Annotated in this window: 39 protein-coding genes; 25 read left to right on the forward strand and 14 right to left on the reverse strand. The window is 72.8% G+C overall.

Annotated elements, in window-relative coordinates:
- Positions 1-89: 89 nt before the first annotated feature.
- Complete coding sequence (locus Plo01_RS19130; protein WP_203892000.1) at positions 90-740, forward strand: ferritin-like fold-containing protein; 651 nt, start codon at positions 90-92, stop codon at positions 738-740.
- A gap of 332 nt (positions 741-1,072) precedes the next feature.
- Here Plo01_RS19130 and Plo01_RS19135 read toward each other — a convergent pair whose 3' ends face one another.
- The 3 genes from Plo01_RS19135 to Plo01_RS19145 form a co-directional block, all read right to left on the reverse strand.
- Positions 1,073-1,303, reverse strand: coding sequence for a DUF3107 domain-containing protein (locus Plo01_RS19135; RefSeq protein ID WP_203892001.1), 231 nt, complete (start codon positions 1,301-1,303; stop codon positions 1,073-1,075).
- 121 nt (positions 1,304-1,424) lie between these two features.
- Positions 1,425-2,045 carry a TetR/AcrR family transcriptional regulator gene (locus Plo01_RS19140; protein ID WP_084780696.1) on the reverse strand — a complete coding sequence of 207 codons (621 nt, stop codon included), beginning with the start codon at positions 2,043-2,045 and terminating at the stop codon, positions 1,425-1,427.
- Positions 2,046-2,123: 78 nt separating this feature from the next.
- Positions 2,124-2,357, reverse strand: a complete 234-nt coding sequence (locus Plo01_RS19145; RefSeq protein WP_239316642.1) for a hypothetical protein — start codon at positions 2,355-2,357, stop codon at positions 2,124-2,126.
- 212 nt (positions 2,358-2,569) lie between these two features.
- On the opposite strand from Plo01_RS19145, the gene ku reads away from it, so the two are divergent.
- The gene (gene ku / locus Plo01_RS19150) at positions 2,570-3,391 is read left to right on the forward strand and encodes a non-homologous end joining protein Ku (RefSeq protein WP_203892002.1); all 822 of its coding nucleotides are present in this window, start codon (positions 2,570-2,572) and stop codon (positions 3,389-3,391) included.
- Between the two features lie 179 nt (positions 3,392-3,570).
- On the opposite strand, the gene Plo01_RS19155 is transcribed toward ku, so the two are convergent.
- The 3 genes from Plo01_RS19155 to Plo01_RS19165 all read right to left on the reverse strand — a co-directional run bounded on the left by Plo01_RS19155 (position 3,571) and on the right by Plo01_RS19165 (position 4,998).
- Positions 3,571-3,924: an SH3 domain-containing protein gene (locus Plo01_RS19155; protein WP_203892003.1), complete on the reverse strand. Its 354-nt coding sequence runs from the start codon at positions 3,922-3,924 to the stop codon at positions 3,571-3,573.
- 204 nt (positions 3,925-4,128) lie between these two features.
- The gene (locus tag Plo01_RS19160) at positions 4,129-4,452 is read right to left on the reverse strand and encodes a hypothetical protein (protein WP_203892004.1); all 324 of its coding nucleotides are present in this window, start codon (positions 4,450-4,452) and stop codon (positions 4,129-4,131) included.
- 201 nt (positions 4,453-4,653) lie between these two features.
- A complete protein-coding gene (locus Plo01_RS19165) occupies positions 4,654-4,998 on the reverse strand; it encodes a hypothetical protein (RefSeq protein ID WP_203892005.1) in 345 nt (114 codons plus the stop codon).
- A 158-nt stretch (positions 4,999-5,156) separates the two neighbouring features.
- Here Plo01_RS19165 and Plo01_RS19170 point away from each other — a divergent pair, with 158 nt between their 5' ends.
- The 12 genes from Plo01_RS19170 to Plo01_RS19225 all read left to right on the forward strand — a co-directional run bounded on the left by Plo01_RS19170 (position 5,157) and on the right by Plo01_RS19225 (position 24,552).
- Entirely contained in the window at positions 5,157-6,068 is a 912-nt protein-coding gene (locus Plo01_RS19170; protein ID WP_203892006.1) for an alpha/beta fold hydrolase, read from the forward strand.
- A gap of 73 nt (positions 6,069-6,141) precedes the next feature.
- Entirely contained in the window at positions 6,142-7,323 is a 1,182-nt protein-coding gene (gene moeZ / locus Plo01_RS19175; RefSeq protein ID WP_203892007.1) for an adenylyltransferase/sulfurtransferase MoeZ, read from the forward strand.
- A 172-nt stretch (positions 7,324-7,495) separates the two neighbouring features.
- Positions 7,496-8,227 (forward strand): hypothetical protein, encoded by a 732-nt coding sequence (locus Plo01_RS19180; protein WP_239316644.1) that lies wholly within the window; start codon positions 7,496-7,498, stop codon positions 8,225-8,227.
- Positions 8,221-9,471, forward strand: coding sequence for a S8 family serine peptidase (locus Plo01_RS19185; RefSeq protein ID WP_203892008.1), 1,251 nt, complete (start codon positions 8,221-8,223; stop codon positions 9,469-9,471). Before Plo01_RS19180 ends, Plo01_RS19185 begins: the two co-directional genes overlap by 7 nt.
- Before the next feature lie 79 nt (positions 9,472-9,550).
- Positions 9,551-10,660: a hypothetical protein gene (locus tag Plo01_RS19190; protein ID WP_203892009.1), complete on the forward strand. Its 1,110-nt coding sequence runs from the start codon at positions 9,551-9,553 to the stop codon at positions 10,658-10,660.
- Positions 10,654-11,871, forward strand: a complete 1,218-nt coding sequence (locus tag Plo01_RS19195) for a S8 family serine peptidase (protein ID WP_203892010.1) — start codon at positions 10,654-10,656, stop codon at positions 11,869-11,871. The genes Plo01_RS19190 and Plo01_RS19195 overlap by 7 nt, the downstream gene beginning before the upstream one ends.
- Before the next feature lie 99 nt (positions 11,872-11,970).
- Positions 11,971-12,339 carry a hypothetical protein gene (locus Plo01_RS19200; protein ID WP_203892011.1) on the forward strand — a complete coding sequence of 123 codons (369 nt, stop codon included), beginning with the start codon at positions 11,971-11,973 and terminating at the stop codon, positions 12,337-12,339.
- Positions 12,340-12,355: 16 nt separating this feature from the next.
- Positions 12,356-12,673 (forward strand): MGMT family protein, encoded by a 318-nt coding sequence (locus tag Plo01_RS19205; RefSeq protein ID WP_203892012.1) that lies wholly within the window; start codon positions 12,356-12,358, stop codon positions 12,671-12,673.
- An 83-nt stretch (positions 12,674-12,756) separates the two neighbouring features.
- Entirely contained in the window at positions 12,757-15,657 is a 2,901-nt protein-coding gene (locus Plo01_RS19210; protein ID WP_239316646.1) for a CDP-glycerol glycerophosphotransferase family protein, read from the forward strand.
- Between the two features lie 107 nt (positions 15,658-15,764).
- Complete coding sequence (locus tag Plo01_RS19215; protein ID WP_203892013.1) at positions 15,765-17,405, forward strand: beta-N-acetylhexosaminidase; 1,641 nt, start codon at positions 15,765-15,767, stop codon at positions 17,403-17,405.
- 192 nt (positions 17,406-17,597) lie between these two features.
- Positions 17,598-20,978 (forward strand): ATP-dependent helicase, encoded by a 3,381-nt coding sequence (locus tag Plo01_RS19220; protein ID WP_203892014.1) that lies wholly within the window; start codon positions 17,598-17,600, stop codon positions 20,976-20,978.
- A 115-nt stretch (positions 20,979-21,093) separates the two neighbouring features.
- Positions 21,094-24,552, forward strand: coding sequence for an ATP-dependent helicase (locus Plo01_RS19225; RefSeq protein ID WP_203892015.1), 3,459 nt, complete (start codon positions 21,094-21,096; stop codon positions 24,550-24,552).
- Positions 24,553-24,665: 113 nt separating this feature from the next.
- Here Plo01_RS19225 and Plo01_RS19230 read toward each other — a convergent pair whose 3' ends face one another.
- Genes Plo01_RS19230 through Plo01_RS19245 form a run of 4 tightly spaced genes read right to left on the reverse strand, consistent with a single transcriptional unit; the run spans position 24,666 to position 30,596 of the window.
- Positions 24,666-25,853: a type III PLP-dependent enzyme domain-containing protein gene (locus Plo01_RS19230; RefSeq protein WP_203892016.1), complete on the reverse strand. Its 1,188-nt coding sequence runs from the start codon at positions 25,851-25,853 to the stop codon at positions 24,666-24,668.
- Positions 25,850-27,514, reverse strand: coding sequence for an IucA/IucC family protein (locus tag Plo01_RS19235; protein ID WP_203892017.1), 1,665 nt, complete (start codon positions 27,512-27,514; stop codon positions 25,850-25,852). Before Plo01_RS19235 ends, Plo01_RS19230 begins: the two co-directional genes overlap by 4 nt.
- Positions 27,511-29,412: an IucA/IucC family protein gene (locus Plo01_RS19240; RefSeq protein ID WP_239316650.1), complete on the reverse strand. Its 1,902-nt coding sequence runs from the start codon at positions 29,410-29,412 to the stop codon at positions 27,511-27,513. Before Plo01_RS19240 ends, Plo01_RS19235 begins: the two co-directional genes overlap by 4 nt.
- Complete coding sequence (locus Plo01_RS19245) at positions 29,409-30,596, reverse strand: ATP-grasp domain-containing protein (RefSeq protein WP_203892018.1); 1,188 nt, start codon at positions 30,594-30,596, stop codon at positions 29,409-29,411. Before Plo01_RS19245 ends, Plo01_RS19240 begins: the two co-directional genes overlap by 4 nt.
- Positions 30,597-30,844: 248 nt before the next feature.
- On the opposite strand from Plo01_RS19245, the gene nudC reads away from it, so the two are divergent.
- From nudC to Plo01_RS19260, 3 genes are all read left to right on the forward strand, one after another.
- Positions 30,845-31,825 (forward strand): NAD(+) diphosphatase, encoded by a 981-nt coding sequence (gene nudC, locus Plo01_RS19250; RefSeq protein ID WP_203892019.1) that lies wholly within the window; start codon positions 30,845-30,847, stop codon positions 31,823-31,825.
- Between the two features lie 225 nt (positions 31,826-32,050).
- Positions 32,051-32,257, forward strand: a complete 207-nt coding sequence (locus Plo01_RS19255) for a hypothetical protein (RefSeq protein WP_203892020.1) — start codon at positions 32,051-32,053, stop codon at positions 32,255-32,257.
- 101 nt (positions 32,258-32,358) lie between these two features.
- Complete coding sequence (locus Plo01_RS19260; RefSeq protein ID WP_203892021.1) at positions 32,359-32,799, forward strand: hypothetical protein; 441 nt, start codon at positions 32,359-32,361, stop codon at positions 32,797-32,799.
- 113 nt (positions 32,800-32,912) lie between these two features.
- Here Plo01_RS19260 and Plo01_RS19265 read toward each other — a convergent pair whose 3' ends face one another.
- A complete protein-coding gene (locus Plo01_RS19265; RefSeq protein ID WP_203892022.1) occupies positions 32,913-33,164 on the reverse strand; it encodes a mycoredoxin in 252 nt (83 codons plus the stop codon).
- 235 nt (positions 33,165-33,399) lie between these two features.
- The gene (locus Plo01_RS19270; protein WP_203892023.1) at positions 33,400-34,383 is read right to left on the reverse strand and encodes an alpha/beta hydrolase; all 984 of its coding nucleotides are present in this window, start codon (positions 34,381-34,383) and stop codon (positions 33,400-33,402) included.
- A 176-nt stretch (positions 34,384-34,559) separates the two neighbouring features.
- On the opposite strand from Plo01_RS19270, the gene Plo01_RS19275 reads away from it, so the two are divergent.
- The 5 genes from Plo01_RS19275 (at position 34,560) to Plo01_RS19295 (ending at position 38,584) form a co-directional block, all read left to right on the forward strand.
- A complete protein-coding gene (locus Plo01_RS19275) occupies positions 34,560-36,629 on the forward strand; it encodes an ATP-dependent DNA helicase UvrD2 (RefSeq protein ID WP_203892024.1) in 2,070 nt (689 codons plus the stop codon).
- Complete coding sequence (gene tesB / locus Plo01_RS19280) at positions 36,626-37,492, forward strand: acyl-CoA thioesterase II (RefSeq protein ID WP_203892025.1); 867 nt, start codon at positions 36,626-36,628, stop codon at positions 37,490-37,492. Before Plo01_RS19275 ends, tesB begins: the two co-directional genes overlap by 4 nt.
- A gap of 136 nt (positions 37,493-37,628) precedes the next feature.
- Entirely contained in the window at positions 37,629-37,934 is a 306-nt protein-coding gene (locus tag Plo01_RS19285) for a hypothetical protein (protein ID WP_203892026.1), read from the forward strand.
- A gap of 130 nt (positions 37,935-38,064) precedes the next feature.
- Entirely contained in the window at positions 38,065-38,334 is a 270-nt protein-coding gene (locus Plo01_RS19290; protein ID WP_203892027.1) for a WhiB family transcriptional regulator, read from the forward strand.
- 55 nt (positions 38,335-38,389) lie between these two features.
- Complete coding sequence (locus Plo01_RS19295) at positions 38,390-38,584, forward strand: hypothetical protein (RefSeq protein ID WP_203892028.1); 195 nt, start codon at positions 38,390-38,392, stop codon at positions 38,582-38,584.
- Positions 38,585-39,059: 475 nt separating this feature from the next.
- Here Plo01_RS19295 and Plo01_RS19300 read toward each other — a convergent pair whose 3' ends face one another.
- Both Plo01_RS19300 and Plo01_RS19305 read right to left on the reverse strand, forming a co-directional pair.
- Positions 39,060-40,409: an ABC1 kinase family protein gene (locus tag Plo01_RS19300; RefSeq protein WP_203892029.1), complete on the reverse strand. Its 1,350-nt coding sequence runs from the start codon at positions 40,407-40,409 to the stop codon at positions 39,060-39,062.
- A 70-nt stretch (positions 40,410-40,479) separates the two neighbouring features.
- Complete coding sequence (locus tag Plo01_RS19305; protein WP_203892030.1) at positions 40,480-41,580, reverse strand: ThiF family adenylyltransferase; 1,101 nt, start codon at positions 41,578-41,580, stop codon at positions 40,480-40,482.
- 243 nt (positions 41,581-41,823) lie between these two features.
- Here Plo01_RS19305 and Plo01_RS19310 point away from each other — a divergent pair, with 243 nt between their 5' ends.
- From Plo01_RS19310 to Plo01_RS19320, 3 genes are all read left to right on the forward strand, one after another.
- Positions 41,824-42,609 carry an enoyl-CoA hydratase/isomerase family protein gene (locus Plo01_RS19310; RefSeq protein ID WP_203892031.1) on the forward strand — a complete coding sequence of 262 codons (786 nt, stop codon included), beginning with the start codon at positions 41,824-41,826 and terminating at the stop codon, positions 42,607-42,609.
- Between the two features lie 141 nt (positions 42,610-42,750).
- On the forward strand, positions 42,751-43,266 hold the full coding sequence (locus tag Plo01_RS19315) for a M48 metallopeptidase family protein (RefSeq protein WP_203892032.1): 516 nt from the start codon (positions 42,751-42,753) through the stop codon (positions 43,264-43,266).
- Positions 43,263-43,907: a hypothetical protein gene (locus Plo01_RS19320; RefSeq protein WP_239316654.1), complete on the forward strand. Its 645-nt coding sequence runs from the start codon at positions 43,263-43,265 to the stop codon at positions 43,905-43,907. Before Plo01_RS19315 ends, Plo01_RS19320 begins: the two co-directional genes overlap by 4 nt.
- Positions 43,908-44,167 lie beyond the last annotated feature (260 nt).

Genomic DNA, 44,167 nt, shown 5'->3' on the forward strand with positions numbered 1-44,167 from the left:
CGCGGGTCCATGGCCGTGCTGCGCACGGCGGCTCGGGGGCTGGTGACCGGTGGCTCCCTGGCGGGTGTCTTGGCTCGTAAGCTGCCTACATGAGTGATTCCTCTTCCGGTGTCGTCGACCTCCTCGGTGTTCTCGCCTATGCCGAGCTGACCGCGTTCCTCAGGCTGGCGGAGGACGCCGCCCGTTACGCGCCGACGCTCAACGACCGGGCCGCCCTCGGTGACCTCGCGGCGGCGGAGTACGCGCACTTCCGCCTTCTCCGCGACCGGCTCGCCGCACTCGGCGCGGATCCGGAGGAGGCGATGGCGCCGTTCGTGAGGGCGCTGGACGACTGGCACGAGCAGACCGCGCCGGGGGACTGGCTGGAGGCCCTCGTCAAGGCGTACGTCGGCACCGGGATCGCGCTCGACTTCTACCGCGAGGCGGCGGCCTACGTGGACGAGGAGACGCGGCGGCTGGTCGAGGAGGTGCTCGCCGACGAGGGGCGCTCCCAGTTCGCGGTGGAGCGGGTCGGCGCGGCCCTCAAGGAGGACCCGAAGCTGAGCGGCCGGCTGGCGCTGTGGGCCCGGCGGATGGTCGGCGAGGCGCTGAGCCAGGGGCAGCATGTGGCCGCCGCCCGGCCGGAGCTGGCGGGGCTGCTGGTGAGCGCCGGAGGAGAGGACATCACCCGGATGTTCACCCGCCTGACCGAGGCGCACGGCAAGCGGATGGAGGCCCTGGGCCTGACCCCGGGCCCCTGATCGCGGGCGTCTTCCTGAAACCGGTCTGCTGATCGAGCGGCGTGGAGAGGCAAAAGAGTTGTACCGTGCGAGGCATGAGGGCCTCGCGCCGCTACGGCAGTTCCTTGACGAGATGTGGGCCGAATCGCTGGGCTACGCGCGCGGTGTTGCGGAGGGGCAGCAGGGACTGCCCGGCCACCGATCACGGACGGGACGACGTCCGCCGGGTCCGCCGCCCGCGTGGATGCGGGTTCGGCGGGCGCGAGGAGTGTCCGGGCGGCTGAGCCCGGCCGCGACGCCGGTCCGGGACCACCGGTCCCGGACCGCGGCCGGAAGGACGCTGGACGGGCCGGCTAGAGCGTGCCGCCGAAGCCGACCGGGCGGGCCTCCTCCTCGCCGATCTCGATGAAGCCGAGGGAGGCCATCGGGACGAGGACTCTGCGGCCCTTGACGTCGGTGAGGGCGAAGATGCCCCGATCGGCGGAGAGTGCCTTGCCGAGTTCCTGCTCCACCTGCTCGGCCGTGAGGTCGGACTCCACCACGAGCTCGCGGTGCACGGAGCGCACCCCGATCTTGATTTCCATATTGTCCCCTTTTCGACGAGGGCTGCCCGTCCATCGTCACCCCATCGGGGATCCGGCGCGCCGGTTGATCGCGTCAAGCGAACAGATGTCCCGACGCGCAGCGTCGCCATGGACGCGGCTGTCAGCTCGTGCGGGGGAATCCGGAGATGCCGCGCCAGGCCAGGCGGGCCATGAGCTGGGTGGCGGCGTCCTTGGGGATGGAGCCGGTGCTGCTGATCCAGTAGCGGGCGCTGACCTCGGCCATGCCGACCAGGCCGACGCCGAGCAGGCGGGCCTCGTCACTGGAGCAGCCGGTGTCCTCCTGGATGACCTGACTGATCATCTCGGCGCTCTCCCGGAGGTTGCGCTCGATGCGCTGGCGGACCTGGGCGACGTTGCGCAGGTCGGACTCGAAGACGAGCCGGAACGCCTCGCCCTGGCCGGAGACGAAGTCGAAGAAGGCCCCGATGGCGGCCTGGACGCGCTGCTTGTTGTCGGTGGTGGAGGCGAGGGCGTCGCGGCAGCGGGCGATCATGTCGTCCACGTGCAGGTCGAGCAGGGCCAGGTAGAGCTCCTGCTTGCCGGGGAAGTGCTGGTAGAGCACCGGCTTGCTCACCCCGGCCCGCTCGGCGATCTCATCCATCGCGGCCGCGTGATAGCCGTTCTCCACGAACACTTCCTGCGCCGCGCTGAGCAGCTGGCGGCGGCGGGCCATCCGGGGTAGCCGGGTGCCCCGGGGCTTGGCGTCCGGGGTAGCGGTCACGGCGGTCTCCTTGCGGGATGCTCCTGAAGAGTGTCCGGCACTCTATGTCTCGGGTCATCCTACGCGCGGGTAACCAGGTCAGCGATAGTCGTCCTCGTCGAGCTCGACCACCCGGTTCTGGTCGGCGGCGTCCGCGGGGTCGGCGTCGAACGGGATCTGGTCGGGCCAGGAGGGGCTCCCGGCGCGCACGCCGCGGTGCTGCTCGGCCGCGTCTGCCTCGGGGGTCTCCGGGTCGATCTCCCCGCTCAGCTCGTCGGTCAGGCTCTCGTCGAGTTCTTCGAGGGTGTCGCCGTTCACATCCATCTCCGACATCGGCCTGTCCTTCCGTCCCATCGCGAACACTGGACGTCACCCAGCGTACGTTGTCGCCTCCCGCTCCTCCGAACAGGGCCGGGGCATCGGACGCCTGGTGGCGGGTATGTGCCCCGCCGGTGAGTGTTTGTCTCCAGCAGGCGACATTTACGAACATGTGCGCGAAAATCAATAGGGAGACCTCAGTGGCAGGCCGAGACCAGGGAGGCGCCATGCGGAGCATCTGGAACGGCGCGGTGTCGTTCGGGCTCGTCACGATCCCGATCAGGCTTTACACCGCGACGGAACAGCGCAACGTCGCCTTCCACCAGGTGCACCGGGATGACGGCGGCCGGGTGAGGTTCCGCAGGGTCTGCGAGGTCTGCGGGGAGGAGATCCCCTTCGCCCACATCGCCAAGGGCTACGAGCTGCCCACCGGGGAGATGGTGGTGCTCGGCCAGGACGACTTCGAGGACCTGCCGCTGACGACCGCGCACCGCATCGAGGTGCTCCAGTTCAGCCCGGCCGACCAGATCGATCCGATCTTGTTCAACAAGTCCTACTACATGGCGCCCGACCCCATGGGGATCAAGCCGTACGTGCTGCTCCGCGACGCGCTGGAGCGCTCGGGACGGGTGGCGATCGCCAAGGTGGCCCTCCGGCAGCGCGAGTCGCTCGCGACTCTCCGCGTCCGGGAGGGGGTGCTCGTGCTGGAGACCATGCTCTGGCCGGACGAGGTCCGCGAGGCCGGGTTCGAGTTCCTGGAGGAGAGCGTGGAGATCCGGGCGCAGGAGTCGAAGATGGCCGCCTCGCTCATCGAGAGCATGAGCGAGGACTTCGACCCGGCCGTGTACCGGGACGCCTACCGGGAGGCGTTGCAGGAGGTCATCGAGGCGAAGGTGGCCGGCAACGAGGTCGTACGGCCGGCGGCCCCGGTCGCGGAGGGCGGCCCGTCGGCGGATCTGATGGCCGTGCTGCGGGCCAGCGTGGACGCCGCCAAGCGGGACCGGCGGACGTCCGAGCGCAAGCCGCGCAAGACCCGCAGGTCGGCCTGACCGGAGCGGGTGAGCCGGAGCGGGCTGACTGGAGCGTTCACACCGGAGACGGGTGGGCCGGGGCGCACGGGTCGGAGTTCCGGGCGGGGCCGCGTCCGGGGGGAGGGGGCCGGACATGCTTGTGCCGTGGGCCCTCGCGGGCGCCACGGCACATGATCACCTGATGGACAGGGTGATCTTTAGGGCTCGAACTGGAACTTCCTGCCCTTGTTCAGGTAGTACTTGTGGGAGAAGCCCAGCCGGCCGGCGTTGCCGACCACCGACCGCCAGTTCTTCGTGGCGCGCCTGCACGCCCCGACGGTCGTCTGACCGGGATAGAGAACGTCGATGACCTTGTACCTCCGGCCGTTGGCGTTGAGGGCCGGGCCCCTGCGCACGTTGAGGTAGCTGCCGGACGAGACGTTGCGCACCTTGTAGAAGCAGGCGGTCTCGGCGCTGGCCGGAGCCGCGGCGGTGGCGCTGAGGGCGATCAGGCCACCGCCACCGGTGACGATCGCCGCCGCGATAGCGCTTGCGAGGCGCTGGAACTTCATTTCAGTCACTTCCTTGCAGTCGATTCGGACTAGCTCATCGCCTAATCGGACATATAGCTACATAAACGCCATATGCGATTCTTTGTAGGCGGAAGTTGTCGGACGCGTCTTTCCCCAGGGCTCATGTGTTCGCTGATGGATGCGACATGCTGGGCCCACCGTGTGAGCGTCGTGTCACCGGCCGTCCGAGGGCCGCTCGTGCTCTCAGGACAGTCGTGAGAGCTTCTTCAGGTAACGCTTGTGGGAGTAGCCGTTGACGCCCTTCCTGCCGACCACGGCGCGGAAGTTCTTCGTCTGCAGAGCGCACTTGCCGAACGTGATCTGGCTGGGCAGGAGAGAGTCGACGACGGTGCCGTACGCCCGCGGGATGTCGCGCACGGCGAGAACGCTGCCGGCGGGGACGTTGCGCACCCGGTAGGCGCAGGTCGCCGCCTCCGCTGCGGTCGCGGTGGCGGCGCTGAGGGCGATCGAGCCTCCGCCCGCGACGGCCGCTGCGACCATGACGCCCGCGAGTCGTTTAAAGATCATTAGTCACTCCTTCTCTCTCGATGTGGTGACTAGGGCCTTGATGTCCGGATTCGTGATGCAAAAACGAGCACGCACCGTCATATATCAAATACATAGAGTTAACAGACGTGCCCTTTTCTGCATTTCGGACAAAAAGGACATGCCGTGAAGTCCGGGCGGACTTCACGGCATGAACGGGCCGAGATGGGGCAGCGCGCGGCGCTAAAGACCGAACTCCTCGGTCGTGCCGAGCTTCTTCAGGTTCTTCTGTCTGGTGTAGCCCTTGGTGAGGTCGCGAGTGCCCACGACTCTGTGCCAGTTCTTGTCCTGGCCGTACGCGCGGCAGCTGCCCAGGGTCCGGTCCCCCCTGCGGATCCGGTCGATCACCTTCCCCTTCTTGGCCGGCTTGGACTTCACCGGCGCCCGGTGCTTGACCAGGAACACGCAGCCCAGCCCGGAGTTCCCGGATGCCTCGGCCGGACTCGCCAGGACGGCACCCGCCACGACCGTGCCGCCGGCGGCGACGGCCGCCGTGGCGAGCGCGGCGGCGAAGCGCTTGAGTCGCATGGTGGAGCTCCTTCTTGATGAAGCGTCTGTTCCGTCCTGGATGTCACCATTCGACGATCAATGGGGGGCGACGCTCGCCTATATGCCGAACGCTTAGGTTCTCCGGGATCGCTCTTGTGGAATAACGTCGGAACGGAGAGTGAACCTCAGGAGGACATGTGGGGGACAACCCGATTCCGTGCTGGCCGGGAGAGTCGGTCGAGCTGGCAGGCCGTCGCGTCCACGTGCGCTCGACGCCGCGCGGCCCGGCGGAGACGGCGGTCTACATCCACGGGCTCGCGGGCTCGGCCACCAACTGGACCGACCTGATGGGCGAGCTGTCGGACGTGGCGACCGGGTACGCGGTCGACCTGCCCGGCGCGGGGCACTCGCCGGAGCCGCCCGACGGCGACTACTCCATCGACGCCCACGCCCGGACCGTGGCGGCGCTCGTGGAGCAGGCCGCCGACCGGCCCGTCCACCTGTTCGGCAACTCCCTGGGCGGCGCGGTCGCGGTGCGGCTCGCCGCCACCCGGCCCGAGCTGGTCCGCTCGCTCACCCTGGTCTCCCCGGCCCTGCCCGACCTGACGCCGAGGTACGGCCCGGCGCGGGTGGCCCTGTCGGCGGTGCCCGGACTCGGAGAGTGGGCCTTCGACCGGCTGCGCCTGCTGCCCGCCGAGCGCAGGCTCAACGCCACGATGAGCCTGTGCTACGCCGACGTCGCCCGGGTCCACCCGGAGCGGCTGCGGGAGGCGGTGGAGGAACTGCGCCGCCGGGACGCCCTGCCGTACGCCGGGACGGCGCTGCTCAACTCGGCGCGCGGGCTCGTCGCCGAGTACTTCCGGCGCGGCGAGGACAGCCTCTGGCGGCAGGCGGCCCGGATCCAGGCGCCCACGCTGGTGATCCACGGCCGCCGCGACCGGCTCGTCAACCCCCGCATGGCGGCCCGGGCGGGACGCACGTTCCCGCGCGTGAGGCTGGTGCTGCTGCCCGACGCCGGGCACGTGGCGCAGATGGAGCTGCCCAAGCGGGTGGCCCGCGAGGCGAGGCGTCTGATATCTGAGACGGCGCCGGTCACGATTGGGGAATGACGGCGGCCCCCGGCTAGGTTGTGAGTGGTGCGCTAGCCGCACCATTCACGACCCCTGAAACGGGAGCAGAACTGTGTCGTTGCCACCGCTGGTAGAGCCGGCAGCCGAGCTGACCGTCGACGAGGTGCGCCGTTACTCGCGTCACCTGATCATTCCTGACGTCGGCATGGCCGGTCAGAAGCGCCTGAAGAACGCCAAGGTGCTCTGTGTGGGCGCCGGCGGTCTGGGCTCCCCCGCCCTGCTGTACCTCGCGGCCGCGGGCGTGGGCACCCTGGGTGTGATCGACTTCGACGTCGTCGACGAGTCCAACCTGCAGCGCCAGGTCATCCACGGCCAGTCCGACGTCGGCCGGCCCAAGGCCGAGAGCGCCGCGGCCTCGGTCCGGGAGATCAACCCGCTGATCGACGTGGTGGCCCACAACGAGATCCTGACGACCGAGAACGTCATGGAGATCTTCGCCCGGTACGACCTGATCGTCGACGGCACCGACAACTTCGCCACCCGCTACATGGTGAACGACGCGGCGGTCCTGCTCGGCAAGCCGTACGTCTGGGGCTCGATCTACCGCTTCGACGGCCAGGCCAGCGTCTTCTGGGCCGAGCACGGCCCCTGCTACCGCTGCCTCTACCCGGAGCCCCCGCCCCCCGGCATGGTCCCCTCCTGCGCCGAGGGCGGCGTGCTCGGCGTGCTGTGCGCCTCGATCGGCTCGATCCAGGTCAACGAGGCCATCAAGCTGCTCACCGGCATCGGCGAGCCGCTGGTCGGCCGTCTGATGATCTATGACGCCCTGGAGATGAACTACCGCTCGGTCAAGGTCCGCAAGGACCCCGAGTGCGTGCTCTGCGGCAAGAACCCGACGGTCACCGAGCTGCTGGAGGACTACGAGGCGTTCTGCGGCGCCGTCTCCGCCGAGGCGGCCGAGGCCGTGTCCGGCTCCACGATCACCGCGACCGAGCTCAAGTCCTGGCAGGACGCGGGCGAGAACATCTACGTGGTCGACGTCCGCGAGCCGAACGAGTACGAGATCGTCTCCATCCCCGGCGCCGTGCTCATACCCAAGGGCGAGTTCCTCAACGGCTCGGCGCTGGAGAAGCTCCCGCAGGACAAGAAGATCGTGCTGCACTGCAAGTCCGGCGTCCGGTCCGCCGAGTGCCTGGCGATCGTCAAGAACGCCGGCTTCTCCGACGCGGTCCACGTGGGCGGCGGCGTGCTGAGCTGGATCAAGACGATCGACCCCAGCCTGCCGACCTACTGACCCGCCCGTCTTCCCGTACGGCCGGTCCGCACGCGCGCCCCGTGGAGCCCTCCGCTCCGCGGGGCGCCGTTCGTTTTCGGGACGCCGCATCCCAGGGACCGGGACGCCGCATCCCACGGGATTACGACAGAACGGTGGGTCGCATCCACCACACCGCATTAAGGTCGGGGGCGTGAACGACGTGCCAGCCCGCCGCCGGGTGTGGCCGGGGCTGGTCGCGGCCTCCGTGCTCACCCTGGCCTGCGCGGGCGTGGCCGGGGTCGCCGCGGGGGTCGCGGGGGCCGAGCTGACCCGCGGCCCCAGTACGGCGGAGCTGCGCCAGGCGGCCGCCGAGGAGGTGGCCCGCCGCTGGCGGACGTGGCCGGCGGGGCGCGTCTTCCCCGAGACAGTGCGCTACGCCGCCGAGCAGGGCGGCATGGAGCGGGCCCGGCGGGTGGGCATCTCCCCGCAGACGGCCTGCGACCGGGCCGTGGACGCCCGGCTGAGGGAGCCGATGCGACGGGCGGGCTGCCGGGCGATCCTGCGCGCCACCTATCTCGACGCGCTCCAGGGCGTGGTCGTCACCGTCGGCGTCGCGGCGTTCCCGGACGAGCCGGGCAGCGTGAAGGCGATGTCCGCGCTGCCCCGGGGCGGGCGTCCCGCGCCGGGGCTGAAGGCGCTGTCCTTCCCCGGCACGGTCGCCGACCGCTTCACCGCGGCGGGCCGGCAGGCGAGCCTGGCGCGCAAGGGCGGGCCGTACCTGGTGATGGTGACCGTCGGCCAGGTCGACGGCCGCCCGGCGAAGGCCACGGGGGAGCAGCGGCCCACCATGTTCGCCTTCGCCGGTGACATCGCCGACCGGATCCTCGACTCCCTGACGACCCCCGCCCCGCCCGACTGCGCCTCGCGGGAGTGGCGATGCTGAGGCGGGCCGGAGCCGTCGCGGGCGGGATGGGGAGCGCGGCCCGGGCCGTGGCCAGGGTGATGTTCCCGGTGCTGCTGGGCGCGGCCGTGCTGGGCTCCGCCCCGGCGGTCCCGGCCGCCCACGGCGACGAGGTGCGCGACGGCCAGCAGGCGGTGCTGCGGACCCTGGGGCTGCCCCAGGCGTGGCAGGTCTCCCGGGGTGAGGGCGTGACCGTCGCGGTGCTGGACTCGGGGGTGGATCCGCGCCACCGCGACCTGGCCGGGTCGGTGATCGAGGGCAGGGACTTCACCGTGGGCGCCAACCCGCCGGACGTGGCGCCCCTGCGCCTGCACGGCACCTACATGGCCTCGCTCATCGCCGGGCACGGGCACGGCGCGGGCGGCCGGGACGGGGTGATCGGGGTCGCGCCCCGCGCGCGGGTGTTGTCGGTGCGGGTGATCCTGGAGGACGAGGAGGCCGGGTTCCGGAGGTTCAACACCGCCAAGCGGTTCGAGAACGTGGTGGCCAGGGGCATCAGGTACGCCGTGGACCACGGCGCCGACGTGATCAACATGTCGATCTCCAAGGAGCTGGCGACCCGGGAGGAGCGGGCGGCGATCCGCTACGCCGTCTCCAAGGGGGTGGTGCTCGTCGCGGCGGCGGGCAACGACGGGGAGGGCAGGCGGCGCGGGCACGCCCCGTACTCCTACCCGGCCGCCTTCCCCGGGGTGGTCTCGGTCGCGGCGACGGACCGGGGGCTGCGCCGGGCGTCGTTCTCCAACGCCAACCCCTCGGTCCTGGTGGCCGCGCCCGGGGTGGACATCCTGGGCGCGGGTCCCGGCGACGAGTACTGGGTCGGTCGCGGCACGTCGCAGGCGACCGCGCTGGTCTCCGGGGTGGCCGCCCTGATAAAAGCGAAATACCCGAAAATGGCGCCCGTTCTGGTCGCGCAGGCGCTCACCGCCGGGGCGACGCGCCGGCCCGCGGGCGGCTACGACACCGGCACGGGCTTCGGCGTGGTCAACGCCGGCCGGGCGCTGGCCGAGGCCGCCAAGATCGCCCGTCACACCCACACCGCCGACGGCCACGGCGTCCACGACCCCGCCCGCCCGCTGGGTCAGGCGGGCGAGCCGGTACGGGTGATCCACCGGGACCGCGAAAGGATCACCTTCTACGGGGGGGTGGCTCTGGCGGCCGGACTCGGGGCCCTGGCCTCCCTCGCGGCGGTCGTGCTGGTCACGGTCCGGGCCCGGACGGCGAGGTAGCGGCCGGGACAGCGGAAAGCGACATGGCGGACACGGTCCGGCGCTGCGGCGGCGGGGCCCGGCGACGTAGCATCGAAGTATGTCGCAGCCCGGGAGGTCCCAGGAGCCGAAACGGCGTCTGGAGTCCTCCTCGCCGCACGCTCGCGGCGGCTGGCCGCCCGCCGGATCCCGTGCCCTGCGGGGCGGCAGGAGGCGCGGCGCGGCGGATCCGCGCCTCGCGCCGGGACAGCCGGGGCAACCGAGGCAGTCAGAGCAGCCGGGCCGTCCGGGGCGGGACGGGCCTCAGGAGCCGCGAGGGGGAAGAGCGGGCCCCGGGGCGCCGAGCGGCTCCGGGGCGAGCGGTCCGGGGGCGCCGGGCGGTGGAGCCGGCCGCCCGCCCGCGGCCAGGCGGCGGGTCCGTCCCTGGCCCGCGGCGGCGCGCGACCGGCTGGCCGCCGAGCGCGCCGAGGCGGCCGCGCTCGAACAGGGGGTCCGGTATCGCACGATCTTCCTCCTGCTGATGGGCGTCATCCTGGCCGTCGCCACGACCGCCGTGCTCTCCGGCGCGGTCGGGCTGCTGCGTGAGACCGCCTCCCGCCCGCTGACCGCCGAGGAGCAGAACCTCTACGTCCAGCAGGACGTCGCCAGGCGCTGGCGCACCTGGCCCACGACGCTGGTCTTCCCCCAGGAGCTGGAGTACGTCGGCCTCGCCCGGACCCAGCAGTACGCCCAGCGGATCGGCATCGCCCCCGAGGCGCCCTGCCGGGCCGGCACGGACGCCGTGGTCGGCTCGATCCTCGCCGAGAACGGCTGCCGCACCCTGCTGCGGGCCACCTACGTGGACCAGACGTCCACCTTCGTGGTCACCGTGGGCGTCGCGGTCATGGAGGACGTGGAGAAGCGGCGGACCGCGGTCGGGCAGCTCGGGGCGGACAACCGGGTGGGAGTGCGGCCGGTCGCCTTCCCCGGGACCGCCAGCGAGTCGTTCGGCGCGGCCCAGCGCCAGCGCAACGCCTGGATCGGGGTGGGACCGTACATCGTCTTCTCCACCGCCGGATACGCCGACGGCCGCACCCGCGCGGCGGTCTCGCCGGAGGAGATCACGCACAGCGAGCTGTGGCCGACGGCCCAGTCGGTGGCCGGGCGCATCGCCCACGCCCTGGGCGCCGAGCCCGCCGTGCCGCGCTGCACCCAGGGGAACGTGTGCTGAGACGGCGAGGACGGAGACGGGCCGGGGCGGCGGTCGCGCTCGCCGCGGTGATCTCGGCGCTGTGCGCGGCCGTGGCCGCCCCGGCCGGAGCCGCCGACATCCGCGAGGACCAGCGGTGGGTGCTGGAGGCGCTCAACGCGCCGGAGGCGTGGAAGGTCACCAAGGGCGCCGGGGTCACCGTCGCCCTGGTGGACGACGGGGTGGACGACAGGGTCGCCGAGCTGCGCGGCAAGGTCGTCTCCGGGCCGAGCATGGGATCGATCGCCGAGGGGGGACGGGAGAGCGCCACCGGCGAGCACGGCACCGCGATGGCCTCGCTCATCGCGGGGGCCGGGAAGGGCGACGGCGGCCTGCTCGGGATCGCGCCCGAGGCGCGGATCCTGTCGCTGCCGCTGAAGTTCACCGAGGACGAGGAGGGCGACGCGATTCCCCCGGAGAGCGACCAGCGCACGCGCAGGGACAGCCCGGTGGCCCGGGCGATCCGCTACGCCGTCGACCACGGGGCCCAGGTGATCAGCATGTCCCTGGGCGCCTACGGCCCGAACCGGGCCGAGCGCGAGGCCGTCTCCCACGCGCTCTCCAAGGGCGTGGTCCTGATCGCGGCCGCCGGCAACGGGGGCGAGAGCGAGTACGCCACCGCCAACGCCACCTCCTTCTGGAACTTCCCCGCCGGATACTCCGGGGTGATCGGGGTGGGGGCGTCCGACCGCGAGGGCAGGCCCGCCCCCTTCAGCAGCGGCAACCTGTCGGTCCTGGTCTCGGCGCCCGGGGTGGAGGTCCCGGTGGTGACCCCCGGCGGGGAGTACGACCTGTCGGACGGGACGAGCTCGGCGACCGCGCTCGTGGCGGGGGCGGCCACGCTCATCAAAGCGAAATATCCGGACATCCCACCGCATCTGGTGGCGCGGGCCCTCTCCTCCACCGCCCGGTTCGCCACCAAGGCGGGATACGACGAGCACATCGGCTTCGGCGTGGTGGACGCGGCGGCGGCGCTCGACCGGGCGGGGGAGCTGCTGTCCGCCGCGGCCCCGGTCCCGGTGGCCGAGGGCCGTCGTTTCGGCGGCGGGCCGCTGCCCGAGGGGCCGGACCGGCCCGGTCCCGACCCGTTCCGCCTGTGGCTGTACGGCACCGGCCTGATCGTGGGCGTGCTCACGTTCACCGGGACTGTGGTGGTCCTCACCCGCAAAACCGGATCCGGAAGCCGTCTTTGACGCATTTCCACTGCGTTTTGGACACTGTTCGGACGCGGTCCGGCCGATCTCGCCTTTCCCGGTCCGGACAGCGGTGAAGGTTCGCTAAGGTCGCGCCTCATGGGGTACGAGTTGCGGATAGAGCGCCCGGCGCCTCTCTCGTTCGCGGAGCTGGCGAACGTGCTGGGGCGGGCGGGGTTCGAGTTCCGCGGTTCGCAGGAAGAGGGCGAGGTCCTCGCGCGCTACGGAGACGCGGTCCACGCGATCGCCGTCTGGAACGGCGCGCTGACCGGCGCGCCCGGATCCGACTGGCAGGTGGCCCAGCTCGCGCGGGTCTCCGGCCTGCTGGGGGCACGTCTGGTCGGTGAGGACGGCGAGTCCTACGCGATCCGCGACGGCGTCGTCGAGCAGCACAGCGGTTCGGCGGCCTACGAGTTCGGCAAACTGGACGAGATCCTCGCGGCCGGCCCGGCCGCCTGGACCGCGTAGCGGCCGGATCCGCCGTATGGGGCGCCCGGAACCGGAAGGCCACCCGACTCCGTACGCCGAGGTGGTCCTCGACCTCGTCGAGCGCATCCCGCCCGGCAGGGTGATGTCCTACGGGGACATCGCCGAATATCTCGGCGAGGGCGGCCCCCGTCAGGTCGGCAGGGTCATGTCGCTCTGGGGCGGAGGCGTCCCCTGGTGGCGCGTCGTGCACGCCGACGGCACCCCGCCGCCCGGCCATGAGCAGCGCTGTCTCACCCACTGGCGGCAGGAGGGGACCCCGCTGCGGGGAGCCCGGGCGGACATGCGCGTCGCGCGATGGGACGGACAGTCCTAAAGAGCGCGTAACCGGCTCTCCCGGGCCACTAACATGGCGTGGGACGGAGACGCAGTCTTGTCCTGAAAGGCGGTGCCTTCCCCATGGCCACCGGCGCCTCACCCGTGCGTACGAGCGGCGATCGCCTCGCCGAGCGGCTGCGGGCCGTACAGGATCTCTGCGACCGGGGGGAGCCACTCGATTCGGTCATGGCCTCGGTGCTCGCGGAGGGCCTGACTCCGGCGGAGCGGAAGCGGTTCGACGCCGACGTGCTCGCCGGACCGCTCGGCTCCCGGCTCGACATCGCGGTCAAGCGCGGGGCGGCTCGCCGCCGCGAGTTCGTCACCGCCGTCAAACCCTATCTCGCGAGCGTGGACCCCCAGGTCAAGCTCGACCTGCCGGTGGCCCGGCGGCTGGCCTTCCACCTGATCGACCGGCGCGGCGTGGACGAGCTGGCCGAGGGCGACGCCCTGAGCAAGATCGTCACCGCCGCCGCGGAGCCGTCCCGCCGGGTCAGGAAGAGCATGCGCTGGTATGCCGACCTGCCGCTCCGCGACGAGCTCCCCGAGTCGCTCTACCGGCTGCGCGCCGCCGACCTCATCCCGGTGACGCAGGTCGAGGACGTCTCCTGGTCCGGCGACCGGCTCCGGATCACCGGGCACGCCTACCTGGCGGGCCTGTCGGTCCGCAGCCGCCGCTTCAACCGGGCCACCGTCGTGCTGCGCGGCCCGCGCTGGCTGCCCCCGGTGCGCCTGCGCACCCGCCGGATCCACCACCCGGAGGCCACCCACGGCGCCCGCGAGGCGGGCTGCAACTACGACTGGTCCGGATTCACCGCCGAGCTCTCCCCGTGGGCGCTGCGCTGGCGCGCCGCGGTGCGGGCGGTCGCCCGCGGCGGCAAGCGGCTGCTGCGCCGCCGGGGCACCGTACGGGACACCACCACCTGGCGCGCGGAGATCGTGATCTGGAGCCGGGGCGCCCGCGCGGTCGGCCTGCTCCGCGGCCCGATCAGCGGCAGGACCGAGCGTCCGTCGGGCCTGGAGGTCCGTCCCCGCTGGTGGATCCGGCCCGTCTGGACCTCCGACCGCGCCCTGCAGGTCGTGCTGCAGCCCACCCGGGCCGAGCTGACCGACGTGCGGCTGGACGGCGAGCGGCTGGAGCTGACGGTCTTCCTGCCGGACAAGAAGGTCGGCAGGGGACACGCGCGGCTCGACGGCCACCGCATCGCGGCCGACTTCACCCCGGTCGAGGGCGGCACGCGGGTCGTGGTCCCGCTGGCCGTTCCGTCGCTGCTGTCCGAGCGCGACGGCGGCAGGCTCTGGATCGAGCCCAAGGGCGACCCCGCGGCCCCGGTGATGCTGGGCGCGGCGAAGGAGAGCCGCTCCGTCATCGGCGATCGGGAGATCACGGTGCTGGGCGACCGGCGGGACCGGGTGATCATCGCCGCGCACCGGGTCCGCCCGGTCATCTCGTCGGTGACCTGGGGCGAGGACGGCTCGCTCACCCTCGGGGGCTCCTACCCCGGCTCGGGACGGGCCCAGCTGACGATCCGCCACCGCAGCGGGCTGATGTACGCCGCGGAGCTGGAGCGCGACGGCTCCCGCTTCACGACGCGGATCACGCCCGCCGCGATGCCGCGCTTCGCCGAGACCGTCCCGCTGAGCAGCGGGAACTGGAGCATGGCGGTCCGTGAGGAGTCCGGTGAGATCATCCCGATGCGGATGGACCACGCGGCCCTGGACGCGCTCGACGAGAACCCGAGGGTCGTCGGCGGCCGTGAATACCGGCTGATCTCCACCCGGTTCGACGTGCCGGTGCTGGCCGCCGCCGAGGTCCGGCCCGACGACGAGAAGGGCCCCGGCGGGCTGCACGCCCTGCAGCGCACCTTCTATCCGGCCGAGCGGGGCCGCGAGCTGAACGACGCGACCGTCTACGTCGCCTACGACGGGCGGCAGTACGAGGGCAACGTCCGCGCGGTCTACGAGGAGCGGGTGCGGCGCGGCGACGACCGCGAGCACATCTGGATCGTCAAGGACGGCGCCTTCACGCCGCCGGGTTCGCGGGAGCTCGGGTTCGGCCCGGACATCCGGCCGACCGTGGTCCGCGCGGGCAGCCGGGAGCACTACGCGGCGCTCGCCCGCTCGCGGTACGTGGTGACCAACGCCTTCCTGCCGCCCTGGTTCCGGGCGCGCGAGGACCAGACGGTGGTGCAGACCTGGAACGGCAGCCCGCTCAAGCGCATGGGCAACGACCTGCCGCACATGTCCCGCGACCCGAAGCCGCCGGCCTGGCACCGGCAGGCCGTCGAGGTGCGCGGCTGGGACCTGCTGGTCGCGCAGAGCCCGTGGGCCGTCCCGGTCCTGCGCAAGGCGTTCGGCTACCAGGGCGAGGTCCTGGAGAGCGGCTACCCGCGCAACGACGTGCTGTCGTCCCCGGACCGGGAGGAGCTCGCGACGCGGGTGCGGGCCCGGCTCGGCGTCCCGGAGGGCGCCAAGGTGGTGCTCTACGCGCCGACGTTCCGCGACTACGACCGCAAGAACGCCTCGGTCAAGCTGAACCTGGCCGAGGCGCGGCGGGTGCTCGGTCCCGGCTACACGTTCCTGGTCAGGGGCCACTCGATGCAGGCGACGCCGAACGTCCCCGCGGGGCTCGGGATCGACGTCACGACCTATCCGGATATAACGGATCTGCTGCTGGTCGCGGACGTGCTGATCACGGACTACTCGTCGGTCATGTTCGACTTCGCCGCGACCGGCCGGCCGATGGTGTTCTTCACCCACGACCTGCAGCGCTACTCGGCCAAGCGCGGTCTCTACCTCGACCTGGCCGCGGAGGCCCCCGGCCCGCTGCTGTCCGGCAGCGCCGAGGTGATCGAGGCGCTCCGGACGATCGACGAGGTGGCCGCCGCCCACGCCGACCGCTACGCGCGCTTCAGGCACACCTACGCCCCCCGCGACGACGGCAAGGCCACCGCCAGACTGGTGGACCACGTCTTCGCCTCCTGAGACGGCTGAGCCCCCCGGGGCGGCGTCGCCGCCCCGGGAAGGCGGAAATGTTAAAGAAACTTTCCGGTTTCTCCCTGCTCCGGACGGATCCGTGATCTGATTCGGGCATGAGATGGCGCGCGCTGCTCACCCCCGTCGTGGCCGTCGTGACCCTGGCCGCCGGGGCGTGCTCCGGTGAGGACGCGCCCGCCCCCTCGCCGCGGGAGCGCCACGGCCTGGTGCCCCTCCCCGTCGAGGTGGTCCACCGGGGCGCCGGGTTCACGATCGGCGAGGACGCCGTGATCACGGCTCCGCCGGAGGCCGAGAGGGCGGCCGGGCACCTGGCGGAGGCCGTACGGGACGTGACCGGGCGGACGCCGCGCAGGGGCGGGAACGGGGCGATCCGGCTGGAGATCACCGCCGGGCCGGGCACTGGCACGGCGCCCCCGGGAGGGGACGAGCCCGCCGACGCCGTCCTCGTGGACCCCGCCGACGAGGCGTACGAGCTCACCGTGGACGCGGAGGGAGTCCGGATCAGGGCGAGCCGTCCGGTCGGGCTGTTCCGCGGCGTCCAGACGCTCCGCCAGCTGCTCCCGGCGGCGAACCGGGCCGGGACGGCGGGAGAGACCGGGGCGACGGGAGAGGCCGGGACGGCGGGGAAGACGGAGGCGGTCCTGCCCGGCGTGCGGATCACCGACCGGCCGAGGTTCGCCTGGCGCGGCGCGATGCTGGACGTCGCCCGGCACTTCTTCACGGTGGACGAGGTCAAGCGCTACGTCGATCTCGTCTCGGCCTACAAGGTCAACGTGCTCCACCTGCACCTCAGCGACGACCAGGGCTGGCGGCTGCCCGTCAGGGGACGGCCCGAGCTGACCCGCATCGGCGGGGCCGGCGAGGTCGGCGGCGGGCCCGGGGGCTCCTACACCGAGCGGGATTACCGGGAGATCGTCGCCTACGCCCGGGAGCGTTTCGTCGAGGTCGTCCCGGAGATCGACATGCCCGGCCACGTCAACGCGGCGCTGGCCGCCGACGGGACGCTCAGCTGCGACGGCAGGCGGCGGGAGCCGTACACCGAGATAGAGGTCGGGTTCAGCGCGCTGTGCGTGGGCAAGCCCGAGGTCGACCGGTTCCTGGCCGACGTGATCGGGGAGATGGCCCGCCTGACCCCCGGCCCCTACCTGCACATCGGCGGGGACGAGGTGGAGAAGCTCACGGAGGAGGAGTACGCCCGCTTCGTCGGGCGGGCCGTGGAACTGGTCGGGGCGGCGGGCAAGCGGGCGGTCGGCTGGCAGGAGATCGGCGGAGCCCGGCTCGCCGCCGGGACCCTCGCCCAGTACTGGCAGACCGAGGGGTCGCCCGAGGACGCCCTGAGCGCCGTACGGCAGGGCGGGAAACTCATCATGTCCCCGGCCTCCCGGACCTACCTGGACATGAAATACGACGACGGGACCCGCCTGGGCCTGAGGTGGGCGGGGCTCATCGAGCTCGAGGACGCCTACGACTGGGACCCCGCGACGACGATCCCCGGCGCGGGGGACGGCCAGGTGCTCGGCGTGGAGGCCCCGCTGTGGACCGAGACCGCCGAGACGATGGACGACCTGGAGTATCTGGCCTTCCCCCGGCTGCCCGCGATCGCCGAGGTGGCCTGGACGCCGCGGGAGGCCAGGGAGTTCGGCGACTTCGCGGCCCGTCTGGCCGGGCACGGACCCCGTTGGGCCCGGCTGGGCGTCGACTTCCACCGATCTCCCGGGGTGGCCTGGCCGGAGTGATCCGCCGGTTCTCGACGGTGACCTGAATCACGGTCCGACGAGGGCTGATCCCCCGGACCGGGCCCGTCCGCACGATGCCGGGCGGGCGGACTCGGCACGATCATTGCCCGACATCTGGTGGAATTGCGAGCTGTGAGTGGTCAGGGCTGGCGATTGGTGCGTCGCGGGGACACGGGGAGAGCCGTTGCCCCCGTGCTCGACGAGCATCAGCGGGCGGTCGTGGCCCATGAGAGCGGCCCCCTGCTGGTTCTGGCGGGCCCGGGCACCGGAAAGACCACCACGATAGTGGAGACCGTGGTCGACCGGGTGCGGCGCCGGGGAACGGACCCCGAACGGGTGCTCGTCCTCACCTACAGCCGCAAGGCCGCCGACGAGCTGCGCGCCCGGATCACCGCCAGACTGCGCCGCACGACCAGGACGCCGCTCGCCCTCACCTTCCACAGCTACGCCTACGCGCTGCTGCGCCGCGAGGCGGTGCTCGCCGGTGAGCAGGCGCCCCGGCTGCTCACCGGCCCCGAGCAGCTGCTGGAGATCCGCCGCCTGCTCGTCGGCGAGCTGGAGGACGGCGCGCCCCGGTGGCCGGAGGACATGCGCGAGGCGCTCAAGACCCGGGGCTTCGCCCAGGAGCTGCGCGACTTCATCGCCCGCGCCGCCGAGCGCGGCCTGGACGGGCGGGGCCTGGTCGAGCTGGGCCGCCGCCACGGCCGTGCCGACTGGGTCGCCGCCGGCCGGTTCGCGGACCGCTACCTGGAACGGTTCGACCTGGACCCCGAGCCGGTGCTCGACTACTCGGAGCTGATCCGCGAAGCCGCGGCCAGGCTCGCCGACCCGGAGGTACGGCTCCGCGAGCGCTCCGCCTACGACGTCGTCCTCGTGGACGAGTACCAGGACACCGACCCCGCCCAGGAGGCCCTGCTGCAGCGGCTCGCGGGGGAGGGCCGCGACCTGATCGCGGTCGGCGACCCCGATCAGTCGATCTACGGGTTCCGCGGCGCCGACGTCCACGGGATCATGGACTTCCCCGACCGGTTCCGCCGCGCCGACGGCGAGCGGGCGCCGGTCCTCGCGCTGCGCGTCTGCCGCCGCAGCGGCCCCGGCCTCCTGACGGCCACCCGCCGCGTCACCGCCCGCCTGCCCGCCATCCCCGGCGGCGCCGGTCACCGTGACCTGACGGCGCTCCCGGACGCGGAGCCCGGAGACGTCCGGGTGGTGGTGGCCGACAGCCCCACCCAGGAGGCGGCGATCGTCGCCGACACCCTGCGCCGCGCCAACCTGCTCGACGGGGTGGCCTGGTCGCGGATGGCCGTGCTGGTCCGGTCGGCGACCCGGCAGGTGCCGCTGCTGCGCCGGGCGCTGGTCGCGGCGGGCGTGCCGGTCGTGGTGGGCGGCGGCGAGGTGCCGCTGTTCCAGGAGCCGGGCGTGCGGCCGCTGATCCAGCTCATCCAGGTCGCCCTCCACCCCGAGACCCTGGACGAAGGACTGGCCGAGGAGCTGCTGACCGGCGCGCTCGGCGGCACCGACATGATCGGCGTGCGCCGGTTGCGCCGTGCCCTGCGCATCGCCGAGCACGAGGCCATGGCGCTCCCGGTGGAGCCCGCCGACCTCCCGGAATCCGCCGAGCTCGCGGAGCGAGGGGAGCCCGGGGAGTCCGAGGAGCGCGGAGACGCCGCGGAGTCCGCGAAGCTCGGAGAGTCCGGGAAGCCCGAGAAGTCCGGGGAGGCCGAGGCGTCCGGGGAGCTCGCGGAGCTCGGGGAATCCCCGGAGTCCGGAGATTCGGCGGAGCTCGCGGAGTCCGCGGAGCCCGAGGAGTCCGCCGCGGGACCGGAGACCCCTGCGGGCCGGGCCTCGGGCGCCGGGAGGCCGAGGTCCTCCGGGGAGCTCCTCGTCGCGGCCCTCAAGGACGCGCGTGAGCTGGTCATGGTGGAGCCGCACGTCGCGCTGCCCGCCGAGCGGCTGGCCCGGCTCATCGCCGCCGCCACCGAGGCCGTACGGCAGGGCGGCACGGCGGAGGACGTGCTCTGGGCCGTCTGGCAGATCACCGGTCTGGCCGACAAGTGGAGCGAGACGAGCGTCGCGGGCGGGCACCGGGGCCGGCAGGCCGACCGCGACCTGGACGCGGTCATGATGCTGTTCGACCGCGCGGCCAAGTTCGTCGACCGGCTGCCCCACGCGGGCGTGGACGTGTTCGTGCAGGACCTGATCTCCCAGGAGATCCCCGAGGACTCCCTCGCCGCGCGGGCGCCCGAGGGCGACTCGGTGCGGGTCATGACCGCCCACCGGGCCAAGGGCCTGGAGTGGGACCTCGTGGTCGTCGCCGGGGTCCAGGAGGGCTCCTGGCCCGACCTGCGGCCGCGCGGGTCGATCCTGAGCACCGACGACATGTCCGCCCGCGCGGAGGGGTCGGAGAACGAGAACCCGGCCGAGGTCAGAGCCGCGATCGCCTCCCAGCTGCTCGCCGAGGAGCGCCGCCTGTTCTACGTGGCCGCGACCAGGGCCCGCAGCAGGCTCGTGGTCACCGCCGTGGGCGGGGACGACGTCGAGGAGCGGCCGTCGCGGTTCCTCGGCGAGCTGGTGCCCGGCACGGGTGAGGAGGCGGCGGTCGTCGACGAGCGGTCCCGCTGGCTGAACATGTCCGCGCTGGTGGCCGACCTGCGCGCGGCGGTGTGCGACTCGACCCGGCCGGAGCCCCTGCGCAGGGCCGCCGCCGAGCACCTGGCCAGGCTGGCCACGGCCGGGGTGCAGGGCGCCCATCCCGACGAGTGGTACGCGCTCACCCCGATCTCCGACGACCGCCCGCTCGGCTGGCCCGACGACGTCGTGCGCATCTCCCCCTCGGCGGTGGAGAGCTTCACCAAGTGCGGCCTGCGCTGGCTGCTGGAGACCTCCGTGGGCGCGGGCGGCACCGACGTGGCCCGCGGCCTGGGCACGGTCGTCCACGCGCTGGCGGTGCTCGCCGCCGACGGCATGCCCACCGAGGAGACCCTCGCCAAGCGTCTGGACGAGGTCTGGTCCGAGCTGGACTTCGGCGGCGTCTGGTACAACCGCAAGCAGCGCCGGGTCGCCGAGCAGATGATCTCCAAGTTCGTCCGCTGGCACCGGGAGAACCCGCGGGAGCTGGTCGCCACCGAGGAGTCCTTCATCGCGATGGTCTCCGAGGGCGTGCAGATCAAGGGCCGGGTGGACCGGGTGGAGCGCGACGAGCAGGGCCGCGCGGTGATCATCGACATCAAGACCGGCGGCAGCAAGCCCTCCGACACCGATCTCGAACGCCACCCGCAGCTCGGCGTCTACCAGCTCGCCGCCCTGCTGGGCGCCTTCCAGCGGCACGGCATGACCGAGCCCGGCGGGGCCGCCCTGGTCCAGGTCGGCAAGGCCGCCGGGAAGGACCCCAAGGAGCAGATCCAGCAGCCCCTGGCGGATGACGCCGACCCCGGCTGGGCCCACGACATGGTGGACACCGTGGCGCGGGGCATGTCCCTGCCCTTCTTCAACGCCAAGGTCAACGACGGCTGCCGCACCTGCGCCGCCCGGGCGAGCTGCCCGGTCAACGAGAGCGGGGGCCAGGTGTGCTGAGCCGTACTCCGCCGGGCCGTACGGCCGTCCCGCCGGGCTCTTCCGCCACCGCTGCCGTCGCCGTCGCCGTGACGGATCGCGCCACCGCCCCGCGTCGCACCGATGGAGGCCGAGTTTGCTGAGTCCGATCCAGCTCGCGGCCAAGCTGGGCATCCTTCCCCCGACTCCCGAACAGGCCGCGGTGATCGAGGCCGGGCTCGAACCGATGGTCGTGGTGGCCGGCGCGGGGTCGGGCAAGAGCGAGACCATGGCCGGGCGGGTCGTCTGGCTGGTCGCCAACGGCCTGGTCCGGCCCGAGCAGGTGCTCGGCCTGACCTTCACCCGCAAGGCCGCGAGCGAGCTGTCGCACCGGGTGCGCGAGCGCCTGGCGGCCATCGGCCGGGACGTGCCCGCGGACATGCTCGCGGGTGAGCCGACCATCTCGACCTACCACGCCTACGCCTCCCGGCTGGTGACCGAGCACGCCCTGCGCGAGGCGCTGGAACCCACCATGCGCCTGATCACCCCCGCCGTCGCCTGGCAGCTCGCCGGGCACGTGGTCAGCGCCTACGACGGCCCGATGGAGCAGATCGAGTGGGGCCCGGCCACGGTCACCCGCGCGGTGCTGGAGCTGGCCGGGGAACTGGCCGAGCACATGCGCGACCCGGCGGACGTGCGGGAGGTGGGGGCCTGGCTCACCGCGCGCTACGAGGCGTTGCCCGGCTCGCCCATCGTGGCCCAGCGCAGGCCCCTGGCCGTCCAGCGGGCCAGGGAGCAGCTGCTCCCGATGGTGGAGGCGTACAACCGGCTCAAGCGCAGGCGCGAGGTCGTCGACCACGGCGACCAGATGGCGCTGGCCGCCCGGATCGCGGCCAAACATTCCGAGGTCGGCCGGATCGAGCGGGACCGGTTCGCCGTCGTGCTCCTGGACGAGTACCAGGACACCAGCCACGCCCAGCTCGTCCTGCTCCGCTCGTTGTTCGGCGGCGGCCACCCGGTGACCGCCGTCGGCGACCCCTGCCAGTCCATCTACGGCTGGCGCGGGGCGTCGGCCGGGAACCTCACCCGTTTCCCCCGCGACTTCAGGACGGCCTCCGGGGAGCTCGCCCCGGTCCGCCAGCTCTCGGTCAGCTTCCGCAACGGCGACGCCGTCCTCGACGTGGCCGCCCGCGTGCAGCTCCCCTTGCGCATCGAGGCCAGGGAGGTGCCGGTGCTGGTGCCCGGCGGCAACCGGGTCGAGCGCGGCCGGGTGATGTGCGCCTTCCACGAGACGGCCGAGGACGAGGCGAAGTGGGTCGCCGACCAGGTGTGCGGGCTGCTCGGGAGCGACACCGCCCCGGACGGCCTGCCGTGGGGCGAGGGAGAGCGCAAGAAGGCCAAGCAGAGCGTGTGGGGCGGTCCGCAGTGCCTGCAACCGCACGATGTGGCGATCCTCGCGCGCAAACGCTCGCAGTTCCCGGCGCTGCGCAGGGCCCTGGAGGAGCGCGGCGTCCCCGTCGAGGTGGTCGGCCTGGGCGGCCTGCTCATCGTCCCCGAGGTCGCCGACGTGGTGGCCACGCTGCGCGTGCTCTACGACCCGACGGCCGGGGACGCCCTGGTCCGGCTCCTGTCCGGTCCCCGCTGGCGGATCGGCCCGGCGGACCTGAAGGAGCTGGGCGAGCGGGCCCGCGAGCTGAACCGGGAGAACCGCGAGGACGCCTCCCCGGTGGCCGACCCGCTGGACCAGGTCGTCGCGGACCTGGCCGGGGAGCGCGGCAGCCTGGTCGACGCGCTGGACGAGCTGCCCGACCGGCCCGAGTGGCAGGACCTGTTCTCGCCGCTGGCGCGGGTCCGGCTGGTGGCCATGGCCCAGGAGCTGCGGGCCCTGCGCGCCCGCGCCGGGCAGCCGCTCCCCGACCTGATCGCCGAGGTCGAGCGCCGCCTCGGCCTGGACGTCGAGGTGGCGGCCCGGGGCTCGGCCGCGGGCCCGTTCGCCGCCCGGGCCGATCTGGACGCCTTCGTCGACGCCGCCTCCCGGTTCGCGGGCGACTCCGAGGACCCGACGCTGGGCGCGTTCCTGGCCTATCTCAAGGCGGCCGACGAGGAGGAGAACGGCCTGGACGCCGGGAGGGTGGGCGAGAGCAACAGCGTGAAGCTGATGACCGTCCACGCGTCCAAGGGCCTGGAGTGGCCGGTCGTGATCGTTCCCGGGATGTCGCAGGCGCTGTCGAAGTCCGGCTCGCCGACCGTCGGCACGATCTTCCCCGCCCGTCCGATGATGAGCCCCAGGTGGACGGAGAACCCGCGCAAGCTGCCCTACCCGCTGCGCGGCGACGCCTCCGACCTGCCCCCGCTGACGGGACTGGCCAAGGAGGAACTGGCCGAGTTCGACGAGCGCTGCCGCGACCGCGACCTGATGGAGGAACGGCGGCTGGCCTACGTCGCGGTCACCCGCGCCCACTACCTGCTGATCGCCTCGGGCTACCGCTGGGGGAGCGCCGCCAAGCCCCTGGACCCGTCGGAGTTCCTGGTGGAGATCCGCGAGACCTGCGGCCGGGTGGCCACCTGGGCGCCCCCCGCCGCCGAGGACGCCACCAACCCCCTCCTGGCAGAACCCGCCGAGACCGTCTGGCCCGTCACTCCCGAGGGCGTCCGCTACGAGGCCACCGTCGACGGCGCCTTCCTCGTCGAGGCCGCCCTCCGCGCCCTCGCCGAATCCCCTGCCGCCCCTCACCCGGACGCGCCCGCCGCGCCGGCTCCCCGTACGGGCCGCGAGGGCTCCGCACCCGTGGAGTCCGCGAAGGCCGTGGAGTCCGCGAAGGCCGTGGAGTCCGCGAAGGTCGCGGAGCCCGCGAAGCTCGTGGAGGTCGCGGAGCCCGCGAGCGGGGACGACCCGCGCCTGGCGGAGCTGCGCGGCTGGGACAGGGAACGGGCGAAGGCGTGGCTGCGGGACACCGAGCTGCTCCTGCGCGAGCGGGAGCGCAACAGCCGCCGGGGCAGGGGTGGCCCGGTCGAGCTGCCCACGCACCTCACCGTCTCGTCTCTCGTCACCCTCGCCGCCGACCCCAAGGCCCTGGCCCGGCAGATCCGCAGGCCCGTCCCGAAGAAGCCCGCACCTCTGGCCCGCCGCGGCACCTCCTTCCACGAGTGGCTGGAGAACCGGTGGGGCCAGCAGCGCCTCATCGACGAGTTCGAGCTGCCCGGCGCGGGGGACGAGGTCGAGGAGGCCGAGTCCCAGCTGGCCGAGCTCCGGGAGATGTTCGAGGAGAGCGAGTGGGCGAGCCGGGAGCCCCTCGACGTCGAGGTCCCGTTCGAGACGATGATCGCCGATCGGGTGGTCCGCGGCCGGATGGACGCCGTCTTCCAGACCCCGGACGGCGGCTACGAGGTCGTCGACTGGAAGACGGGCCGCCGCCTCATGCCCACCACCCGGGCCGCCGCCTCCGTCCAGCTCGCCGCCTACCGGCTGGCCTGGTCGCACCTGGCGGGGGTCCCCCTGGAGCGGGTGAGCGCGGCCTTCCACTACGTGCGCTTCAACGAGACGGTCCGCCCGGTGGACCTCCTCGACGAGCGCGGCCTGGTCGCGCTCATCGAGTCGGTCCCGGAGATCAGGTGAACGGGTTCAGGCGGACAGGTCCGCCGCGTCGACGGCCGGATCGAACGGCTCGGGCGGGGTCCTCCGCGTCGTAGCCGCCCTCACCGAGCCTCTCGCGGGGCCGATGAACCGGGTCACCGATAGTGGAACGCCGGTTCCGGGTGCATCAGGAAGTCGTGGTGGGAGATGTTCCAGGCGTAGGCCCCGGCCATCGCGAACTCGACCACGTCGCCCGCCTCCAGCCGGACCGGGACCCTCCGGGCCAGCACGTCCTTCGGCGTGCAGAGCTGGCCGACGATCGTGACCGGCTCGCCATGCCCGCCCGGGCCGCCCGCCGAGGTCCAGGCGGCCAGCGGCTGGTCATGACCCTTGGTGGCGGGGGTGCGGATGTGGTGGGTGCCCCCGGCGACCACCGCGAACAGCTCGCCGTGGACCCGCTTGACGTCGATCACCCGGGTGACGTACCGCCCGCAGTAGACGGTCAGCGCACGCCCCGGCTCGATCCGCAGCACCTCGCCGGGGCGCCGGAGCGCCGCCAGGCCCTCGCCGTACGTCTTCCAGTCGAACCGGGCGACCGGGTCGGTGTAGGACACGGCCATGCCGCCGCCGAGGTTGACCTCGGTGACGCCGAGCCCGCGCGCGTAGTCCAGTACGGCCGCCGCGAGCTCCAGCATCCTGGCCGCGTCCAGGCCGCTGGCCAGGTGGGCGTGGATTCCGCGCAGCCGTACCGGACCATGCCCGTCCGGACCATGCCCATCCGGACCATGCCCGTCCGGCCCGCGCCCGTCGTGCCCGCCCGGGGGAGAGAGCAGGTCAAGGCACTCCGCGACCCCGTCCGGGTCCATGCCGAACGGGGTGGCCCCGCCGCCCATGGCCAGTGAGGCGCCCTCGACCGGGACGTCCAGGTTGACCCGGAGCAGAACGTCGGCCGGGCGCCTCCGGGACGGCCCCGGGGCCAGCAGCCGCCGCAGTTCGGAGGGGCTCTCCACGTGCAGCCGGGTGACGTCCGCCAGCAGCTCGGCGTCGGTCTTGCCCGGCCCGCCCAGCGCGACGGGCGTGTCCGGGAACAGCGCGCGCACGTGCGCCAGCTCCCCGCCCGACGCCACCTCGAAGCCGTCCACGTGCGGGGCGAGCACCCGCAGCAGCTCGGCGTCGGGGTTGGCCTTGACCGCGTAGTAGAGCTCGACGCCGTCCAGCGCCGCCCGGACCGCGGCCGCGTGCGCGTCCAGGGCGGCCAGATCGTAGACGTACGCGGGCAGGTCGCCGGGGACCGCGGAGAGGGGGGCGGAAAGGGGCACGGGGAGAACCTCCGGGGACGTCATGACAGCACCGCCAGGGGATTGGCCACCGGGACATACCCCGCCGCGCGGTCCGCCGACCGCGCCCATCGCACCGACAGGTTGGCCTTGGCGGGCAGCGGCGCCCCGGCCAGAAGGTCCGACAGCTCACGCGGCCATCCCCGGGAGGCGGCGTAGCCCGCGAGCACCTCCCCCGCGGCCGCCCACAGCTCCCGCAGCAGCGCGTCCGCCTCCGGGGACGTCCCGGCGAGCGTGGCGGCGACCTCCGGCAGGTGGTTGACCATCAGGCAGTAGAGCACCCGGTTCCAGCCGCTCGCCGCGTCGTAGGCGAGCCGGTCGGCGACCCGGCCGGGCAGGTCGGACAGGTCGTGGCGACCGGCGACGAGCTTGGTGCCCTCCAGGTCGCGGAAGACGGCCTCCACCGGGATCCCGGCGTCGTCCACACCGACCAGCACGTTCTGCAGATGCGGCTCCAGCACCACGCCGTGGCTCAGGTAGGCGTCCAGCACCGGCGGCGCCACCCGCTCCACGTAGGCGCGCCACCAGCGCACCGGGTCGGCCGCGGCGGCCCCCGGGAGGACGCCGGGGGAACCGCCCGCGGCCAGGGCGCCGCTCAGCAGGGGGGTGACGCCCGGACGGCAGACCGACCAGGGGCTCACCCGGATGATGACCCCGAGCCCCTCCATCAGCCGGACGCCGAGATCCGCCGACCGGTAGCCGGGTTCGGGCAGCCAGCGGGTCCCGGGGAACTCCGCGGCCAGCCGCCGGAACACCGGATCCAGGCGCGAGGTCAGCTCGACCGCCCCGGCGAGCTCGTACCAGGAGTTCTTCCGCACGCAGTTGGTGATCCGCACGTCCAGGCTGAACTTCAGGCACCGGTCGATCGACGGCTCGTAGACCGTGCGGACCGACGAGGTGGGGATCGCGGGGCGGGAGCCGTACCCCAGGTCGATCAGTCTCCCGTCGGCCAGCGGCGCGGCCAGCTCCGCCGCGAGCAGGTCGAACTGCCAGGGGTGGACGGGGAGCGGCGCGTATCCGAGCGGCGCGCCCAGCCCGTCCAGCGCCGCCGTGTCGCCCTGCTCGGCCAGCAGGTCGCGGCGGACCCCGAGGAGCCGGAGCGGGAAGCGGGCGTGCGCCTCGGGGGCGTACCGGAGCCAGTCCGCGCCGCCCCCCTCCACGCCGCCACGGCCCTTCTCCGGGCCGGTTCCCGGGGCGTGTCCCGCGCCGGAGCCGCGGCCGCCGCGGGCCTTCGGGCTGGGGTGGAACGGGTGCCCGAAGACCAGCGCCTGCTCGGACGCCAGCCACGGGTCCGCCGGAGCGGCGGTCTCCCGCCGGGCCCGCAGCAGCGCCGCCATGACCTCCCGGCTCGCCCGGACCTGGGCCGCGAACTCCTCGTTGCCGCCGCCCAGCTCGCCTTCCACGAGCCGGACGAGGTCGTCGGCGGGGAGCGGCCGCCAGCAGCCGTCCTCCAGCCGCTCGGGGAGGCCCTCGAAGCGCAGCGCGAGCCCGCCGTGCGTCCGCGCCCGGAGCAGGTCGCCCGCCACGCGCAGGAGGACGTACGGCCCGGCGTGCCAGACCTGCCCGCGCGGCCCGGCCACCTCCCTGACGGTGCAGCGCAGCAGCGCCGCCGAGGTCGCCTCCTCGGCGACGGCGGCGGGGGAGTCGAGCGCGAGGCCGGTGGTCATGGAGTCCTCTGCTGGGTCACGGGCCGGAGGGCCGCGGGGGGCTGGCGGAGGTAGTTGGGGCCGCTGGTGCCGTAGAACTTGTTCACGTCGCGCGCCCCGGTGCGCGCCTTGTCCACGAGGGTCCCGGCGGTGACCATCGACTTGCCGACGAGCCGGGCGGCGTCGAGGGTCCTGGCCCGCAGCAGCCGGGCCATCGGGTCGTCGCCGTACGGCTCCAGCGCCTCGGCGAGCGCGTCCCCGACGAGCCGGGCGGCCCGCGGCGCGGGCAGCGCGCCGAACGCCGGGGCGGCGGCGGCGAGGTGGAGGGTGATGGTCACGAACACGTCGGCGAGCGCGTGCGGGTCGTCGGTGAGCATGCGCTCGTCGGTGAAGTCCGGCACGGTCAGGCCGGCGGCCCGCAGGTGTCCGGGGGAGGCCAGCAGGCCGTCGTTGTCCTTGACCAGGAGCCGGAAGGGGGCGGAGTCCGCGCCGGAGCCGGGACCGTCGGTACCCGGCCCGGCCTCCTCTCCGAGGACGAGGGCGAGGTTCTGCTGGTGGGCCTCGAGCGCGGTGCCGTACTCGACGAACAACCGCACCCCGAACCCGAACAGCAGCCGCAGATAGGCGCCGAGCAGCCCCTCCACGTCCCCGCCGGACAGCCGGTCCGCCAGCGCCTCGACGACCGTGCCTGCGCCGGGCAGGGGCGCGAGCAGCGCGGCGACCGGGACGATCTCGCCCGGCGGCAGGCGGCGGAGCAGCCAGCCCAGGTACTCGTGCCCGGCGTGGGCGTGGGTCTGCTCGTCGGCCAGGAGGATCCCGGGGGACGGCATCGCGCGCAGCAGCAGCTCGGCCCGGGCCCCGTCGGCCAACGTGCCCGGCTTGATCGAGCGCCGGTTGCGGAGTCCGAGGGTGCTGGTGGTCAGCGGCAGCTTCAGCTGCGCGCGCGGGCCGATCGCGACGGTGCGCATCGACAGAGTGGGCCTGACCGTCAGGTACGGCACCGGCCCCACGACCGCCCACGGGATCTCCCGTACGGCGGGGACGGTCAGCGGGTGCACGGGGAAGAGCGCGTGCGTCTGGGCGAACTCCCGGGGCAACCCGGCCGCCGCGAACGCCTCGGCCGCCCCGGCCGCCTCGGACCACCTTCGCGACTCCGCCGGGTCGGATGTCCCGAGCCCTCCGGCCGGACCGCCCCTCCCGAGCCCCGGGACCGGCGGCACGGGCGTCCCGGTGACCCGCTCCCGGGGCACCGCCGCCCATCGCAGGGCGAAGCTCGGCGCGAACTCCGGCGCGTATGCCACCAGTTCCTCATCCGTCAGCCCGACCCGGGACCGCGCCGTCGGATAGACCGGATGGTCCACGAAGGCCGCCAACGTCTCGTAGCGCACAGCGTCCTCGCTCACGCTCGGAGCCGTCACCGCCTCGCGCGCCGCCGAGATGCGCGCTTGCGTGCTCGGCAGACTCCGGGAGGCTCCGTCATCAGCCGTCTCGGACGCCGTCGGGGCGTATGCCACGTCCGATGGTCCTGCGGGGTTCCGAGCGGAGGCGGGGACGCTGCGGCCCAGGCGGGCCAGGACGTCCTCGCGGTGTCCGTCGTGGAGGTCGAGGGCGCGGAGGGCCTCGTGGCACTCGCGGGCGAACGCCTCGACCCCGGGGGCGTCGGCCGGGGCGGCGATCTCCCGGAGCGTGTCGAGCACGTCCTCCAGCCGGAGGCGCTCCTCGGGCGCCGCCACGAAGTCCTGGAAGAGCGAGCCCGGGACCAGCCGGACCCGGTGCCCGCCGGTGAGGACGACGGCGACGCCGTCCTTGCTCCGGGTCACCCGCCCGGCCAGCCCTCCGTAGTCCTCGCGCAGGAGCGCGTTCAGGACGCGGGCGGCGAGGTACGGCTCCCGCCCCGTGACGGTGCTTCCCGCGATCACACGACCACCCAGGGACTCTCGGAGTCGAAGGCCGCGATGGCCTCGTCCACGCTCGCCCGGTCGGGCCCGATGGCGCGGACGATACCCAGATAATCCCTGTTCGTGTGACTCTGGTCGACGCGGTCGCCCACGGTGCGCAGCGGCCGGTGCCAGAGCCGCACCCGGTCGCCGGGCGGCGGCGTGACCGTCCCGGGAGCCGCGACCACGGTCCCCGACCGGTCCGCGACGATGCTCAGGGCGGTCCCGTGGCCCCCGGCCGCGCCGGAGTCGCCCGTCCCCGCCCCGAGGTGGACGCCGAGGATCCGCTCGAACAGCGGGATCCCCAGCAGGTCGGCCAGGAGGAAGTCGCAGTGGTCGCCGATCACCCGGTAGTTGACCTCGATGATCCGCGGCCCGTCCGGCGTCGTCACGTACTCGGTGTGGCAGGCCCCGAACCCCACTCCCAGAGCATCGAGGGCCCGCAGCACGTGATCGCGCTCCCGTGGGGGCGGGGGCTCCCAGTCCAGGCGCTCCTCCACGAAGTGCGGCAGCGGCCCGAGCGTGGTCCGGAAGCCGCCGAGCACCCGGGTCTCCCGGCCGTCGCCCAGCGTCTCCATCGTGCGCAGCGGGCCGTCGAGGAATTCCTCCACGACGAGCGCCTCGCCCGGCCGCCGGCGCCGGATCTCCCGTACGGCCTCGGCCAGCTCGCGGCCGTCCCGGACGAGGACGACGTCCTCGCTGGCCACGCCCTCGCGTGGTTTGACCACGGCGGGCAGCGGCACGTCCCGCTCCGGGACCGCGTCGCCGGGCGCCAGCCGTACCGAGCGGACGGTCTCGACCCCGGCCGCCGCCAGCCGCCGCCGGGTGAGCGCCTTGTTCTTGGCCGTGACGCACGCCCGCCAGTCCTTGCCGGGCAGTCCGAAGTAGGCGGCGGCCAGGGCGGTCTCGGCCTGGATGTGGTCGGAGTTGGAGAAGATCGCGTCGGGTGCGCGGTGGTGCGCGACGGCGTCGATCACCGCGCGCGCGTCGTGCACGTCGCAGGCGAGCACGTCGACCCCCTCGGCGATCCCTGCGGCCGCGGAGTCCCCGTACTGCTCCGGCCGGTCGGTGAGGATCGTGACGTCGCAGCCCAGCGCGCGCGCCGCGGGCAGGAAACCGTCGATGACCGAGTCTGTCGGTTTGAGCGTGGTGAGGTACAGCCGCAACGAAGAACCCCCGAATGCAGGTAAGGCTAACCTAACCAACCGCATCTTAGTGGGAGGGAGATCATCGTGTGGCCCGACCGGTCAATCACCCTAAATGTCTGGTCCATCGAGAGGGGAGGCGGGGCGCCGGCTGATGCGCCACCCGACCGCCCACCGCGTTTTTCCCGGCGGCGATACGGTGTTTGCCCTAGAGAGCGGGAATCCGGCGAATCGTAAGAGGCGACCGGTTCGGGGAGGAGCGGAACGGCGTGGAGATCACAGTGGGCGAAGGAGTACTGGGGCCGTTGCTGCTCGCGCGCAGCGCCATCGACCGCTCGGCCGTGCTGCGCGACGACGTCGAGTGGATCGGGCGGGCGTGGGCGGACGGCACGACCAAGGTCGTGGTCATCGACGACGGGCGGGCCCTGGTGCGGCGGAGCGGGGACGGGATCGGCCTCGTCCTGCTCTCCCCGGACGAGGCCCCCGAGGGCGAGCGCTACCTGCTCGGCGTGGGCGCCGACGGGGTCGCGTACTTCGCGGTGGCGGCCTCACCGGGGAACGCCGGGTGGAACGGGGCCGCTCCCGCGCGGATCGTCGCCCCGCTGGAGGCCGGGGCGCTGCCGGAGGGCGAGGCCGTGCCCACCGGGCTGCGCCAGGTCGGCGCCCTGCTGGGAGACCTGGACGCCGGGCTGCTGGTCCACGCGGTCGCCCTGGAGGCGTGGCACTCCACGCACGAGTTCTGCCCGCGCTGCGGTGGCCGTACGGAGGTGCGGGCGGGCGGGCACATGCGGGTGTGCCCGGACGACGGCAGCCAGCACTTCCCCCGGGTCGACCCCGCGGTGATCATGCTCGTCCACGACGACGAGGACCGGTGCCTCCTCGCCCGGGGGCCGCAGTGGCCCGAGGGGCGGATGTCGGTTCTCGCCGGATTCGTGGAGCCGGGAGAGTCGCTGGAGCAGGCGGTGATCCGCGAGGTGGCCGAGGAGGTCGGTGTGCGCGTCACCGCCCCCCGCTACCTGGGCAGCCAGCCCTGGCCGTTCCCGCGCAGCCTGATGCTCGGCTTCTTCGCCCGGGCCACCTCCACCGAACTGGTCCCCGACGCCGAGGAGATCGCCGAGGCGCGCTGGTTCACCCGGGCGGAGCTGGCGGACGCGCTGCGGAGTGGCGAGGTGGCCCTGCCGCCCGTGGTCTCGATCGCGCGACGCCTGATCGAGACCTGGTACGGCGGGGACCTGCACGGGGACTGGTGACCGGATCGTCCGGACTGTCGTTGAATGTCAGGGAGATCAACAGGCGATTTAGGGGCTATTTGCTCTATGTAGTTGTGTGGTAACTATGTGTATTCATGTAGCGGGATGGGGGTATCGACTCCTCGGATCCGGAGTCGGTCCCCCGGCTGGCAGCCGAGGCGGACGCCGGATCTGATCCGAGCCCGGTCCGGGACAGGACCGGAGCGAGAAAGGAACCGGAGTCATATGAGCAGATCACTGTGCCGCATCGCACTCACGGCGATGGCGGCGGCAGCCCTGGCACTGTCGGGTTCGTCCCTCGCCATCGCGGGCGACCGCGACGATCCGTCCGACCACTCCGAGTGGAGTGGTTCCGCCTTCTTCAAGACGTCGTCGCAGCAGGCCGGTCCGACGGGGGCGTCGAGCACCCACACCGTCAGCGGCGCCGACTGAGATCGGCGGCCGGACGTTCATCGTGATGGATGTGGGTCCCGCACGCTGGGCGGGACCCACTGCCAGTGCCTTCCGCAGCAGAATCCCGTGAGGAACATCAAATGACCGGTATGACAGCGCGCCGTCTCCTCGGTGCAGGAATCGTGGCGCTCGTGCTCGGCGGGCTCTCCGGAACAGCCGTGGCCGACACCTTCTGGGAGCGATCCGAGAGCCGGGCGGGTCCGGGCGGCGCGAGCCTGAAGATCATGAGGGCCTACGCCGGCGACGACGGCAGAGTCCTTTTCGAAGAACTGCACTACACGGCCGGTCCCGACGGCGCGAAGGTCTACAGGACCGTCAGCGGCGCGGGCGGGAACGACGGCGCCGCGCCGGTCTCACGCGGCGCCCGCCAGCCCGCCGGGGCGAGCGGGGACGACGGCGCCGAGCCGATTCCGCTCCGCGCCCGCAAGCCGGCCGGCGTGAGCAAGGGCGGCGGCGCCGAGCGGGTCCCGCTCCGCGCCCGCAAGGCCGGAACCCAGAAGGCCGGCACGCCTCGCCGGTGATCTCCGGCGGGGCGTCCGGACGGAAGTCTCCGGCCCGGTGCCGGGGGCCCGGCGGATCCGGGCCGGAGCGGCCGGGTCGGAGCGGCTGGGTGGGAGCGGCTGAGCGCGGACGCTCAGGCGGCGCCCTCGAGGAGGCGCTTGACCTCCGTGACCGGGGGGTTGGTCAGGGCGATCGGGCCGGACGAGGAGTGCACGACGACCGTGGGCACGGTCTGGTTGCCGTTGTTGACGCTCATGACGAACTCGGCCGCGTCGGGGTTCCGCTCGATGTCGATCTCCTCGAAGGCGATGCCCTCGCGGGTGAGCTGGGCCTTCAGCCGCCTGCAGGGGCCGCACCACGTGGTGGTGTAAACGGTGAGCGCCATGTCGTTGAATATCCCCTCGTACGATGTTCGGCGGTCATTGCCAACACGTGGAGCGCCGTACATCTTCCCGATGCCCGAAAGAGATCTCTCCGCGCGGAGGAGCCCTTCCGGAGAGGGCCTGAACCGGGAGAGCCCAGGTCGGAGAACCCGGTCCGGAGCGACCGGTCCGGAGCGACCCGGCTGAGCCGGCTGAGCCGGCCGGCTCGGTCGGAGCGGCCCGGTCAGAGCGGCCCGGTCAGAGCAGCTTCTCCGCGACCCACGTCTGGACCTTCTCCGCCACGCCCGGCAGCCGGTAGAGCGGCGCGCTGTGATCGATGCCCGGTTCGGTGAGGACGGTCATCTGGACGCCGACCTGGCGCAGGCGGGCCTGGAGCTGGGTGCTGTGGACGGGAGGCACGAACTCGTTCTCCGCGTGCACGCTCAGGATGGGGGCGTCGCCCCGGCTCGCGTGCTCGGGGACCTCCATGCTCTGCCAGATCCTGGCGCACTTGCCGGACGGCCCGCAGCCGCCGGCGAGCCGGATGGCGGCCGTGCGCAGCCTGCGCTTGTCGGGGTCGGCGCTCTCGGCCCCCTCGATGTACGCCGTGAGCGGGGAGACCACGGGGGAGATCCCGACCACGCCCTTCAGCCCGGGCAGGCCGCCGGTCTTGTAGGTGCCGACCGCGGTGGCGAGGTGGCCGCCCGCGGAGAAGCCGATGACCACGTAGTTGTTCGGGTTGAAGGACCACAGCGCCGAGTGCCGCCGGGCGGTGGCGATGGCGTCGAAGGCGTCGACGCGCTGGGCGGGCCACGACGCGTCGCCGGAGAGACGGTAGTTGATGTTGAAGACCGTGTAGCCCAGCTCGGCGTAGCTCCGGCTGATCTCGGTCATGTACTTCTTGTCCCCGGAGGACCACCAGCCGCCGTGGATCAGGAAGACGCCCGGCCTCCGCAGGTCGTCGGGCTGGTACCAGACGTCCATGCGCTGGCGGGAGTGCGAGCCGTACGCGACCGTGTCGATGACCGTGCCCTGCGGGGCGGGCTCGGAGGTGGGGGCGGACGTGGGCGTGGGGGTGGGGGTCGGCGTCGGGGCGGGCGTGGGAGCCGGGTCGCCCACGGCAGCCGACACGCCGGTGGAAGAGGTGAGGGAGCCTTCTCCGGACGAGGCCGCGTGCACCCCGGAGGGCGCGAGCACCAGCGTCGCAAGAGCGAGCGCGCCTACGGTCGCCGCAGTTCGCACGGACTCTCTTCCTTTCCCCGGGGTTTGGTTCGCACCTATTGTGGAGTAAAGGACCCTGTTTGCGCATCTCAGCGGTTATCCAAGTGAACAACGGTACGGTGCCAGAATGGGCGAAGCTTGGCCGGTGACTGGAAAAATGGTTCCGCCCGGACCGTCGATGAGCGCTAAGGAGTCCCATGGAGCCCGCTGACGTTCTGGCGGGGCTGGACCCCGAGCAGCGCGAGGTCGCCGAGGCGGTGCGCGGTCCGGTCTGTGTCCTCGCAGGTGCGGGCACCGGGAAGACGAGGGCGATCACCCACCGCATCGCGCATGCCGTGCGCAGCGGGGCGGTCGACGCCCAGGGCGTGCTGGCCGTGACATTCACCACACGGGCGGCCGGAGAGCTGCGGCAGCGGTTGCGCGAGCTCGGCACGCCCGGGGTGCAGGCGCGCACCTTCCACGCCGCGGCCCTGCGCCAGCTCACCTACTTCTGGCCCCGCGTCATCGGCGGCGACCCGCCCGCGGTGATCGAGTCGAAGCTGCCGCTGCTGATCGGCGCGTGCCGCCAGATCGGCCGGGACCTCGAACGTTCGGAGCTGCGCGACGTCGCCTCCGAGATCGAGTGGGCCAAGGTCACCCAGACCGGCCCGGAAGACTACGTCGAGGCCGCCAGGAAGGCGCACCGGACCCCGCCGATCCCGGCCGAGGAGGTGGTCCGCCTCTACGACGCCTACGAGATCATCCGCCGCGAGCGGCACCTGGTCGACTTCGAGACCATCCTGGAGCTCACCGCCGCCCTGATGACCGAGCACCGCGAGGTGGCCACCCAGATCCGCCAGCAGTACCGCTACTTCGTCGTCGACGAGTACCAGGACGTCAACCCCCTGCAGAAGCTGCTGCTCGACACCTGGCTCGGCGGCCGGGACGACCTGTGCGTGGTCGGCGACCCCAACCAGACGATCTACTCCTTCACCGGCGCCACCCCCCGCTACCTGACCAACTTCCCCGTCGAGCACCCCGACGCCGCCGTGATCAAGCTGGTCCGCGACTACCGCTCCACGCCCCAGGTCGTCTCCCTGGCCAACCGTGTCCTGTCCGCGGCGCGGACCCCGCACCGGCTCGCCCTGATCGCCCAGCGCCCGGACGGCCCCGAGCCGGTCTTCAGCGAGTACGACGACGAGACCGCCGAGGCCGAGGGCGTGGCGCGCGCCGTGCGCAGGCTCGCCGACGACGGCGTCCCGCTGCGGGAGATCGCCGTGCTGTTCCGGGTCAACGCCCAGTCCGAGGCCTACGAGCAGGCCTTCGCCCGGGCGGCCGTCCCCTACCTGGTGCGCGGCGCCGACCGGTTCTTCGAGCGGCCGGAGGTCCGCCAGGCGGTCGTGCTGCTGCGCGGGGCGGCCCGCTCGGCCGGGGCCGACGACGAGCTGGCCCCGACCGTCCACCACATCCTCGCCGGCGTCGGCCTGACCCCCGAGGCTCCCGGCGGGGGCAAGGCCCGCGAGAAGTGGGAGTCGCTGAAGGCGCTGGCCGACCTGGCCGAGGACATGGCGGCCGAGGGCGCCGACCTCGCCGGCTTCGTCGCCGAACTGGAGCGGCGGGCCAGCGAGCAGCACGCGCCGCCGGTCGAAGGCGTGACGCTGGCCTCTCTCCACGCGGCCAAGGGCCTGGAGTGGGACGCGGTCTTCCTGGTCGGCGTCACCGACGGCATGCTGCCGATCGTCTACGCGGAGACTCCCGACCAGATCGAGGAGGAGCGCCGCCTGCTGTACGTGGGCGTCACCCGGGCCAGGGTCCACCTGGAGCTGTCGTGGGCACTGGCCCGCTCCCCGGGCGGGCGCCGCTCCCGCCGGCCCTCCCGCTTCCTCGACGGGCTCACCGGCCGCCCCGCCGCCAAGAGCCGTCCCTCCTCGGCCGCCCCCGGTCAGCGCCGTACGGCCGCCGGCCCGGTAAGCTGCCGGGTCTGCGCCAAGACCCTGGCCACCGCGGCCGAGCAGAAGCTCGGCCGGTGCGCCACCTGCCCCGTCGACTACGACGAGGCTCTGCTGGAGAACCTCAAGACCTGGCGGACGGCCGTCGCCAAGGAGGCCAAGGTCCCGGCCTACGTGGTCTTCACCGACGTCACCCTCCAGGCGATCGCCGAGCGGGTGCCGACCTCCGAGCAGGACCTGCTGGCGATCGCCGGGGTCGGGCGCGTCAAACTGGAGCGGTACGGCGATGCGGTGCTCGGCCTGTGCCGGGCCGCCGGGTATGGAACGGAGTCTGCGTGAACGAGGCGCTCAAGGAGCTGCTCGACCTGCTCGACCTGGAGCAGATCGAACTCGACATCTTCAGGGGCCGCAGCCCCGAGGAGCGCATCCAGCGCGTCTTCGGGGGGCAGGTGGCCGCCCAGGCGCTGGTGGCGGCGGGCCGTACGGTCCCGTCGGACCGGCACGTGCACTCGCTGCACGCCTACTTCATCCGGCCGGGCGACCCGTCGATCCCCATCGTCTACAACGTGGAGCGGGTCCGGGACGGCCGGTCCTTCACCACCCGCAGGGTCGTGGCCGTCCAGCACGGCAAGGCGATCTTCACGATGTCGGCCTCCTTCCACATCCCGGAGAACGGGGTCGAGCACCAGGCGTCGGCGATGCCCGAGGTCACCGCGCCGGAGGACCTGCCCATGTTCCGCGAGCGGATGCGCGAGGTGCTGGGTGAGGACCCCTCGTGGCGCGACTGGCTGAGCAAGCCGCGGCCGGTGGACATCCGCTACGTGACCCCGCTCACCTGGGAGGCGCACCGCGATCCGGAGCTGCGCGGCGCGGAGACGAACGTGTGGTTCCGCTACGACGCGGAGCTGCCCGACGACCCGCTGCTCCACGTGGTGCTGGCCGCCTACGCCTCCGACTTCACCCTGGTGGACACCGTGCTGCTGACCCACGGCCTGGCATGGGGCGCCTCCAACGTGGCCGGGGCCTCGCTGGACCACGCCATGTGGTTCCACCGGCCGCTGCGCGCCGACGACTGGGTGCTGTACGCCCAGGAGTCGCCGTGGTCGGGCGGGGCGCGGGGGCTCGCCCGCGGACAGATGTTCACCCGGTCCGGAGAACTGGCGGTGTCCGTGGTGCAGGAGGCGATGATCCGCGTTCTGTGACCCGTGATCGGCGTTCTGTAGTCCGTAAAACTGCAGGTAGAAAATATGTTGCCCCTTCCCGCTCGCGGGTTTAGGGTCATGGTCAAGCGAGTCGGACGCTCCTGTCCGGCGATCTACGAATGGAGGTGAGTCCGCTGTGAAGAGCCTGATTATGCAGATGCCGGCCCTGACGGGGCTCGCTTCCGCATGCACTGGCACCACCCTGCCCACCGCTCGACGCCGGGTCGTCCTCACGGATGCCGTGGCCGCTCAGCTCCGGCAGGAGAAGTCTGTCCTCTTCCAGATCCAGGCCAGCCGCAAGGCCGTCCGCCCCGCCTACCCGGCGACGGACGTCCCGGCTGCCCCGATGGCGGAAGCCGGCGGCGATGCACAGCAGACCAAGCACATCGGAAACGGTGGGCTGCGCGGTCCGCAACCCTGGAGGCACCCTCAGGTCACATGACCTGAAAAGGGAGAGCCTTCAGGCCGCGGATCCGCAGACAGGATCCGCGGCCTTCTTGTTTGTCGCGACATCCCTGACCCCCACCCACGAGGTAATCCAAAAGATCAACACCAAACGAGAGGTGACACAGATGGGGGCCAAGACGGTCATGGACCTGATCGACGAAGCCACGATCCCCTGTCGTACCGACCCCGACCTCTGGTTCGCCGAGTCTCCGGAGGACGTGGAGTTCGCCAAGGCGCTCTGCGGAGACTGCCCGATCCAGCAGGCCTGCCTGGCCCGCGCGCTGGAGCGCGAGGAGCCGTGGGGCGTCTGGGGCGGCGAGCTCATCCTGCGGGGAGTCGTCGTTCCGCGGAAGCGTCCGCGCGGACGTCCCCGCAAGACCCCGGTCGCTGCCTGACAGACCGCATCCAACCAGCGAAGACTTCAGAACATTTCCGAAAGGACCACTTCCGATGACGACCTTCACCAGCCGGAGCCTCGACGTCCCGTCTATTCACGAAGAACTGGTACGGGACCGAATACGTACGCTCCACCGTGAGGCCGAGGAGCACCGCCGCGCCGCGAGCATCATGCGCCTCCGGCGCGCCCGCCGCGACGTGGAGCGCGCCTCCGCCCGCCTGCGCCATGCGCTCATGAGCATGGTCTGAGAGAACCGCCTGTAGCGGGATCCCCTCCCCGCCGCGTGACGCCCGGACGGCGTCGCGCGGCGGGGGAGGACCCCGGAGCCGGGCATGTTCCCCGGCGCCCCGGAGCCGGCCGCGTCCCCCGGGACGGGATCACACGAGATCCCGTCCCGGGGTCGACAACCGGCCTCCGGGACACGGGCTCGACGGAGCCCGGACGGCGCCCCGGGGAGATGCCTCCGGCGGGGCACACCGTGCCCCGAACCGATGACGCCGAAGGGGCGGCCCGATCTTCCGGGCCGCCCCTTCGGCGTGTCTCCGTCTTCCCCGCGAACCAGAACGTGCCGCTGACCGAGGGCTCCGCTCAGCCCGGAGCATGTCCTCCCGGGTGCCGCTCAGTCCGGAGCCGTTTCCCCGGCTGGGGGTCTGCTCAGTCCGGAGCCGTTTCCCCGGCTGGGGACCTGCTCAGTTCGGAGCGTGTCCTCGGCCGGAGGGCCGCTCAGCTGGCGAGGGGCTCCTCCTGGAGATCGTCGGAGTCGTCGGGGTCGTCGGCGAAGCCGGGGACCCAGCGGATGACCTCGTCGCGGAAACGGGCGGTGGCGCCGAGCTGGCAGAGCACGCCGACGCCGGCCGCGTGCACCCGGTGGATGAGGACGTAGGAGACCGGCAGGTTGAGCTGGCGCACCACGTTGCCGGGACGCAGGTCGGTCGCCGTGGCGGCCTGCTGCTGCAGCCATTCGCGGCTGAAGCTGAACTCCTCCACCGCGGTCGGTTCGACGTAGGGGGCCAGGAAGGCTCGCAGAGCCTCGGGGTCCACTTCGATGTGGGGGCGGATGAACCCCTCATCGCGCAGCCCCTCGATCACGGTCTCCATGTCACCCTGGTTGAAGATCCGGGTGAGCCTGCCGAAGACCGGCGGGTATCCCTCGGGCAGCCGGTTGACCGCGCCGAAGTCGAGCACGCACAGCCGCCCGTCCCCGGTGATCCGGAAGTTGCCCGGATGCGGGTCGGCGTGGAGCATGCCCACCCGGGACGGAGAGCAGAACAGGAAGCGGACGAACTGCAGGCCGGCGCGGTCGCGCTCGTCCTGGGTGCCGTTGGAGATGATCTGCGAGAGCGGGGTGCCGTCCACCCATTCGGAGACGAGCACCTGCTCGTTGGCGGCGATGACGTCGGGCACGAAGAAGTCGGGGTCGTCCTTGAACTCCAGGGCGAAGGCGTGCTGGGCCTCGGCCTCCCGCAGGTAGTCGAGCTCCTCGACGATCCGCTCGCGCAGCTCCGCGAGCACGGCCTTGATGTCGAGACCGGGCAGCAGCACCCCGAAGAGCTTGCCGAGGCGGGCGAGCTGGTTGAAGTCGGAGATCAGGGCCTTTCCGGCCCCCGGGTATTGGATCTTGACCGCGACGGTGCGCCCGTCGTGCCAGACGGCCTTGTGCACCTGGCCGATGGAGGCGGCGGCGGTCGGCAGGTCCTCGAACGACTGGAAGTGATCGCGCCAGTCGTCCCCGAGCTGCTCGGTGAGCACCTTGTGCACGGTCTTGGCCGGCAGCGGCGGGGCCGCGTCCTGGAGCTTGGTGAGGGTCGCCCGGTAGGGGCCGACGATCTCCGGGGGGAGGGCGGCCTCGAAGATGGACAGCGCCTGGCCGAGCTTCATCGCCCCGCCCTTGAGCTCGCCCAGCACCTTGAAGATCTGCTCTGCGGTGCGTTCCTGGATCTCCTGGGCGACGAGCTCGGCGGACCTGCCCCCGATGCGCTTGCCCAGACCCAGGGCGGTGCGCCCGGCGAACCCGATGGGCAGAGCCGCCAGCTTGGCGGAGCGTGTGACTGCGCGGCGCGGAAGGTCACTCACCTTGGTTCGCGGCATGCCCCCGTCAGCGAGACGCCGCTCCCTCCCTTCGTCGTGGTGGTTGTGGTGTCTGTCAACGGCAGGTAGCCGACGCGCCCATTGTCAGCGAACCAAACTCGTTTCGGAAGCAACGACATTGAGGATGAACGCTCCAAGGGGTCTTCTTCCATCTCCAATCAGGCAATACATCCATTGTGCCGTTGGTCACAGTCGTTCCGCGACCGTCCAGAAGCGCAAGCGCATGACCGGTCGCCATGGCCGCCACCAGCGTGGAGAGGGCCGTCCCGCAGGCGATTTCACCCGCGGGGAAGCCGCCCAGGCGGGCACTGACGATCGGCCAGCCGGGATCCCGGTCGCGCCGGGCGAGATCGAGGCAGTTCAGGCATGCGCTCCGGCCCGGCAGCACCAGCGGGCCGACCGAGCCGAACCCCTCGCAGGCGCTCACCAGCAGGTGGGGGATCTCCCAGGCGACCAGCTCCCGCACCAGCAGGCCGTCCAGAGGCTTCACGGGAGCGAGCACCGCCAGGTCGGGACGGCGGGAACCGTCGGCCGGGTGGGCGGCGTTCTCCCCGGTCCACGCGGTGACGGCGGGCGCCAGCCGCCCGGCCACCGTCACGGCGCCGTCCTGCCTGCTCATCCCCAGCTCGGACGGGGTCAGGCCGCCGGGTGCGAGGTCGCGCGGGCGGGCCGCGTCGGGATCGACCACGCAGAGCCGCCCCACTCCGGAGGCGGCGAGGAGGGCGACGACCTGCGCGCCCACCCGGCCCGCGCCGTACACCGTCACCTGGGCGGCGCGCCTGCGCTCCAGGGCGGCGAACCCGCCGTCGGCGGCGCCCGGGGCCAGGGAGAGGGCGTCCAGCTCGGGCTGGAGGCGGTCGCGCTCGGCCAGGGTGAGAGCCCGCAACGGGCGCGGAGGCGCCCCGGCGTCGTCCACGACCCCCTGATCGACCAGCATGTCGAGCAGGAGGCGCGCCTGCCTCTCGCCGATCCCGGCGCCGGCGGCGCCGGCCAGCGCCCCGGCGAGGTCCCGGGTGCCGTCGAGACTCTCGACCCAGCTGCGAACCCCCGGCTCGAGATCGGTGAGCACGACCGCGCGACGGGGATGCGTGCCGAACTGCAGGGTGCGCTCGTCACGGTAGACCCGCCGGAGCGCGGGCTTGAGCCGTGGCCTCATGGGAGCCGCCTCATCTCCTGGGTGTCCCGGACCGGAGCCGCCGGGACGTGCCGTCCGTGGGAAGTGCCAGCGTGCCACGCCCCCGCACGGCTCCGGGCCGCCCGTTCCCCACCCTGTGGACAACTCCGCACCCCGGCCGCGGACTGTGGAAACCGCCTCTGAGTTTTCGCGGCGGGATCCTGGATACGGCTCCACGGCCGGGCATACGGGTGCGGGTGATCTCCCGTCCACTACGCTCCCGGCATGAGCGAGCTCTTGGTGGACCGGCGGGACGACGGCGTCGTGGTTCTCACTCTGAACCGTCCCGAGCAGCGCAACCCGATGACCGACGCGATGACCGAGCAGTGGCGGCAGGCCATCGCCGACCTGCGCCGGGACCGGGACGTACGGTGCGTCGTCGCCACCGGCGCGGGAAGCGCGTTCTCCTCCGGGGGAGACCTCTCCTGGCTGGCCGAGCGGGGGGCGGAGAGTGTGCCCGCGCTACGGGACCGGATGCTCGGCTTCTACCGGACGTGGTTGTCGATCGCGGACCTGGAGGTGCCGACCATCGCCGCGATCAACGGCGCCGCCGTCGGGGCCGGCCTGTGCTTCGCCCTCGCCTGCGACCTGGTCTACGCCGCCGAGGACGCCAAACTGCTCGTCCCCTTCACCGCCCTCGGCCTCCACCCGGGCATGGCGGCGACCTACCTGCTGCCCAGGGTCGCGGGAGTGGGTGTGGCCAGGGAGATGCTGCTGACCGGACGGACGATGCTCGGCGCCGAGGCGGCCTCCGCCGGGCTGGTCACCCGGGCCTTCCCCCGGGAGACGCTGCTCGCCGAGGTGCTGGAGATCGCATCCAGGACCGCGGCCAACGCCCCGATCGCGACCCGGCTCACCAAGATCGCTCTCGCCGGCGGCGGGCATGCGGATCTGGAGGCCGCACTGCGCTGGGAATCCCTGGCTCAGCCGGTGACGATGGCCTCCGACGACATGCGCGAAGGGCTGGCCGCCCAGAGAGAACGGCGGGTTCCAAGATTCCGGAACTCATGAGACGGGCGATATCCAGGTTAATTCCATAAGTCACGGTCATAGCGGATCGGTCTCGCTGAACAATCAACGAACGGGGATTGACCAGCAAGAACGTGTTCTGCCCTCTGGTGGGAATTCACCATTCTCGGCTACCGTGCATATGTGCCCCCCGAGACAGTCGAGGTCCGTCGAAGCTCTCGTCGCCGGCGGACCGTTTCGGCGTACCGCGATGGCGAGAAAACGATCGTGCTGCTCCCCGACGGCCTGAGCAGGACCGACGAGGAACAATGGGTGCGCCGGATGCTCGACCGGCTCGCGGCCAAGGAGCAGCGAAGGCGCCCCTCCGACGATGACCTGCTCGATCGGGCCAACGATCTGTCGGCGCGTTACCTGGAGGGCAGAGCGCGACCGGCGAGCGTGCGATGGGTGGAGAACCAGCAGCACCGCTGGGGCTCCTGCACTCCGGACCACGGCACCATCAGGATCTCCACCCGGCTGCGCGGCATGCCGGCGTGGGTGGTCGACTACGTGATCATGCACGAGCTCGTGCACCTGCTGGTGCCGAGCCACGGCCCCCGGTTCTGGGCGCTGGTGGAACACTATCCCAAGGCCGAGCGGGCGCGCGGGTTCCTCGAAGGATTCTCCATGGCCTCCAACGGCACCGCCGAGGAATGGTGACCGGACAGGCATCGGGTGAGGACGCGCGGCTGGTCGCGGTGCTCGTCATGCCCACGATGGCCGGCGCGGCGCCTCCCGGCGTCGATCCCGGGGATTTCCTCGCCGCCGTCGCCGAAGACACCTGCGAACTGGTCGCTGGGCTCGACTTCGTGACCCCCGTCCTGGTGACGGGCGTGCCGGGGCTGGAGGAGATCGTCTGGCCGGGGACGCCCATCGTCGAGATCGATCCCGAGCTGTCGGGAAGCGCCCTGACGGAGGCGGCGTTCACCGCGGTCTCCGCGGCGGTGCCGTACGGCCGGCAAGCGGTCCTGCTGAGCGGGGACGCCCCCGATCTGCCCGCCCTGTTGATCGGCAAGCTCTTCCGGGCGCTGGGCCGCGCGCAGGTCGCCGTCTGCCCGGCCGTGGGCGGGGGCGCCGTGGCGATAGCCGCCCACCTGCCCTATCCCGAATGGGCGCGGACGGGACTCGACGACCCCGACCCGGTCCGGTCCCTGCGCGACTCGGCCCCCGGCCGCCGCATGGTCGCCACCGGTCCCGGCTGGCATCGCCTGCGCGCCCCCGGTGACATCGGATGGCTCGACCCCGGCCTGGAGGGCTGGGAGAACACCCGCGACCTCCTCGCCACCGGTCACCACCGATAAGACGCCCTACGCCCTACGCCGGGTGCCGGTGGCGGGTTGGCCCGGGTCATGGTCGTGCTGTACGGGTCATGGTCGTGCTGTACGGGTCATGGTCGTGCTGTACGGGCGGGTCTGCCGGCCGGCCGTCGGGGTTGCTGTCTGGTTGTTCAGGCCTCCGGCCTGGCGGGCGCGCGGGGTCCTGGCCCTTTTTCACGCCGGCCGGCAGACCCGCCCGCGCCGCACTCCTTCTGGCTGCGCCGTAATCGGTGCGGACCGTAGGA

It is taken from the genome of Planobispora longispora (genome assembly GCF_016863135.1).
Taxonomy (GTDB): domain Bacteria; phylum Actinomycetota; class Actinomycetes; order Streptosporangiales; family Streptosporangiaceae; genus Planobispora; species Planobispora longispora.

Bases quoted from the DNA above. Each gene is read 5' to 3' on its own strand.
- Plo01_RS19130 (WP_203892000.1), top strand. From the start codon at position 90: ATGAGTGATTCCTCTTCCGGTGTCGTCGACCTCCTCGGTGTTCTCGCC.
- Plo01_RS19135 (WP_203892001.1), bottom strand. From the start codon at position 1,303: ATGGAAATCAAGATCGGGGTGCGCTCCGTGCACCGCGAGCTCGTGGTG.
- Plo01_RS19145 (WP_239316642.1), bottom strand. From the start codon at position 2,357: ATGTCGGAGATGGATGTGAACGGCGACACCCTCGAAGAACTCGACGAG.
- ku (WP_203892002.1), top strand. From the start codon at position 2,570: ATGCGGAGCATCTGGAACGGCGCGGTGTCGTTCGGGCTCGTCACGATC.
- Plo01_RS19155 (WP_203892003.1), bottom strand. From the start codon at position 3,924: ATGAAGTTCCAGCGCCTCGCAAGCGCTATCGCGGCGGCGATCGTCACC.
- Plo01_RS19160 (WP_203892004.1), bottom strand. From the start codon at position 4,452: ATGATCTTTAAACGACTCGCGGGCGTCATGGTCGCAGCGGCCGTCGCG.
- Plo01_RS19165 (WP_203892005.1), bottom strand. From the start codon at position 4,998: ATGCGACTCAAGCGCTTCGCCGCCGCGCTCGCCACGGCGGCCGTCGCC.
- Plo01_RS19185 (WP_203892008.1), top strand. From the start codon at position 8,221: ATGCTGAGGCGGGCCGGAGCCGTCGCGGGCGGGATGGGGAGCGCGGCC.
- Plo01_RS19190 (WP_203892009.1), top strand. From the start codon at position 9,551: ATGTCGCAGCCCGGGAGGTCCCAGGAGCCGAAACGGCGTCTGGAGTCC.
- Plo01_RS19200 (WP_203892011.1), top strand. From the start codon at position 11,971: ATGGGGTACGAGTTGCGGATAGAGCGCCCGGCGCCTCTCTCGTTCGCG.
- Plo01_RS19205 (WP_203892012.1), top strand. From the start codon at position 12,356: ATGGGGCGCCCGGAACCGGAAGGCCACCCGACTCCGTACGCCGAGGTG.
- Plo01_RS19210 (WP_239316646.1), top strand. From the start codon at position 12,757: ATGGCCACCGGCGCCTCACCCGTGCGTACGAGCGGCGATCGCCTCGCC.
- Plo01_RS19215 (WP_203892013.1), top strand. From the start codon at position 15,765: ATGAGATGGCGCGCGCTGCTCACCCCCGTCGTGGCCGTCGTGACCCTG.
- Plo01_RS19230 (WP_203892016.1), bottom strand. From the start codon at position 25,853: ATGACGTCCCCGGAGGTTCTCCCCGTGCCCCTTTCCGCCCCCCTCTCC.
- Plo01_RS19235 (WP_203892017.1), bottom strand. From the start codon at position 27,514: ATGACCACCGGCCTCGCGCTCGACTCCCCCGCCGCCGTCGCCGAGGAG.
- Plo01_RS19255 (WP_203892020.1), top strand. From the start codon at position 32,051: ATGAGCAGATCACTGTGCCGCATCGCACTCACGGCGATGGCGGCGGCA.
- Plo01_RS19260 (WP_203892021.1), top strand. From the start codon at position 32,359: ATGACCGGTATGACAGCGCGCCGTCTCCTCGGTGCAGGAATCGTGGCG.
- Plo01_RS19265 (WP_203892022.1), bottom strand. From the start codon at position 33,164: ATGGCGCTCACCGTTTACACCACCACGTGGTGCGGCCCCTGCAGGCGG.
- Plo01_RS19275 (WP_203892024.1), top strand. From the start codon at position 34,560: ATGGAGCCCGCTGACGTTCTGGCGGGGCTGGACCCCGAGCAGCGCGAG.
- Plo01_RS19290 (WP_203892027.1), top strand. From the start codon at position 38,065: ATGGGGGCCAAGACGGTCATGGACCTGATCGACGAAGCCACGATCCCC.
- Plo01_RS19295 (WP_203892028.1), top strand. From the start codon at position 38,390: ATGACGACCTTCACCAGCCGGAGCCTCGACGTCCCGTCTATTCACGAA.
- Plo01_RS19305 (WP_203892030.1), bottom strand. From the start codon at position 41,580: ATGAGGCCACGGCTCAAGCCCGCGCTCCGGCGGGTCTACCGTGACGAG.
- Plo01_RS19310 (WP_203892031.1), top strand. From the start codon at position 41,824: ATGAGCGAGCTCTTGGTGGACCGGCGGGACGACGGCGTCGTGGTTCTC.